This is a genomic window from Citrobacter braakii, assembly GCF_002075345.1.
Classification (GTDB): Bacteria; Pseudomonadota; Gammaproteobacteria; order Enterobacterales; family Enterobacteriaceae; genus Citrobacter; species Citrobacter braakii.
In genome coordinates, this window is sequence record NZ_NAEW01000006.1 from 288,358 (window position 1) to 343,791 (window position 55,434).

Annotated in this window: 50 protein-coding genes and 1 pseudogene (1 of these 51 only partly in view); 21 read left to right on the plus strand and 30 right to left on the minus strand. The window is 51.0% G+C overall.

The features are described 5' to 3' along the window. The 3 genes from BZK42_RS15455 to BZK42_RS15465 all read left to right on the plus strand — a co-directional run. A protein-coding gene (locus tag BZK42_RS15455) for a C4-dicarboxylate TRAP transporter substrate-binding protein (protein WP_228522537.1) crosses the window boundary here: on the plus strand, positions 1–835 show its 3' portion. It extends 173 nt beyond the left edge of the window; 835 of the gene's 1,008 nt are visible here — the last part of the coding sequence; its start codon lies beyond the left edge, outside the window; its stop codon occupies positions 833–835. 122 nt (positions 836–957) lie between these two features. Then, entirely contained in the window at positions 958–1,437 is a 480-nt protein-coding gene (locus BZK42_RS15460; protein WP_080859410.1) for a TRAP transporter small permease, read from the plus strand. Beyond that, complete coding sequence (locus tag BZK42_RS15465) at positions 1,428–2,705, plus strand: TRAP transporter large permease (RefSeq protein WP_080859411.1); 1,278 nt, start codon at positions 1,428–1,430, stop codon at positions 2,703–2,705. The genes BZK42_RS15460 and BZK42_RS15465 overlap by 10 nt, the downstream gene beginning before the upstream one ends. A gap of 60 nt (positions 2,706–2,765) precedes the next feature. On the opposite strand, the gene tsr is transcribed toward BZK42_RS15465, so the two are convergent. Continuing rightward, positions 2,766–4,427 carry a methyl-accepting chemotaxis protein gene (gene tsr / locus BZK42_RS15470; protein WP_075847906.1) on the minus strand — a complete coding sequence of 554 codons (1,662 nt, stop codon included), beginning with the start codon at positions 4,425–4,427 and terminating at the stop codon, positions 2,766–2,768. Positions 4,428–4,618: 191 nt separating this feature from the next. Here tsr and BZK42_RS15475 point away from each other — a divergent pair, with 191 nt between their 5' ends. The 4 genes from BZK42_RS15475 to yjiA all read left to right on the plus strand — a co-directional run bounded on the left by BZK42_RS15475 (position 4,619) and on the right by yjiA (position 8,814). Then, entirely contained in the window at positions 4,619–5,161 is a 543-nt protein-coding gene (locus BZK42_RS15475) for a hypothetical protein (RefSeq protein ID WP_016151578.1), read from the plus strand. A gap of 289 nt (positions 5,162–5,450) precedes the next feature. After that, the gene (gene btsT / locus BZK42_RS15480; protein WP_003830033.1) at positions 5,451–7,601 is read left to right on the plus strand and encodes a pyruvate/proton symporter BtsT; all 2,151 of its coding nucleotides are present in this window, start codon (positions 5,451–5,453) and stop codon (positions 7,599–7,601) included. Between the two features lie 49 nt (positions 7,602–7,650). Beyond that, entirely contained in the window at positions 7,651–7,845 is a 195-nt protein-coding gene (locus BZK42_RS15485) for a YbdD/YjiX family protein (protein WP_003830038.1), read from the plus strand. A gap of 12 nt (positions 7,846–7,857) precedes the next feature. Further along, complete coding sequence (gene yjiA / locus BZK42_RS15490; protein WP_053389311.1) at positions 7,858–8,814, plus strand: GTPase; 957 nt, start codon at positions 7,858–7,860, stop codon at positions 8,812–8,814. A 253-nt stretch (positions 8,815–9,067) separates the two neighbouring features. Here the strand turns inward: yjiA and BZK42_RS15495 are convergent, their stop codons facing one another. Continuing rightward, positions 9,068–10,438, minus strand: coding sequence for a hypothetical protein (locus BZK42_RS15495; RefSeq protein WP_095715659.1), 1,371 nt, complete (start codon positions 10,436–10,438; stop codon positions 9,068–9,070). 170 nt (positions 10,439–10,608) lie between these two features. Continuing rightward, positions 10,609–10,773 (minus strand): DUF1127 domain-containing protein, encoded by a 165-nt coding sequence (locus BZK42_RS15500; protein ID WP_080859414.1) that lies wholly within the window; start codon positions 10,771–10,773, stop codon positions 10,609–10,611. A 177-nt stretch (positions 10,774–10,950) separates the two neighbouring features. Here BZK42_RS15500 and BZK42_RS15505 point away from each other — a divergent pair, with 177 nt between their 5' ends. Next, positions 10,951–12,363: an aminotransferase-like domain-containing protein gene (locus BZK42_RS15505; protein WP_080859416.1), complete on the plus strand. Its 1,413-nt coding sequence runs from the start codon at positions 10,951–10,953 to the stop codon at positions 12,361–12,363. 51 nt (positions 12,364–12,414) lie between these two features. On the opposite strand, the gene BZK42_RS15510 is transcribed toward BZK42_RS15505, so the two are convergent. Further along, on the minus strand, positions 12,415–12,906 hold the full coding sequence (locus tag BZK42_RS15510; protein ID WP_046275090.1) for an Rpn family recombination-promoting nuclease/putative transposase: 492 nt from the start codon (positions 12,904–12,906) through the stop codon (positions 12,415–12,417). 230 nt (positions 12,907–13,136) lie between these two features. Here BZK42_RS15510 and BZK42_RS15520 point away from each other — a divergent pair, with 230 nt between their 5' ends. The 3 genes from BZK42_RS15520 (at position 13,137) to mdtM (ending at position 16,216) form a co-directional block, all read left to right on the plus strand. Further along, positions 13,137–13,952, plus strand: coding sequence for an AraC family transcriptional regulator (locus BZK42_RS15520; protein ID WP_080859418.1), 816 nt, complete (start codon positions 13,137–13,139; stop codon positions 13,950–13,952). Positions 13,953–14,000: 48 nt separating this feature from the next. Continuing rightward, positions 14,001–14,651: a LysE family translocator gene (locus tag BZK42_RS15525; protein WP_080859419.1), complete on the plus strand. Its 651-nt coding sequence runs from the start codon at positions 14,001–14,003 to the stop codon at positions 14,649–14,651. 323 nt (positions 14,652–14,974) lie between these two features. Beyond that, the gene (mdtM, locus tag BZK42_RS15530; RefSeq protein ID WP_080859421.1) at positions 14,975–16,216 is read left to right on the plus strand and encodes a multidrug efflux MFS transporter MdtM; all 1,242 of its coding nucleotides are present in this window, start codon (positions 14,975–14,977) and stop codon (positions 16,214–16,216) included. A 92-nt stretch (positions 16,217–16,308) separates the two neighbouring features. On the opposite strand, the gene metC is transcribed toward mdtM, so the two are convergent. Beyond that, the gene (gene metC, locus BZK42_RS15535; RefSeq protein ID WP_016155600.1) at positions 16,309–17,499 is read right to left on the minus strand and encodes a cystathionine beta-lyase; all 1,191 of its coding nucleotides are present in this window, start codon (positions 17,497–17,499) and stop codon (positions 16,309–16,311) included. A 30-nt stretch (positions 17,500–17,529) separates the two neighbouring features. Then, entirely contained in the window at positions 17,530–18,762 is a 1,233-nt protein-coding gene (locus BZK42_RS15540) for a dicarboxylate/amino acid:cation symporter (RefSeq protein ID WP_003019196.1), read from the minus strand. A 219-nt stretch (positions 18,763–18,981) separates the two neighbouring features. Here BZK42_RS15540 and BZK42_RS15545 point away from each other — a divergent pair, with 219 nt between their 5' ends. The 4 genes from BZK42_RS15545 to BZK42_RS15560 all read left to right on the plus strand — a co-directional run bounded on the left by BZK42_RS15545 (position 18,982) and on the right by BZK42_RS15560 (position 23,141). Then, positions 18,982–19,908 carry a LysR family transcriptional regulator gene (locus tag BZK42_RS15545; RefSeq protein WP_016151563.1) on the plus strand — a complete coding sequence of 309 codons (927 nt, stop codon included), beginning with the start codon at positions 18,982–18,984 and terminating at the stop codon, positions 19,906–19,908. Positions 19,909–19,983: 75 nt separating this feature from the next. Further along, positions 19,984–21,264 (plus strand): DUF445 domain-containing protein, encoded by a 1,281-nt coding sequence (locus tag BZK42_RS15550; protein ID WP_080859423.1) that lies wholly within the window; start codon positions 19,984–19,986, stop codon positions 21,262–21,264. 97 nt (positions 21,265–21,361) lie between these two features. Next, complete coding sequence (locus tag BZK42_RS15555) at positions 21,362–22,549, plus strand: MFS transporter (RefSeq protein WP_016151561.1); 1,188 nt, start codon at positions 21,362–21,364, stop codon at positions 22,547–22,549. Positions 22,550–22,739: 190 nt separating this feature from the next. Continuing rightward, positions 22,740–23,141 (plus strand): hypothetical protein, encoded by a 402-nt coding sequence (locus tag BZK42_RS15560; protein ID WP_049269974.1) that lies wholly within the window; start codon positions 22,740–22,742, stop codon positions 23,139–23,141. 59 nt (positions 23,142–23,200) lie between these two features. Here the strand turns inward: BZK42_RS15560 and BZK42_RS15565 are convergent, their stop codons facing one another. The 5 genes from BZK42_RS15565 to uxuA all read right to left on the minus strand — a co-directional run bounded on the left by BZK42_RS15565 (position 23,201) and on the right by uxuA (position 29,005). After that, positions 23,201–24,238 (minus strand): porin, encoded by a 1,038-nt coding sequence (locus BZK42_RS15565; protein ID WP_047414552.1) that lies wholly within the window; start codon positions 24,236–24,238, stop codon positions 23,201–23,203. A 176-nt stretch (positions 24,239–24,414) separates the two neighbouring features. Beyond that, on the minus strand, positions 24,415–24,624 hold the full coding sequence (locus BZK42_RS15570) for a hypothetical protein (RefSeq protein ID WP_047358398.1): 210 nt from the start codon (positions 24,622–24,624) through the stop codon (positions 24,415–24,417). A 647-nt stretch (positions 24,625–25,271) separates the two neighbouring features. After that, the gene (gene uxuR / locus BZK42_RS15575; protein ID WP_080859425.1) at positions 25,272–26,045 is read right to left on the minus strand and encodes a Uxu operon transcriptional regulator; all 774 of its coding nucleotides are present in this window, start codon (positions 26,043–26,045) and stop codon (positions 25,272–25,274) included. A gap of 221 nt (positions 26,046–26,266) precedes the next feature. Continuing rightward, entirely contained in the window at positions 26,267–27,742 is a 1,476-nt protein-coding gene (locus BZK42_RS15580; protein WP_080859427.1) for a fructuronate reductase, read from the minus strand. Positions 27,743–27,820: 78 nt separating this feature from the next. Continuing rightward, positions 27,821–29,005, minus strand: coding sequence for a mannonate dehydratase (uxuA, locus tag BZK42_RS15585; RefSeq protein ID WP_016151555.1), 1,185 nt, complete (start codon positions 29,003–29,005; stop codon positions 27,821–27,823). Between the two features lie 260 nt (positions 29,006–29,265). On the opposite strand from uxuA, the gene gntP reads away from it, so the two are divergent. After that, a complete protein-coding gene (gntP, locus tag BZK42_RS15590; protein ID WP_019078289.1) occupies positions 29,266–30,609 on the plus strand; it encodes a gluconate permease GntP in 1,344 nt (447 codons plus the stop codon). 49 nt (positions 30,610–30,658) lie between these two features. Here gntP and BZK42_RS15595 read toward each other — a convergent pair whose 3' ends face one another. Genes BZK42_RS15595 through BZK42_RS15605 form a run of 3 tightly spaced genes read right to left on the minus strand, consistent with a single transcriptional unit; the run spans position 30,659 to position 33,501 of the window. Next, complete coding sequence (locus BZK42_RS15595) at positions 30,659–31,351, minus strand: LutC/YkgG family protein (RefSeq protein ID WP_016151553.1); 693 nt, start codon at positions 31,349–31,351, stop codon at positions 30,659–30,661. Continuing rightward, on the minus strand, positions 31,344–32,771 hold the full coding sequence (locus BZK42_RS15600; RefSeq protein WP_080859429.1) for a LutB/LldF family L-lactate oxidation iron-sulfur protein: 1,428 nt from the start codon (positions 32,769–32,771) through the stop codon (positions 31,344–31,346). The genes BZK42_RS15595 and BZK42_RS15600 overlap by 8 nt, the downstream gene beginning before the upstream one ends. 10 nt (positions 32,772–32,781) lie before the next feature. After that, a complete protein-coding gene (locus BZK42_RS15605) occupies positions 32,782–33,501 on the minus strand; it encodes a (Fe-S)-binding protein (protein WP_016155592.1) in 720 nt (239 codons plus the stop codon). A 580-nt stretch (positions 33,502–34,081) separates the two neighbouring features. Here BZK42_RS15605 and BZK42_RS15610 point away from each other — a divergent pair. Further along, positions 34,082–35,635 (plus strand): L-lactate permease, encoded by a 1,554-nt coding sequence (locus BZK42_RS15610; RefSeq protein ID WP_016151550.1) that lies wholly within the window; start codon positions 34,082–34,084, stop codon positions 35,633–35,635. A 471-nt stretch (positions 35,636–36,106) separates the two neighbouring features. Here BZK42_RS15610 and pdxY read toward each other — a convergent pair whose 3' ends face one another. The 3 genes from pdxY to BZK42_RS15625 form a co-directional block, all read right to left on the minus strand. Next, positions 36,107–36,964, minus strand: a complete 858-nt coding sequence (gene pdxY, locus BZK42_RS15615; protein ID WP_016155591.1) for a pyridoxal kinase PdxY — start codon at positions 36,962–36,964, stop codon at positions 36,107–36,109. 11 nt (positions 36,965–36,975) lie between these two features. Further along, entirely contained in the window at positions 36,976–38,241 is a 1,266-nt protein-coding gene (locus BZK42_RS15620; RefSeq protein ID WP_016151548.1) for an aromatic amino acid transporter, read from the minus strand. A gap of 188 nt (positions 38,242–38,429) precedes the next feature. Next, on the minus strand, positions 38,430–39,800 hold the full coding sequence (locus BZK42_RS15625; RefSeq protein WP_016155590.1) for a tyrosine phenol-lyase: 1,371 nt from the start codon (positions 39,798–39,800) through the stop codon (positions 38,430–38,432). Between the two features lie 778 nt (positions 39,801–40,578). On the opposite strand from BZK42_RS15625, the gene symE reads away from it, so the two are divergent. Then, positions 40,579–40,941, plus strand: a complete 363-nt coding sequence (gene symE, locus BZK42_RS15630) for an endoribonuclease SymE (protein WP_080859430.1) — start codon at positions 40,579–40,581, stop codon at positions 40,939–40,941. A gap of 57 nt (positions 40,942–40,998) precedes the next feature. Here the strand turns inward: symE and BZK42_RS15635 are convergent. The 3 genes and pseudogenes from BZK42_RS15635 to BZK42_RS15645 all read right to left on the minus strand — a co-directional run bounded on the left by BZK42_RS15635 (position 40,999) and on the right by BZK42_RS15645 (position 42,271). Further along, positions 40,999–41,483, minus strand: a pseudogene (locus BZK42_RS15635) (Hcp family type VI secretion system effector). 18 nt (positions 41,484–41,501) lie between these two features. Beyond that, complete coding sequence (locus BZK42_RS15640; RefSeq protein ID WP_080859432.1) at positions 41,502–41,828, minus strand: DUF1493 family protein; 327 nt, start codon at positions 41,826–41,828, stop codon at positions 41,502–41,504. Further along, positions 41,822–42,271 carry an STM2901 family protein gene (locus tag BZK42_RS15645; protein WP_047414564.1) on the minus strand — a complete coding sequence of 150 codons (450 nt, stop codon included), beginning with the start codon at positions 42,269–42,271 and terminating at the stop codon, positions 41,822–41,824. The genes BZK42_RS15640 and BZK42_RS15645 overlap by 7 nt, the downstream gene beginning before the upstream one ends. 258 nt (positions 42,272–42,529) lie before the next feature. Between BZK42_RS15645 and BZK42_RS15650 the strand changes: the two genes are divergently transcribed. Continuing rightward, positions 42,530–43,402, plus strand: a complete 873-nt coding sequence (locus BZK42_RS15650) for a phosphorothioated DNA-binding restriction endonuclease (protein WP_080859434.1) — start codon at positions 42,530–42,532, stop codon at positions 43,400–43,402. Positions 43,403–43,582: 180 nt separating this feature from the next. On the opposite strand, the gene BZK42_RS15655 is transcribed toward BZK42_RS15650, so the two are convergent. The 9 genes from BZK42_RS15655 to BZK42_RS15695 form a co-directional block, all read right to left on the minus strand. Continuing rightward, positions 43,583–44,590, minus strand: a complete 1,008-nt coding sequence (locus BZK42_RS15655) for a restriction endonuclease (protein WP_049017154.1) — start codon at positions 44,588–44,590, stop codon at positions 43,583–43,585. A 232-nt stretch (positions 44,591–44,822) separates the two neighbouring features. Continuing rightward, entirely contained in the window at positions 44,823–45,164 is a 342-nt protein-coding gene (locus BZK42_RS15660) for a TA system toxin CbtA family protein (protein WP_080859436.1), read from the minus strand. A gap of 20 nt (positions 45,165–45,184) precedes the next feature. Then, on the minus strand, positions 45,185–45,526 hold the full coding sequence (locus BZK42_RS15665; RefSeq protein WP_080859438.1) for a type IV toxin-antitoxin system YeeU family antitoxin: 342 nt from the start codon (positions 45,524–45,526) through the stop codon (positions 45,185–45,187). A gap of 10 nt (positions 45,527–45,536) precedes the next feature. Further along, positions 45,537–46,079 carry a RadC family protein gene (gene radC / locus BZK42_RS15670; protein ID WP_080859440.1) on the minus strand — a complete coding sequence of 181 codons (543 nt, stop codon included), beginning with the start codon at positions 46,077–46,079 and terminating at the stop codon, positions 45,537–45,539. Between the two features lie 12 nt (positions 46,080–46,091). Then, complete coding sequence (locus BZK42_RS15675; protein ID WP_080859442.1) at positions 46,092–46,535, minus strand: antirestriction protein; 444 nt, start codon at positions 46,533–46,535, stop codon at positions 46,092–46,094. A 30-nt stretch (positions 46,536–46,565) separates the two neighbouring features. After that, positions 46,566–47,387 carry a DUF932 domain-containing protein gene (locus BZK42_RS15680; protein ID WP_080859444.1) on the minus strand — a complete coding sequence of 274 codons (822 nt, stop codon included), beginning with the start codon at positions 47,385–47,387 and terminating at the stop codon, positions 46,566–46,568. Positions 47,388–47,507: 120 nt separating this feature from the next. Then, complete coding sequence (locus BZK42_RS15685) at positions 47,508–47,981, minus strand: hypothetical protein (protein ID WP_049033293.1); 474 nt, start codon at positions 47,979–47,981, stop codon at positions 47,508–47,510. 100 nt (positions 47,982–48,081) lie between these two features. Beyond that, a complete protein-coding gene (locus BZK42_RS15690; RefSeq protein WP_080859446.1) occupies positions 48,082–48,546 on the minus strand; it encodes a hypothetical protein in 465 nt (154 codons plus the stop codon). A 309-nt stretch (positions 48,547–48,855) separates the two neighbouring features. Next, the gene (locus tag BZK42_RS15695; protein ID WP_080859448.1) at positions 48,856–49,731 is read right to left on the minus strand and encodes a GTPase family protein; all 876 of its coding nucleotides are present in this window, start codon (positions 49,729–49,731) and stop codon (positions 48,856–48,858) included. Between the two features lie 346 nt (positions 49,732–50,077). Here BZK42_RS15695 and BZK42_RS15700 point away from each other — a divergent pair, with 346 nt between their 5' ends. Then, positions 50,078–51,862: an ATP-dependent nuclease gene (locus BZK42_RS15700; RefSeq protein WP_080859450.1), complete on the plus strand. Its 1,785-nt coding sequence runs from the start codon at positions 50,078–50,080 to the stop codon at positions 51,860–51,862. After that, entirely contained in the window at positions 51,855–53,636 is a 1,782-nt protein-coding gene (locus tag BZK42_RS15705) for an ATP-dependent helicase (RefSeq protein ID WP_080859452.1), read from the plus strand. The genes BZK42_RS15700 and BZK42_RS15705 overlap by 8 nt, the downstream gene beginning before the upstream one ends. 316 nt (positions 53,637–53,952) lie before the next feature. Here BZK42_RS15705 and BZK42_RS15710 read toward each other — a convergent pair whose 3' ends face one another. Next, positions 53,953–54,870: a hypothetical protein gene (locus tag BZK42_RS15710; protein WP_080859454.1), complete on the minus strand. Its 918-nt coding sequence runs from the start codon at positions 54,868–54,870 to the stop codon at positions 53,953–53,955. Between the last annotated feature and the right edge of the window lie 564 nt (positions 54,871–55,434).

The following is a 55,434-nucleotide window of genomic DNA, read 5'->3' on the forward strand; positions in this document are numbered from 1 at the left end:
GCGCCTGTTCAGTGAACAAACTGCCGGAAAAGGTGAATTAGTCCCTTACCCCAGCTCTCAGTTAGGTTCGAAGAAAGATGTAATTGAACAAATGAAGCTGGGAAGCCCGTTGATAACCTTGGCCGATGGTGCCTTCTTCTCTGACTATGTGCCGGATTTCGGCATCATGTTTGGCCCTTATCTGGGTAATGATTACCAGGATATTTTCAAGTTGAATCAGTCGGACTGGTACAAGGATTTGGAAAGCAAACTGGATGCGAAGGGACTCCATATCATCACGAAAGACTGGTTATATGGTTCCCGTCACATGTTAACCAACAAAATGGTTAATAAGCCGGAAGATCTGCAAGGGCTGAAAATCCGGGTACCGAATAACCGTATTCAGATTGAAGGGATGAAAGCGATGGGCGCAACGCCAACGCCACTCCCACTGGCAGAAGTTTATACCTCGTTAAATTTAAAAATTATTGATGGCGCAGAAAATCCAATTCCCGTGTTATATGGACAAAAACACTATGAAGCGGCCAAATACCTTATCCTGACAGGGCATGTCGAAAATGTGACGAATCTGGTCATGGGAAGTCGCACATACAAAAAGCTGCCACCTGACATTCAAATCGCGTTGATCGACTCGGGTAATAAAGCAGGTCAGTATCTGACAAATCTGGTCCTGAAAGAAGAGAAGAGCCTGATAGAAAAAATGAAAAACGAGGGTGTTACCGTTGTTGAAGTCGATCGCACGTTATTCCGCAACGCTTCAAAATCTTTCTACACGAAATTTCCGGAATGGACCCCCGCTCTATACGAGAAAACGCAAGAAATCATTGCTAAATAACCGTCAGGTTGCGCAGGTTTATCACCTGCGCACCCCCCAAAGAACCGGGATAAAACTGACAGAGAGGCGGTCGAAGAGATACCGCGCCTATCTGATAAACATGTCATTTTAAAGGAATTGCTATGTTCGGTTTTTTCAACAGATTTAGCGATATATTAGCCGGTGTTGCAACCAGCGGAATTGTATTGATAACAATCCTGGCCGTTTTCATGCGCTGGTTGCTAAACTCTCCGCTAATCTGGGGAGAAGAAGTACTCATTATTTGTTATATATGGCTCATTATGTTAGGTGCCGCTTCTGCCATGCGGTTGCGTATGCATGTGAGTATCGATGCATTAACTGCAATGCTACCCGAAAAATTACAGCTTATCTGCACCCTCTTCACGCACATTATTTCTATTATAGCGCTATCTACATTCGGTTATTTGGGCTATGAGCTGTCTTTAATCGCAGAGGATAAGATAACCCCTATCCTCGGGGTTTCTTATTTATACATTGACTTTGCCGTGCCAACCGGAGCTGGGATCATGGTCATTTTCTGTCTACAACATCTTTGGCAAGATATTAAAAAAATGAAAAACAGGGAGGTCGCATGTCAGTAGCCATTGCCTGTATTGTTTTACTATTTCTGTTCATATTGAACACGCCAATTTTCATCAGCGTTCTGGTTGCGATTCTGATTTATTTCTTCATGGCAGGTGATATATCGCCCTTAATTGCGATTCAGCGCATCATCGGCGCAGGTGAAAACGTCACGCTATTGGCAATTCCCTTTTTCATTCTGCTGGGTAATCTCCTCAACTATACGGGAATTACTCACCGGATGTTAAAGTTTACGGGAGTTCTCTCAGGTCATTACCCTGGCGGACTGGCGCAATCCAACGTCCTGCTGAGTACCATGATGGGAGGGCTATCAGCCTCAAACCTCGCCGACTGTGCGATGTTGTCAAAAATGCTGGTACCCGAAATGACGAAACTGGGATACAGCAAAGGATTCTCTACCGCAGTAACGGCCGCAGGATCGTTAATAACGCCGATTATTCCCCCTGGCATTGCTTTAATTATTTATGGCTTTGTCGCCGATGTTTCTATCGGCAAGATGTTTATGGCGGCGATTATTCCCGGCCTACTGTGCTGTGTCGCATTGATGACTGCCATCTACCTGATATCGAAAAAGCGCGGTTATTTGCCCGCGAGAAGCCACGGCCCAACCGTCCGTGAACTTTGGGAGGCGGGAAAAGGCGCAACATCAGCGCTGGTACTTATCCTGGTGATTATTGGCGGGATTCGTTTTGGTATATTCACACCGACAGAAGCGGGTGCTATCGCCGTACTTTTTGTCATTATCGTCGGAACCCTTTTCTATCGGGAAATGACCTTAAAAGATATCGTTGCTTCTGTACTGGAAACAGCACGCTCAACGGCAAGCGTAATGCTCATCATTATGACCTGTTCTGCATTAGCATGGATTTTGACCAATGAGCAAATTGCGCAGAATGTTGCTGTCCTGATGACAGGATTCTCAGATAATCCTTACCTGTTTCTTCTGATCGTTAATGCAGTACTGTTATTTCTTGGTATGTTCATCGAAGGGAATGCGGCGATTATCGTCCTAGTGCCGCTCCTGATGCCCACAGTAAAAATGCTGGGAATCGATCCTATTCAATTTGGTGTCATGATGATCCTAAATTTAGCCGTGGGATGCCTGACACCGCCTATGGGTACGGTTATGTTTGTGGCAACGTCGATCACCGGAACCAAAATTTCAGAATTTATTCGCGAAGTGATACCGTTATTTATTGCGCTCCTGGTCGTACTCTTGATGGTGACGTTTATTCCGGCCCTCACCACTTTTTTACCCAGTTTGTAAAAGTGCCCTCAGCAGAGGGCACACAGAGTGAGCGCAAAAATCGCCTGATGGGCCTGGCTCTTAGAACGTTTCCCAGTTATCCCCGGAATCCGTTACCGCAGCTTTTCGCGGCTGGACCGTTGAAACCGGTTTAGCGGCAGCAACGTCACGCGCGCGCTGTTGGTCATGCTGAATACGGAACACGGCAACGGCCTGGGTCAGACGGCTGGCCTGCTCTTCCAGCGCCGCAGCGGCGGCGGCGGATTCCTCCACCAGCGAGGCGTTCTGCTGCGTCACACGATCCATCTCTGCAACGGCCAGACCGACCTGGTCGATACCGCGGCTCTGTTCATCAGAAGCAGAGGCAATTTCACCCATGATATCGGTCACGCGGGTTACCGCATTGACGATCTCATCCATGGTTTCACCAGCGCTTTCTACCAGCGTTGAACCCACATCCACACGGCTGACCGAATCTTCAATCAGGCTCTTGATCTCGCGCGCGGCCTGCGCACTACGCTGGGCCAGATTACGAACTTCACCCGCAACCACCGCAAAACCACGGCCCTGCTCACCCGCACGCGCAGCTTCTACCGCGGCGTTGAGCGCCAGAATGTTAGTCTGGAAGGCAATGCCGTCGATGACGCTGATAATGTCGGCGATTTTCTGCGAACTGGAAGCGATGTCGCGCATGGTTTGCACCACGTTATCCACCACTTTGCCGCCTTTCTGCGCGGTTTCAGAAGCGCTCAGGGCCAGATGGCTAGCCTGACGCGCGTTTTCGGCGTTCTGCTTCACGGTCGCCGTCAGTTGTTCCATGCTGGCTGCGGTTTCTTCCAGAGATGCAGCCTGCTGCTCGGTACGCGAGGAGAGATCGTTGTTGCCCATCGCAATCTCGCTGGCCCCGCTATAAATCGCGTTGGCACCGTTACGCACATCACCCACGGTGTTCATCAGCTCACCCTGCATATGACGCAGACTTTCCGCCAGTTGGCCAATCTCGTTGGAACCTTCCACCTCAATACGCTTCACCAGGTCGCCGCTGGCGATATGACGAATGCTGTCGATCAGACGGTTCATTGGGGAGATAAGAGTCAGTTTGATGCCGAACCAGACCGCAATAATTGCCGCCAGTACGGTAATCAGCACGCAGACCAGTACCCACATCGCCTGGCTGTAAGAGCTGTTGTTATCTGCTACCGCAATGTCATACAGGCGATCGTTCTGCTGCATGTAGTTGATGTATGTCTTCTCAAAACCATCCTGATAGCTCTGCGTGGGTTGATCAAAGAACGCATTGATCTTGCCGTCACCCAGTAACTGGATCAGCTCCGCCAGCGCGCCGTGATAGATGTCATAGGTGCGGTTGATCTCCTGGAACGCGGCTTCACTTTGACGCGGATCGCGCGGGAGCGACTCGTAAATCGCCCAGTTTTTTTCCGTCAGTTTCAGCGCCGTGCTGGCTACCTGCATCAGCTCAGCAACGGTCGCACCGCTGCCGATATTGCTCTGATCCATCATGTAGCGAATACCCGCCCGGTTCAGGGTATTACGCGTTTGCAGCAGCTCAACCCAGGTGGCGTTAAGCGCAGACTGCTGCTGGCGAATGGTTTGCAGAACGGTAAAGTTCTCTTTGTCATTCTTAAGTGAGTTAAAAAACAAGCCGCCGGAGGCGAGCTGTAAAAGGCCAAATAGCGCCAATACCAGCAGTAAGCTGGTAACAATCTTCATTCGTTTTAACATGTTTTCTCTTTCCGCTAGACAGATACTCTGGTTTTCGGCCTGGAAAGAGAAAACTTTATGGTGTCAGCAATTGCCACAGAATTATCGTTTTCACATTAAATCCCGTTCCCTATGACAAATTACGCAAAAAATTTGTCGTTCTGTTGCGCCTTAGGTGTAGGATTCCCGTTTTTTAAGAAAAGGATGCTTCTATGTTGAATCGCGATTTTGATCACCTATCCACTCTCGCACACCACTTTTTTGAACGTGAAGATGTTCGTCAAAAGCTCAATATCATCGATCAGTACAACATCTCCGGTTGGGAAGTGTGGATGCAGATAGAATTTGCCAATCTGTTAGCTTCGACAGGTCATGAATGGTGGCGTGAACAGACCCTCGCTTGCGATCTGCGGAAAAATCCACAGCGTTTGTCTGTGCGTGCAGATTTCTTATTGCGGAAAAAAGGCTGGACGCAGGACAGCTACATTGCGCTTGAGCTCAAGCAGAACCAGGATCCGACAAGCTGCGTCAGAAATATGATTGCGGATTTGGTTAAAAGCGCAAAAATCAAACGTTCGGAATTAGAGCTACGTAGCTTCTGGACGTTAGGAGTAACACCCCGCATAGACAAAGAGCGCCTCGATGAACTGATTGACTATTATCTGGATGAAAAATATTACCTGACTAAATCACGTAAGAAACATGTGCTGCTTAAAGACATCGAACAAACGCCTTACTGTTATATCGTGATCTAAGTATCTCAGTGAGATGCTTCATCAGTTGGAAAACACGGCATGTAGATGGGCGAACGCTATAATGCCGTGATCTCAATCACATAAATTCCCCCACTCACCCCCATTACTTACCGCTCACTGACACTTGGGACCGCTTAAGCTGACATACAACCGCTCACTTATTTACCTTACTTTACGCGCGTATTTCTCTGGCAAGATCCCCCCAACATAGCAGTCAATTTACCTCCTCAAACACAAGATCAAACCCACACGGCTTCGGCCAATTATTAATTAGATACCAGGTTTTACTATGGATACGAAAAAGATATTCAAGCACATACCCTGGGTGATTCTCGGAATCATCGGTGCATTCTGCCTCTCGGTAGTGGCATTACGTCGGGGTGAGCACATCAGTGCCCTGTGGATCGTGGTCGCCTCAGTTTCTGTTTATCTGGTGGCCTATCGTTACTACAGTCTGTACATCGCCCAAAAGGTGATGAAACTTGACCCGACGCGTGCCACGCCGGCGGTCATCAACAATGACGGTCTGAACTACGTTCCAACCAACCGTAACGTATTGTTTGGCCACCACTTTGCCGCTATCGCAGGTGCAGGTCCGCTGGTTGGGCCGGTACTGGCCGCGCAGATGGGCTATCTGCCCGGTACGCTGTGGCTGCTGGCGGGTGTCGTGCTGGCCGGTGCGGTGCAGGACTTCATGGTGCTGTTTATCTCTTCACGCCGTAACGGCGCATCGCTGGGTGAGATGATCAAAGAAGAGATGGGCCCGATCCCGGGAACCATTGCGCTGTTCGGCTGCTTCTTAATCATGATCATCATCCTTGCGGTACTGGCGCTGATCGTGGTGAAAGCGCTGGCTGAAAGCCCGTGGGGTGTGTTCACCGTCTGCTCAACCGTACCTATCGCGCTATTCATGGGGATCTACATGCGATTCCTGCGACCGGGTCGTGTGGGCGAAGTGTCGGTGATTGGTATTGTGCTGCTAGTTGCGTCCATCTACTTCGGCGGCGTGATTGCTCACGACCCGTACTGGGGCCCGGCGCTGACCTTTAAAGACACCACCATTACCTTTACCCTGATCGGCTACGCGTTTATCTCTGCGCTGCTGCCGGTATGGCTGATCCTCGCGCCGCGCGACTATCTGGCTACCTTCCTGAAAATCGGCGTTATCGTCGGTCTGGCGGTGGGGATTGTTATCCTCAACCCGGAACTGAAAATGCCGGCGATGACTCAGTACGTTGATGGTACTGGTCCGCTGTGGAAAGGCGCTCTGTTCCCGTTCCTGTTCATCACCATCGCGTGTGGTGCGGTCTCTGGCTTCCACGCGCTGATCGCTTCTGGTACCACACCGAAGCTGCTGGCCTGTGAAACCGACGCGCGCTTTATCGGTTACGGCGCCATGCTGATGGAATCCTTCGTGGCGATTATGGCGCTGGTTGCCGCGTCCATCATCGAACCGGGTCTGTACTTCGCAATGAACACCCCGCCAGCAGGCCTTGGCATCACCATGCCGAACCTGCATGAAATGAGCGGCGAGAACGCCCCGCTGATTATGGCGCAGTTGAAAGACGTAACCGCACATGCGGCGGCGACCGTCAGCTCCTGGGGCTTCGTCATTTCGCCTGAGCAGATCCTGCAGACCGCGAAAGACATCGGTGAACCGTCCGTTCTGAACCGCGCAGGTGGCGCGCCGACGCTGGCCGTTGGTATCGCTCACGTGTTCCACAAAGTGCTGCCAATGGCTGATATGGGCTTCTGGTACCACTTCGGTATTCTGTTTGAAGCACTGTTCATCCTGACCGCACTGGATGCCGGTACCCGTTCTGGCCGCTTTATGCTGCAGGATTTACTGGGGAACTTCGTTCCGTTCCTGAAGAAAACCGACTCTCTGGTTGCGGGTATCATCGGTACTGCGGGCTGCGTAGGCCTGTGGGGTTACCTGCTGTATCAAGGCGTTGTTGACCCGCTGGGCGGCGTTAAGAGCCTGTGGCCGCTGTTCGGTATCTCTAACCAGATGCTGGCTGCCGTGGCACTGGTTCTGGGCACCGTGGTACTGGTTAAAATGCAGCGCACCAAATATATCTGGGTTACCGTTGTTCCGGCAGTATGGCTGCTTATCTGCACCACCTGGGCGCTGGGTCTGAAACTGTTCAGCACCAACCCGCAGATGGAAGGCTTCTTCTTCATGGCGAATCAGTACAAAGAGAAGATTGCTAACGGCGGCGAACTGACCGCTCAGCAGATTGCCAACATGAACCACATCGTCGTCAACAACTACACCAACGCAGGCCTGAGTATTCTGTTCCTGGTGGTGGTGTACAGCATCATTTTCTACGGGTTCCGTACCTGGCAGAAAGCCCGCGCCATCAACGGTCGCTCTGATAAAGAGACGCCGTATGTACCGGTGCCGGAAGGCGGCGTGAAGACCTCTTCACATCACTAACCGTATTCAGCCCCGCTTCGGCGGGGCTTTTCGCTTATCAGGATTGTTTATGTTTGGTACTTTAGGTCAGGCAAAAAAATACCTCGGTCAGGCGGCAAAGATGCTGATTGGCATTCCGGACTACGACAACTACGTCGAGCACATGAAGACCAACCATCCCGATAAGCCGTACATGACCTACGAAGAATTCTTCCGCGAGCGCCAGGAAGCCCGCTACGGTAGCGGCGGAAGCAGTTGCTGTTAGAAGGAGAAATGAATGACCCCGATTGCAGTTACCCTACTCACCGGTTTTCTTGGCGCGGGTAAAACCACCCTGCTGCGCCATATTCTCAACGAGCAGCACGGCTATAAGATTGCCGTTATCGAAAACGAATTCGGCGAAGTCTCGGTGGACGATCAGCTGATTGGCGACCGCGCCACGCAGATCAAAACCCTGACCAACGGCTGCATTTGCTGTACACGCTCCAGTGAGCTGGAAGACGCACTGTTAGATCTGCTCGACAACCTCGATAAAGGCGCCATCCATTTCGACCGTTTGGTGATCGAGTGCACCGGCATGGCTGACCCCGGCCCGATTATCCAGACCTTTTTCTCCCATGAAGTGATTTGCGAACGCTACCTGTTGGACGGTGTGATTGCGCTGGTTGACGCGGTACATGCCGACGATCAGATGAACCAGTTCACCATCGCCCAGTCGCAGGTGGGCTACGCTGACCGCATTCTACTGACCAAAACCGACGTGGCGGGTGAAAGCGAGAAACTGCGTGAGCGCCTGGCGCGCATCAACGCCCGCGCCCCGGTGTATACCGTCACGCATGGTGATATCGACCTCTCCCTGCTGTTCGATACCAACGGTTTCATGCTCGAGGAGAACGTGGTCAGCGCCAAACCACGCTTCCACTTTATCGCCGATAAGCAAAATGATATCTCCTCGATCGTCGTCGAGCTGGATTACCCGGTAAACATCAGTGACGTGTCGCGGGTAATGGAAAATCTGCTGCTGGAATCCGCCGAGAAGTTGCTGCGCTACAAAGGCATGCTGTGGATTGAAGACGAGCCAAACCGCCTGCTGTTCCAGGGCGTTCAGCGTCTGTACAGCGCCGACTGGGATCGCCCGTGGGGCGACGAACAACCGCACAGCCTGCTGGTGTTTATCGGCATTAACCTGCCGGAAGACGAGATCCGAGCCGCGTTTGCGGGATTGAAGAAGTAACCCTCATTCTGGATTGCCCGATGGCACTCATCGGGCATCAACTCACTATTTCTTATTTTGCTCGCGCAGCATCGCTTCGCACAAAATGGCATTAAGGCGCAGCCGCCATCCGGCACTCATCCCCTACTCAATCGGTAATCACAAACCGCAACACTGCACAACAGTTCAGAATCCGTCGCACCAGAAAAAACATCGGCAGCATTGTCACCTTACGGGAAGACGGCATCTACGTTAATATCGACCTGAACCGCATTTACTCAGGAAGATCCGTCAGCGTATTTACGTCGAGCGGAATATTGCTCTTACCTTTGAAAGGATGCGCCACCTCTCCTTGGCCTGTCAGGTCACGATGCATTGTTGGTTTTGCAATTACCGTCTGCTTTTGTGCCGCAGGCTTCACAGACGGCGGCCTTTCCGCAGTAGTATCCAGTACAGAGGGTTCATGCAACGGTGTGGAGGCCTCTACTGCCGGAATAAACAATGGGTTAAACGCGATAAACCCACTAACACTGCTGCTTATCGCACTGTAGCCAATGGCTATCGGATGTGGGAATGTTTGTACCATTGAAACTCCCATACTGGAAACGCTGGTGACGGTTCCCGAAGCTCCGGGGGCAGAAGGTGTCATTGACTGCGCCAGTTGATACATAGATTTTTGCAGAGCAGCAAGCTGGGCCTGTAACGACTGCCCATTTTGGTTCTCTGGTGCAGAGCCACTGGAGCCTCCACTGCTGCTACTGGCACCGACAGAGGGTTTAATTTTCACCAGTTCATTTTCAATATCCTGTGCTTGTTTTGATAATTCTACCAGCCTGGCAACCGTTGCCGAGCCCTGCATGCTAAATCCTTTATCAGACGTGATTGAAACATTAATACGTCTGGTATAATAGACATCTGTTACAAAAACAATACCCGGTTTTAGATCTCTATATTGTGAATTACGCGAACGCAACCCATTAATTCTGGCGTTCATCACCTCTTGCAGATAATAAAGATCGTAAATATTATTAATTGATAATGAATGTCGATACTCACGATACTTTTGCAAAGCACGCCGCAGATCGATGCTGATCATTTCAGCATTAGGTACCGAATATGAGACAGTATAATTCGCTTTTCCTCCGGCCTCACCAGTTATGCCCCATGCTCCTGTCGGAACATTGATACCTAAAGCCCCTTCAGTTGAGGACGCAAATGTAAAACCAGGAAATGCCACAACACCATTAATACGCTTTTTGCTTTCGGGATAGGGGTAGAAAGGTTCAGGTATGCTCTTTCCTCCCTTGCCATCAGACATTGTTCCCGTCAGCGGCAATTCTATGACCTGCTGTTCATTACTCAGTTCTTTGCTCATATCTACGTGATCGTAGCGCAACGGTCTGATCATATAATACTCTGCAGGTAAGCGATTTATCGTTTTGTCGCCAGCAATCGGGACAATATAAATATCTCCGGGGAAGAAGCGTTCCCTTGGTGGATATAGCGGATAAATCCCCAACTGGCTGGTATTTTTTGACCACTCTTGCGCTACCACTCCCGGTTTATTACTAGTACAACTCGCCGCCATCATTACGGCACCAGACATCAATACAAAATATAAACCCCGCGTAATTTTTATTTTCATTTCCGCATTCCCCCTACGACTCTAAGGTAAGGTTAAGCGTTGAATAAACCCTTTTATGTCATAAGATCGTCTTGTCTTATTCTGGTAAATCATTCGCAAGTGGTATTTTTTAATGAGCAGGTTGAAAAAACATCTCAACCCGCTCCAGACATCTGTAAATTAGCAACGATTCACTCCACCTGATCGCGTCGCAGCCCGACGTCCCGCAGCCGCTCATTACTCATCTGTTGCAATACGCGCCGCGTTTGCGCCCGTAACCGCCACCCCTTATATGCCCGCCAGATCAGAACAAACCCAATAAATGGCTGCTTTGCTTTATTCTCATGAAATTCCATACCTTGCCTCCCCGCCTTGTCTGAGGCTTTATCTTCACGGATTTGGCCCTAAGCAATACAGACTCACAAAGTACTTTTATTTAACATACAGATTGGTTAAAAAGAGTTCTGCATCGCTTTTTTCACGCCAATCTGTACTGGTTTTTTAATCTGTATGATACCCATGAGGGATACAGCATGACGCGTTATCAACATCTGGCCAATCTGCTGGCCGAACGCATTGAGCAGGGGTTGTATCGCCATGGCGAAAAACTGCCTTCGGTACGTAACCTGAGTCAGGAGCACGGGGTCAGTATCAGCACCGTCCAGCAGGCGTATCAGATGCTGGAACAGCGGCAACTGATCACCCCGCAGCCGCGTTCCGGTTATTTTGTCGCGCCGCAAAAAGCGCTGCCGCCCGTACCGCCGATGTCACGCCCGGTGCAGCGTCCGGTCGAGATAACGCAGTGGGATCTGGTGCTGGATATGCTAAAAGGGCATAGCGATAAATCTGTGATCCCCTTCAGCAGCGGCGCACCAGATGTCAGTCAACCGAGCCTGAAACCGCTCTGGCGCGAACTCAGCCGCGTAGTGCAGTATAACCTGAAGGCAGTGCTGGGGTACGACAAGCTTCCCGGCAGCCAGGATCTGCGCCAGCAGATCGCCCGTCTGATGCTGGACAGCGGTTCACTCCTCAACGCCGATGATATTGTGATAACCAACGGGAGCCAGAGCGGAATGTCGCTGGCGCTGCTGGCGGTTTGTCAGCCAGGGGACATTGTCGCCGTTGAATCCCCCACCTACTACGGCACAATGCAGCTACTGCGCGGCCTGGGGATCAAGGTGATTGAGATCCCAACCGATCCGGATACCGGGATCAGCATTGAAGCGCTGGAGCTGGCGCTGGATCAGTGGCCGATCAAAGGCGTGCTGCTGGTTCCCAACTGCAACAACCCTCTCGGGTTCATTATGCCGGATGCGCGTAAGCGGGCGGTGCTCGCCCTCGCCCAGCGTCACGACATCGTCATTTTTGAAGATGATGTGTATGGCGAACTGGCCACAGAGTATCCGCGCCCGCGTACGATCCACTCCTGGGACAGTGACGGCCGGGTAATACTCTGCAGTTCGTTTACCAAATCCGTAGCCCCCGGACTGCGCGTGGGTTGGGTGGTTCCCGGTCGCTATTACAACAAACTGCTACATATGAAGTACGCCGTCATTGGTACTAACGTTCCCGCTACGCAGTTGGCAGCAGCCTCCTTTGTGCGCGAAGGTCATTACCATCGGCATATCCGGCGTATGCGCCAGATTTATCAGCGTAATATGGAGATCTACACCTGCTGGGTACGGGAATATTTTCCCTGCGGGATCTGCGTCACCCGACCGAAAGGCGGCTTTATGCTGTGGGTCGAGCTGCCGCTCCAGGTCGATATGGTCTGCGTCGCTAAGCAGCTCTGTCGCCTGAAAATCCAGGTCGCACCGGGATCGCTGTTCTCCGCTTCCGGAAAGTATCGCAACTGCGTACGCATCAACTGCGCGTTACCGCCAAACGAGAAGCATCAGGAAGTGATGCAAAAGCTCGGCGAGGCGGTAAAGATGGCGATAGAGTAAACCGGACCGCCCGGTGATTTCGGCCAGACGATTATGCGATTTAACTCATATCTAATGACTTAAACCCTGAATATCTTCTGCGGAAAGCCGGGTAATTTTTTGTACCGTGCAGATATCAATACCGTCTGCCAGCATGGTGTGGGCAATACGGAGCGCCTCATCAAGTCGCCCTTCTATAAGCCCTTCTTGTCGCCCTTCCTGTACCCCTTCCAGCCTGCCTTTTTGTAGCCCTGCCTCATGCAATCTGTCGGCGATCGTCATCAAGTGCTCCTTATGCTGCGGTGAACGTTCGGCAACCTCACGAATAAACTCACTGAATCGAGGTGCATCGCCAGTTCGTAAAATATAATTAAACAGCGTCTTTATCTGGCTGTCATTAGTCAGTCCGGTAAGTAGCAGGGAAACAATTTTCTCGACCAGCCCCATAAGTTCGCGCAGCGAAGCGGGAAGATGTATTTGTAGAAAATCCCGAGCTGTCTCAGGGTGGCGCAAAAACGTTTTAAAGACCGCATCATGCGGGGTGGAAGTCGGTACTTTGTTCATGGCGATCCATCACCTGGAAATAAGATGCCGTGACTGTAGCGCTGGTAAACCACACCCTCACCTGTAACTTTCTCTCTTTGCGAGGCGATTTCCGGGATAAAAACGCCCCTTTGTAACGTCTGCATTTGTCTGGAACGCATCACGCAAAATCACGACTTCAATGCACATTCCCGCTTTTTCACCGCAGGGCCTGTGCTATAACAAGTCATCACTTTCATGGAGGACACTATGTGACGCATACCCGGGATATTCCACAATCGTTCTGGCGTGATGAGCAACTGCCGTGGCTGGAGCTTCGCAGCACCTGGCAAAGTCAGCAGGCCTATAAGCGCCATCACCACTCTCAGCTCTCGATTGGGGCAATTCTCGAGGGAGGAACCTGCTGCCTGTGCGATGACAAGGAATACCATCTGAAGGTGGGCGATCTCATTGTGATCCCACCACTGGCACCTCACAGCTGTAATCCCGTCAACGGGGAATTTCGCAGCTATCACATGCTTTATCTTGATGCCCGGTGGTGTCTTACCCATCTGCCTGCGCAGAACAGCAATCAACGGCTTAGCACGTGCACTCCTGTTATCCGCGATCCGCAATTATTCCAGTGCTACATGCACCTTGTGGCGCTCATGCCGCAACGGCAAACGACGCAGATAACTGATGCCGCACAAGCATTGCTGCGCTCGCTGCCATTGCAGTCGATAACACCGGAAAACCTAAGCGTCACCAGCCAGTATCTGCGCGAGCGGTTGCAGTCCAGTCTGCACTCCCCACCCTCGCTGGATGAGCTGGCAGATGAGTGTCACATGCGTAAAGAGACGCTGATTCGGACCTTTAAGCAGGACACCGGGCTGACGCCGGGAAATTATCTGAACATCATGCGGATTGACTATGCCCGTCAGCGGCTACGGGCCGGGGACGAGATTGTCGATGTCGGCTATCAGAGCGGGTTTGCCGACCAGAGCCATTTCCATCGCACCTTTGTTCGCTACACAGCAGCCACACCGCGCCAGTACGCACTGGGACGATCAATATCAGACAATAATTAGCGTTGCGTCAGGCGTACGCTGATCTCTGATTCATTTTCTGAGGTCGCTATGTCGCTGCTTGCTGAACTTTTTCCGTCTGCTTTTCCCGCGCTGGCGCTGGCGCATTTTGTTGCACTACTCAGCCCAGGGCCGGACTTCTTTTTACTGGTCGGTTACGCCGTACGTTACCGGATGCGCGGCAGCGCCGGACTGTGCGTGGGGATCGCCATTGGCAACGGGCTGTATATTCTGCTGGCGATTATTGGTTGGGGGATTCTGCGCCAGCTTCCCCTGCTGTTTACGGTTATTGAGCTGCTGGGCGCGCTCTATTTATTATGGATTGGCAGCCTGCTTATACGCAGCCGCCCGCAAACCCTGACCGGAGCAGACGCCCAGTCTACCTGTCCAGGATTTGGTAAACAGCTGCTGCTGGGATTAGGTTCATCGCTGCTCAACCCAAAAAATGCGCTGTTCTATCTGGCGCTGATGACCGCCCTGCTCGGCCCGTCGGTGACGCTGCTGCAACAAACCATGAGCGGGATCTGGATGACCAGCGTGGTGTTGTTCTGGGATCTGCTGATCGTGATGTTCATCGGCTTACCGCAGATCCAGCGACGGTTAACCAGAAGGATATTGTGGATCGAGCGTATCGCCGGCGGCGTATTGATCATCTTCGGCAGTGCGATCGCGCTGCGGTTTCTGCAGAGCGTCACTTTCTGATAAGCGTGACGATTTTCTGCAAATAAAGCGGATAAACTCGTTTAATTAATATCCAATCCGCATTACACTTTGGGTGGCTATTATCCATTCAACCAATTCTTCCCGAGGTGCGATGTGCTGATTGTTACCTGTAATCGTTACGTTTTCTGACTCGAGTCTGAAAACGTTTCTCCTGTTTGCGCCTCGCGCAGGCAGCGTTTTTGATTACATGAAATTCAGTACATTTGCAGTCTGCTTTTTTCTGTCATCGGTCTGACGTCTCAAAGACGGTATTGAATTTCGCTATTCCCGTTGAGGGTTTTCTCCCGAAAAGGAGCTGTTTTATGCAACGGATTCTCGCGTTTTTCTCCCAACGCACCACGACGCTATTTTTTCCTGTCGCGTTGATTTTATATGACTTCGCCGCTTATCTGTCGACGGACCTGATCCAGCCAGGCATCATCAATGTGGTGCGTGATTTCAACGCCGACGTCAGCCTGGCCCCCGCTGCGGTGAGCCTCTATCTGGCTGGCGGCATGGCGCTGCAATGGCTGCTGGGACCGCTCTCCGACCGGATTGGCCGTCGACCGGTGCTGATTGCGGGGGCGTTAATCTTTACGCTCGCCTGCGCTGCCACGCTATTGACCACCTCAATGACGCAATTTCTGGTCGCCCGATTTGTACAGGGCACCAGCATCTGCTTTATCGCTACCGTTGGCTATGTCACGGTGCAGGAGGCGTTTGGGCAAACGAAGGCCATTAAGTTAATGGCGATAATCACCTCCATTGTGCTGGTTGCGCCAGTTATCGGCCCGCTCTCCGGCGCAGCGCTGATGCACTTTGTACACTGGAAGGTCCTGTTCGCCATTATCGCCGCCATGGGGCTTATCGCCCTGATAGGGCTAGCGTTAGCAATGCCGGAAACCGTTAAGCGCGGCGCGGTGCCGTTCAGTGCACGCGGCGTACTGCGTGATTTCCGCGACGTTTTCCGTAACCGGGTGTTCTTGTTTGGCGCAGCCACGCTGTCGCTAAGCTATATCCCGATGATGAGCTGGGTGGCGGTCTCGCCGGTGATCCTGATCGACGCTGGCGGTATGAGCACATCAGAGTTCGCCTGGGCGCAGGCACCGGTGTTTGGCGCGGTGATCGTCGCCAATATGGTGGTTGTTCGTTTTGTGAAGGATCCAACCCAGCCACGCTTTATCTGGCGGGCGGCCCCCATTCAACTGAGCGGACTGGCGGTGCTGATTGTCGGCAATTTGCTGTGGCCGCACGTCTGGCTGTGGTCGGTGCTGGGAACCAGCCTGTATGCGTTTGGCATTGGTATGATCTTTCCGACGCTGTTCCGCTTTACGCTGTTTTCCAACAACTTACCGAAGGGTACGGTCTCGGCGTCGCTGAATATGGTCATCCTGACGGTGATGGCGGTTTCTGTCGAAATCGGACGTTGGCTGTGGTTTAACGGCGGCAGGATTTCGTTTCATCTGCTGGCGGTTGCGGCGGGTATTGCTGTCGTCTTTACCCTGGCAGGCTTACTGAAGCGGGTTCGCCAGCATGAAACAACAACGTTAGCCACTGAAAACTAACCTGCCGGATGGCACTGACGCTTATCCGGCCTATGTCGTAGTGATAGGCCGGATAGGGCGCTTGCGCCGCATCCGGCAACCATCACATTATCTTAAGCAATGCGCGCAAACCCTGCTTCCAGATCGGCAATCAGGTCGCCAATATCCTCAAGGCCAATATGCACCCTGACCAGTGTGCCGCTGAAATCTACCTCTCCGGCTGGGCGAATGCTGTTCAGCTCTTCTGGCTGATTCGCCAGAATAAGCGACTCAAATCCGCCCCACGAATAGGCCATATGGAACAGCGAGAAGTTATCGAGGAAATTCGCCATCTGCTCGTCGGTCAGTCTCTTTTTCAGCACAAACGAGAACAGGCCTGAGCTTCCGGCAAAGTCACGCTGAAAATACTCGTGTCCCGGACATTCCGGTAATGCCGGATGATTCACCCGCGCCACTTCCGGCCTTGCCGACAGCCAGCGGGCAATATGGATGCTGCTCTCCTGATGCTGCTTAAGACGTACCGCCAGGGTACGCAATCCACGGCTGCCGTTGTAGGCCGTATCGGCATCCAGCGTTTGCCCCATCAAATAGGAGTTCTCGCGCAGACGATCCCAACAACGCGCGTTGGACACCGCCGTGCCCAGCATGCCGTCCGAATGACCGATGGTGTACTTCGTTCCCGCCTGAATGGAAATATCCACGCCATATTCCAGCGCTTTGAACAGCACACCCGCCGCCCAGGTGTTGTCGATCATAATGACAATCTCCGGATTAACCGCGCGGATAGCTTTCACCATCCCCGGTACATCCTGGACTTCCATGGTGATCGAACTTGGCGATTCGAGGAATACAACTTTCGTTTCCGGACGCAGAAGATCAACGATACCAGCACCAATCAACGGATCGTAATACGTTGTTTCCACATTGAATTTACTCAGGATCTTATTGCAAAAATCCTGAGTTGGCTCGTAGGCCGCGCCCGTCATCAAAATATGATCGCCACCCTGAACAAACGCCAGAATCGCATTGGTCACCGCCGCAGCGCCACACGGGTATAGCGCGCAGCCAACGCCGCCTTCCAGTTCGCTCATTGCCTTCTGGAAGGCAAAGTGGGTGTAGGTTCCGCGGCGACCATAAAACAGCTCGCCATTTGCGCGATTGGCGGTGGCGAATTTTTTGTCTTTCACGGTATCAAACACCAGCGAAGAAGCGCGCTGGATAACCGGATTCACCGCTCCCTGGGTGTAGCGTTTGTCGCGACCCGCAACAACCAATTGCGTCTCAAGCTTCATTGCGTCTTTCATAACATCTCCTGTTCTTAATCCGTGTGAAACCTATACCACCGCAGCAGTAGAGTTTATTTCAGTGTTGGTCTGCTTTTTTCCAGCGAACCGTTCAACAATCTGCGCCGCATTCAAATCATGGATAACGTTAATCAGTGTGGCAGGCGCATCGGTAATCGTGCCCAGCACTACCAACATCGGGATCGCTTCCATTGGCAGGCCCAGCGTAGTGACGATAAAGATTTCACCGAGGAATGCCCCGCCCGGTACGCCGCCGACGATAATGGCGGAGAGCACCGCAATCAGCATGGTCAGGAAGAAGGTCTCGGTGGTGAACTCCATGCCCAGCACGGAATAGATAAAGACAATTTTCAGCGCGGCAATCATCGCCACGCCACCTTTGTTCAGGTTAACCAGTAGCGGAATGGAGACATCAACGATTTCCGGGTTAATCCCCATCGCCTTACCGGCACGCAGCGTCACCGGGAGAGTCCCCAGCGAAGAGCAGGTTCCCAGCGCAGTCGCAGACGGTTCAATCGCATTACGCCAGAAGGCTTTGACCGCCGGAATCCCGCCGCCAATATACGAATAGAGAATCGAGCCAAAAACAAAGTAGACCAGCGTGGCCACCATGAACAGGCCGATGGCGCGAGCAAAGGTCAGCAGCAGTGCAGAGTCCTGACTGGCCATAGTGGCAGCGAAATAGCAGCCCAGGCCAATCGGTGCAACCTTCATAATGATTGAGACGATCTTCATGATCACGGTATTGGCATCTTCCAGCAGCGACGCAATGCGCTTACCGGCCTGATCCGATTGACCAATCGCCACACCAGCAATAATCGCCATCACAATCAGCGCCAGAATATTGGACTTAGAAAACAGTCCGATAAAGTCGCTGGTCGTGATCATGCTGACAAAATCCATCTTACCGCTGCCCGCCTGCACCGACTGCGAAAGATCGATAGTGACGCCCTGCGCCGGGTTATACCATAGCGCCAGCGCAACGATCCCGGCAGCCGGAATAAAGGCCATTGCGATCGAAACAATAAAGATAATCGCCATAATGCGCCCCAGCCTTTTCAGGTCGGTCATACTGGCGATCGAAGACATGACGCTGATCCCCACCAGCGGCACAATAATCATAAATAGCAGATTTAAGAATATCTGGCCGATTGGCTGGAGTTTACTTGCAAATGAGGGGGCATAAATACCTAATAAGCCGCCAATCACCAGAGCAACTAATAAAATAATCGACGATCTGTAGGGTTCGAGTCGTGACCACATAATCGGTACCTTTAGAATAATATTTAATGAGATTAAATTCACAATGTGATGAGTTTCCGTTTCGCCTCCTTTTATTTTGTGACGTAACTCACCTAAGTTGTTATTTTTTCATTTTGCCAGCAAGTTGTTTCCTGTGATTCAATAGTTGCATGTTTAAAACGCGAATGTAACGGCCTATTCGTACCGTTTTTGCAAATCACTTGTGAATAAAAGGAAACTATGAGTACGCCGATTTCACTCAAGCATCTGGAGTTTTTCATTAAAATCGTCGACTGCGGAGGATTGTCAGAAGCCGCGGCGCAGCTCAACGTCTCGCCATCTGCGGTCAGCAAAAGCCTGGCGGCAATGGAAGATACGTTAGGCACGACATTAATTAAACGTACCACCCGCAGTATTACCCTGACCGATGCCGGGCAATATCTCTTTAACCGCGCCAATAAGCTTTTGAAAGAATTCGATGAAACGCTGAATACCACCTCCGGTTATTATCACAGCCCGCAGGGTGAATTACGCATAACCTGCTCAATTGCGTTTGGTTATTCCCGGCTGGTGAACCTGGTGGATAAATATCGTTCCCAGTTCCCAGATGTGAATCTGTATATCGATCTCAACGATAACTTCGTGAATCTGAACGAAACAGATTTCGACATCGCCCTGCGAATCTCCACCGCACCACCGCAGAACTACGCAATGCGCAAGCTGGTGCCTGTCCGCTGGGCGTACTGCGCCTCACCCGGCTACCTTGCCAAAAAAGGCATGCCCCAGCGTCGTAGCGATCTGGTCAATCATGATTGCCTGGTTTACCCAGGTCTCACGCCGGTGCTGAAGGTGGCGGATGAACAGGATCGTCTGCATCAGTTAAAACTGCATATGCCTATCCAGGCCAACAGCAGTCTGGTATTGCTGAAATCGGTGTTAGAAGATCAGGGAGTGGCGTATTTGCCCACCTATCTGATTGGCGATCATATTCAAAAAGAAGAGATAACGCCGCTGATGCTCGACGGCACCATCACCTGCGAAACCCACGCCCTGTATGCGCTCTATTTTCCCAGTAAGTACAGCAATCCGAAGGTGCGATCGTTTATCGATTTTCTGGTGGCGGAACTCGGCCCCTTACCCGCCTGGGACAACTGGATCCCAGAGTAAGCTTTGCACGTCTGAAAATGGGAGGCGCTCCACATTTTTTGCGCGATCCCCCCGTCTGGCTCTATCCTTAAGCCTATGAATAAAATTGCTGAACTCAAACGCGCCAAGCGACTGGCGCTCTCATTGCTGCTGATTGCCGCCGCTACCTTCGTCATCACGCTGTTTCTGCCGCCTAACTTCTGGGTGCTCGGGATCAAAGCGATCGCCGAAGCGGCGATGGTCGGCGCGCTGGCGGACTGGTTCGCCGTGGTGGCGCTTTTTCGACGGGTACCAATCCCGTTTATCTCGCAACATACGGCGATTATCCCACGCAATAAGGATCGGATCGGGGAGAATCTCGGTCAGTTTGTGCAGGAAAAATTTCTCGACACCCAGTCCCTGATCGCCCTGATCCGCCGCCATGAACCGGCGTTGTTGATTGGTAGCTGGTTCAGCCAGCCGGAAAACGCCCAGCGAATTGGCCAGCATCTGCTGCAGATCATGAGCGGTTTTCTCAAACTCACCGACGACGCCCGCATTCAGCGGCTGATCAAGCGGGCAGTGCACAAAGCCATCGACAAGGTCGATCTCTCCGGTACCAGCGCGCTGATGCTGGAAAGCATGACCAAAAACAACCGCCATCAGGTGTTGCTCGACACATTGATCGCCCAACTTATCGCCCTGCTCCAGCGCGACAGTTCGCGGGCGTTTATCGCCCGACAGATCGTGCACTGGCTGGAGACCGAGCATCCGCTGAAAGCGAAGATCCTGCCGACTGAATGGCTGGGCGAGCACAGCGCCGAACTGGTGTCTGATGCCGTTAATTCCTTACTGGATGACATCAGCCACGATCGGGCGCATCAGATCCGCCACGCCTTCGATCGCGCCACGTTTAAGCTAATCGATAAGCTCAAACACGATCCGGAGATGGCCGTGCGGGCCGAAAACATGAAAAACTATCTGAAGGAAGACGAAGCTTTCAACCGTTATCTTGGCGAACTGTGGGCAGACCTGCGCCAGTGGGTGAAAACCGACATTAACGCTGACGATTCGCGCGTGAAGCAGCGCATCGCCAGCGCCGGACAGTGGTTCGGCGAAACACTGGTTGCCGACAGCGCCCTGCGCGCCTCACTGAATGGGCATCTGGAGCAGGCCGCGTATAAAGTTGCGCCGGAGTTCGCCACCTTCCTGACGCGCCACATCAGCGACACGGTGAAAAGCTGGGATGCGCGCGATATGTCGCAGCAAATTGAGCTAAACATCGGCAAAGATTTACAGTTTATCCGCATCAACGGCACGCTGGTCGGCGGTTCTATTGGACTGGTGTTATATCTGTTGTCGCAAATTCCTTCCCTGCTGACGCTGGCGAATTTTTAAGGAGAAAGTAAAACGCCCATTTTTATTTTACTTTTCATTATCATTTGCACATGTAATATAACAATTATCAAACTAACAGCGTGAAATGAGAGTCCGTATGTCCCAGGGAAGCCCCGATTCAAATCGTCATGCCATCAGCGTCGCGCTCTTTGGCATGCTGGTCTTAACGCTGGGCATGGGAATTGGACGCTTTCTGTATACGCCGATGCTCCCGGTACTGCTCTCGGAAGGTCAGTTTACGTTTGACCAGCTCTCCTGGATTGCCAGCGCCAACTACGCCGGATATCTGGCGGGAAGCCTGCTCTTCTCCTTCGGGCTCTTCCATCTTCCCTCACGTTTACGCCCGATGTTGTTAACTTCTGCGCTCGCTACCGCAGGGTTGATTCTGGCAATGGCAAGCGTTAAGCAACCCGCGCTGGTGATGCTGATCCGTTTTCTGGCAGGCGTCGCCAGTGCCGGTATGATGATTTTTGGTTCGATGATCGTCCTGCATCATACCCGGCATCCCTTCGTGATCGCCGCATTGTTTTCCGGCGTTGGCGCAGGCATTTTGCTGGGCAATGAATATGTCATCAGCGGTCTGCATTTTGCGCTGTCATCGCACACGCTTTGGCTGGGGGCAGCGGCTGCTTCCGCTGTATTCTTTGTGCTACTCGTTATGCTCCTGCCATCTCGCGACCATGCGCTCCCCGCCGCAGCACCGGTAAAAACAGAGCATCAGCCTATGTCCTGGTGGCTGCTGGCGCTACTGTATGGATTGGCCGGATTTGGCTACATCATTGTCGCTACATACCTGCCACTGATGGCGAAAAGTGCCGGGTCGCCGCTGCTTACGGCCCATCTCTGGTCGTTGGTCGGCATATCGATTATTCCGGGTTGTTTCGCCTGGCTGTGGGCTGCCCGACGCTGGGGGGTATTGCAATGCCTGACGGCGAATTTACTGATCCAAAGTGCCTGCGTGGTCATGACGCTCGCCAGCGACTCCTTGCCGCTGCTGGTGATAAGCAGCGTGGGTTTTGGCGCAACGTTTATGGGGACCACTTCGCTGGTCATGCCGCTCGCCCGTCAACTTAGCGTACCGCGCAATATTAATCTGCTGGGCCTGGTCACCCTGACTTACGGCATTGGTCAAATACTCGGGCCGCTATTAACCAGCCTGCTGGGAAGCGGCGCTCAAGCGATCGTTAATGCCACGCTATGCGGTGCCGTCGCCTTGTTTATTGCGGCACTGATCAGCCTCACACAATTATACAAACAGCGTTTCGCCTCCCCCAAAAGGGTATAATCGACAACCTTATAAACAGGTATCTTAGGATTAGTCCGCAATCAAATGTCAACATTTAATAAACCACAAATAATCAGCAATTACCCGCCAGACAATTTATAATTCCCGGCTGTTCATTTATAAACTCAATTTAAAATGCGTAAAAATGGACATATTAACTCAGCATCAACACTATCTTCGGGAAAAGTACATGTCATGGTTTAAAAAAATACTACTGGGGTTAATTATTTTGGTGGGTTTAATTGGCACGCTAAAGGATTATAAAGACTTTGGCCTGTTTGGCGCGTTAGGATTGTTTCTTATATTCCTGTTAACAACAACATTTTTATGGCAATGGGCCTCTGGCAGGTTACCAGAGATAACTCAGCTTCAGGCCGTATTTATTTTACTGGCCAGCGCGGTAGCCTCAATTTTTGTTATCAATATGGCAATTGCCGGAAATTTGCATGTGGATTTAATGGAGGTCATGTACGTTACCATTACGCATAATCCACTTTTTTACCTGATTCTCTGCGTGGTCGCATGGGTAAAAGTGGGCATCTGGCAATGGCTGTTTAGCGGTGTACAGGTGAAAGAGAGTCAGCCAGTTTAAACACGGCAGAGGTAAAAAAGGCGTCTTAACTAAGACGCCTTTTATGCTAGTACAACAAATTAGAATTGATAGGTCAGACCTGCAACAACCTGGTTGTCGTCGTCTTTGCCATCGAGCAGGTTAATTTTGTAACCCACATCAGCCACGATGTTTTTGTTGAAGTAGTAATCCGTGCCCAACGCTACGTATTCAGTCAGGTCATTATTGTTGTTGTCACGCGCGTGAACGTAACCCACGTTCGGACGCAGACCAAAATCAAACACATACGCAGCCATTGCTTCAAAGTGCTCAGCTTTATCCGCATCCTGAATCAGGTTGTGGGACTCACCGTACATGGTCGCGACGTAGATGGCATTAGCATCATATTTCAGACCCGCGCCCCAGAACTCTGCGTTTTCGCCATCCCATTTACCGTCTTTATTGCCTTTCTTTTGGGCTGCTGTGATTGAACTATTTGTGTAGGTCGCAATAGCAGACACGCCGGAATCCGCAATGTTGTCATAGCCCAGGGAGAAGCCGTAGCCGTTACCGTGCTGCTTAGTCAAATTAGGTTTTGTCGGGTCTTCCGAGTTGGCATCACCTTTACCCTGGTATTGCGCACCAATGTTCAGACCATCAACGGCTCCAAAGAGATTTTTGGTGCGGAGTGTTGCAACGCCAGAAGTACGTGAAGTAAGGAAGCGGTCAGCATCTTCAAAAGAGTCGCCGCCGAACTCTGAAAGAGTGTCAGTGTAAGCTCCCACGTCGTAAGCAATACCGTAGTTACGACCGTAGTCAAAGCTAACGTCATGGCCATAATCCAGGCCAGCAAACGCCAGACGTGTATTGACGCCATTCTGAGAACCTTCTGCTTTAGAGGCATCAAACTGACTTTCAAATTGGCCATAACCGGTCAGTTGATCGTTGATTTGTGTCTCACCGCGAAAACCCAGACGCGCGTATGTACCGTCGGCATCGGTGCCGCCAGTCCAGGAATGGACCGCTTTTACTTTGCCGTACAGATCCAGTTTGTTGCCATCTTTATTATAAATTTCCGCTGCATGAACGGAGGTTACCCCTAATACCATTACAGCTAATGCCATTGCTGACTTTTTCATGTTATTACTCACTTTTAATTGTGAATTTTGCTATCAACTTTGTTATGAAGGCAGAATACCCGCATAAAAAAGCCCCCTATGGAAAAGGGGAAAACCTCTAACACACCAATGAAGGTAATAATAAAGTGGCAAGACACATATCATTTTGGGTTAAATAAAACCCGAACAGAGAGTAATTACTTGGATTCTTCGCTTACGCTCTCATTAACAGAGCGATATAACATTATTGCTTCGGCAATAATATCTTGTTTACTTTTACGGGTTTCAAATGCCAGCGTACGAACATATTCCCACAGAGAGGTATCGACACGGGCACTTAAAAGAACCATATCTTTTGAACGGGTACCCCTGGCCTTTCTAATATCGGGGTAATCTCGAGAGGGCATTATCATCTCCTGAACGCAAACACGCTTATGGCGATGAAATATGCAGTCAGTGTAAAAACATGTCAACGGCAAAATACAGTGACAATAGTAATGAAACTGTTAATAACGGACAAAAAACTGGAACAGCATTTCAAATGAAAGATAACTTGATTATAGAATAATGTGTAATTTTAACTTTACATATATTCACTTTTATTCATTTGATTAAAAAAGCCAGAACTATTGACAATAAACATGACCTCAAATCAAAACATCATTACAGCCAATAAGTTACGTGCCGTTATTAATGTCTACATTTCCGTGAAGCGCCTGTTTTTATGCACTGTTATTCCGGGCAGCCTCGCTCTGACCACCGCGGAAATCAGTTTGATTCTCACTTAACACAGGCCCGTTTTGTCTAAAAATAAGCACGGAAAGGTAAAAATAAGGTAAACAATGCATTTTTTCGCATGCAAAAATAAGTTGTTTTTAATTGATATAAATCAATTTTCACCGCGTAACGACGGAGGAAAAATCATCATCTGAGGTGATGGAAACCTTTTTTTACGTGACGTTCATGACGAGAAAAAAGCGTTGTTATGCAATAAACTTTTGTGCTGAAAAGTGTCGCGCGGGCTGCAACAGCCCGCATGGGAGAGAAAGGAAAATCAGGCGTTAACTTTATCCAGCGGCCAGGAATCAAACAGATAACCATCAAAGTCGATGTCATCAACATTTGAAAACTCCAGCAGGCGCTGTTTGACGTTTTCCAGATGCTGCCACATTGCCAGCTTGGCTGCGCGGGCATCCTTTTTGATTAATGCCGCCAGGATCTGTTTGTGGTCACCCATCCACTCTTTACGGTAATGGGTATCGTCAAGGTGGCTATGGAGCTGGATCCACATCGGGTTGTTTTCACGCCACTGCCATGACTGGCGAAACAGCTCCACCAGCATGCTGTTATGCGTGGCTTCGGCTATGGCGAGATGGAACTGCATGTCGCCGCTTTCAGAACCGTTCGCTTCGCTGGAGGCCAGCTCCCGCTCTTCCAGCTGTAACGCCTGGCGCATTTTAACGATATCTTCACGGGTAGCCTGCAGCGCGGCGAATTCGGCGATATTGCTTTCCAACAGCTGTCGCGCCTGCAGCAGCTCAAACGGACCCGCGTCATTGCAATGATTGACATCCGTACTGTCGATGGTCTGCGCATCTGCATTGTCGAGTACGTAGATCCCGGCGCCGCGACGCACGTCCACCAGACCTTTAATTTCCAGCATAATTAACGCTTCGCGAACCACCGTGCGAGTGACATTGAGTATCTCAGCAATTTCACGTTCCGGCGGCAAACGCTCCCCGGGCTGGTACGGCGTCTGGACAATCAGATCGCGGATCATTGCACCCACTTCCTGGTAGGGTCTTTGTTGAGAAGTGTTCGATTTCATCGTGTTATGTCCGTCAGATGCGTCAATTCAGATCCGTAGGCCGGATAAGGCACATGCGCTGCCATCCGACACCTGTGCCGTTGGCTGATGGCGACGCTGACGCATCTTATCAAGCCTACAAAAAACGTTTTTTCGCCTGAACTATAGCATTTGCGGGAAGCCAAAAACAGAAAACGGGTCAACCAAATCAGCATTTTGATTGACCCGTCATACTTCGGGGATTATGCGTCAGCGCCTAACGCCGCAACGCACTCGCGTGCACCGTGTTCACACAGCTGTTGATACGTCGCGATAACTGTCTCCACAAAATCAGCGTTTTCCGCCAGATCATGGCCAAAAATGCCGCTCAGCCCCAGCAGCGCCGTCACGCGTTCGGCCCCCTGGAACTGTTGGTTAATGCGCTGGAACTCAGCCAGCAAGGGGTCGACAACATCAATGGCCTGCCCCTGTTCATCCACGCCACGGGTGTAGCGCATCCAGCCCGCCACGCCCAGCGCCAGGTGACGCCAGTCGCTGGCGTTTTGCAGATGCAGACGCACCGGATCCAGCAGGCGCTGCGGCAATTTCTGGCTGCCGTCCATCGCAATCTGCCAGGTGCGGTGACGCAGTGATGGGTTGCTGAAACGCTCAATGAGCAGCGTCGCATAGGCGTTAAGATCGGTGCCTTCCGGCATCGACAGCGTCGGCGCTTGCTCCTGCATCATCAGCGCGAACGCCGCTTTGCGATACGCCGGATTTGTCATGGTATCAGCGATAGTTTCATAGCCGCCGAGATAGCCCAAATACGCGAGGAAAGAGTGGCTGCCGTTGAGCATACGCAGTTTCATCATTTCAAACGGTACCACATCGGCAACGAACTGCGCACCAACGTTGTCCCAGTCAGGGCGACCGTTGACAAAGTTATCTTCGATAACCCACTGACGGAATGGCTCACAGGCGATAGCACACGGATCGTACACCCCCAACTGGTCGGCAATCTCTTGCAACGTTTCTGGCGTCGCCGCCGGAACAATGCGGTCTACCATGGTGCACGGGAAAGTGGCGTTAGCCTCAATCCACTGCGCCAGCTGCGGGTCGCGCGCCTGCGCCAGACCCAGCACCGCGACTTTCGCCACATGACCATTTTCACGCACGTTATCGCAAGACATCACGGTAAAGGCCGCAAGCCCTTGCTCACGACGCAGATGCAGCGCCTGTACGATGTAACCAATCGCCGATTTCGGCGCGCCTGGATTCGCCAGATCGTGTTTAATCAGCGGGTTATTGAGATCTAACTGTCCGCTGGCAGCATCGGTGCAGTAGCCTTTTTCCGTGACCGTCAGCGAGACAATTGCCGTCTGCGGGCGCGCCATAGCCTGTAAAATACCATCACAGCCGTCAAGCTCCGGGTGCAACGCTTCTTTCATCGAGCCAATCACTTTCAGCACGGTGTTGTCCGCGCCTTTTTCCGCCACGGTATACAGCAGTTGCTGTTTGCGCAGGTTTTCAATCAGGACGCGATCGTTACCCGGCATCAGGTTAACTTCACAGATCCCCCAGTCGCTGTCGGTGGTTTCCAGCAGATGATGGGTGTACAGCGCCTGATGCGCGCGGTGAAATGCGCCGCATCCCAGGTGAACAATGCGGGATTGCAGGCGCGAGCTGTCCCATGCAGGGCGAGCAACCGGCAGGTTGCTATTGGCAATTGTCGTTGTCATCGTGAACTCCAGAACCCGTTGAATGACCAACGGAAGAGAAAAGAAAAAGCCGGCCAGACAGGTGACCGGCAACTCGCTTTAGCGGCTAAAGAAAGCGCGCTGGATAGCCATCTCAACGCCACGCACTTCCGCCAGCCCTTTCAGGCGACCAATCGCGGAGTAGCCTGGGTTGGTTTTCTTTTTCAGATCGTCAAGCATCTGATGGCCGTGGTCCGGACGCATTGGGATCAGGTCCTCTTTACCCTCGGCTTTACGGCGCTGCTCTTCCTCAACGATCGCTTTCACGACTTCGTACATATCGACGTCGCCGTTAAGATGCGCCGCTTCATGGAAGGTTTTCGGGTTATCTTCACGCAGCGTGGAGCGCAGGTGGGTGAAGTAAATGCGTGGGCCAAACTGTTTGATCATGTCGACCAGATCGTTGTCCGCCCGGACACCGTAGGAGCCGGTGCACATGGTAAAACCGTTCGCCATGCTGTTGACCGTATCGACCATCCATTGCATATCTTCCACGGTGGAAACAATGCGCGGCAGGCCGAGGATTGGGCGCGGCGGATCGTCCGGGTGTACTGCCATCCGCACGCCTGCTTCTTCCGCCACAGGAATTATTGCTTTCAGGAAGACGGCAAAGTTCTCGCGCAGTGCGGCTTTATCGATATCTTTATAACGCGCAAGATGCTGGCGGAACTGGTCAAGCGTATAGCCCTCTTCCGCGCCCGGCAGACCGGCGATGATATTGCGGGTCAGACGCGCTTTGTCTTCATCGCTCATGGTGGCGAAGCGTTCATTCGCCTGAGCAATCTCTTCGGCGGTGTAATCCGCTTCCGCGCCCGAACGTTTGAGGATGTGCAGCTCAAAGGCGGCGAATTCAATCTGGTCAAAACGCAGCGCTTTGGAGCCGTCCGGCAGGACGTATTCCAGGTCGGTACGGGTCCAGTCGAGAACCGGCATGAAGTTGTAGCACACGGTACGAATGCCACACTGGGCCAGGTTACGCAGGCTTTGCTGGTAGTTGGCGATCCACTGCTGATAGTTACCAGAACGGGTTTTAATGTCTTCGTGGATCGGTACGCTTTCGACGACCGACCAGACCAGGCCCGCCTGCTCAATAATGGCTTTGCGTTTTAGGATCTCATCAACCGTCCACACTTCCCCGTTCGGGATATGGTGCAAGGCGGTGACCACGCCCGTGGCACCCGCCTGACGTACATCCGCTAAGGTGACCGGATCGTTAGGACCATACCAGCGCCATGTCTGTTCCATCTTTTATTCCTCATTTACGTTATGGACTCGACGATATGGCACATAAATTCCTCCTTTTGGTATGACATGTCAACCTGAAGGAATGAATTGGTTAACCAAATCACGATTTTTGCTGATTAGATCGCCATTTTGCGGCCAGGAAGCGCAGTAAAGATGTAAACATGTAACGCAATGTGACATTCATCGCATCAATGGTTAACCAATGCAGATAACATCTCAACCAAAATCATAATAGTTCAACCAATAAAGGTAGACGTTATATGCATGTTCTCAATATTCTGTGGGTCGTATTCGGCATCGGTCTGATGCTGGTGCTCAATCTAAGATTCAAAATAAACTCGATGGTCGCCCTGCTGCTGGCGGCGCTCTCGGTCGGCATGCTGGCGGGTATGGACTTAATGGCGCTGCTGCACACCATGAAATCCGGCTTTGGCAGCACGCTGGGTGAGTTGGCGATTATCGTGGTATTCGGGGCAGTCATCGGTAAGCTGATGGTCGATTCCGGAGCGGCGCATCAGATTGCTCATACGCTGCTGGCGCGACTCGGTCTGCGCTATGTACAGCTGTCGGTGATCATTATTGGTCTGATTTTCGGCCTGGCGATGTTCTATGAAGTGGCGTTTATTATGCTGGCGCCGCTGGTGATCGTCATTGCCGCAGAAGCGAAGATCCCGTTCCTCAAGCTGGCGATTCCTGCCGTTGCCGCCGCCACCACCGCCCACTCTCTGTTCCCACCGCAGCCTGGTCCGGTCGCGCTGGTTAACGCCTACGGCGCTGACATGGGTATGGTCTACATCTACGGTATTCTGGTGACTATTCCGAGCGTGATCTGCGCCGGGCTTATCCTGCCGAAGTTCCTCGGCAACCTCGATCGCCCGACGCCGTCATTCATGAAGGCCGACGTACCGGTTGACCAGAACAATCTACCGTCTTTCGGCATCTCTATTCTGGTTCCGCTGATCCCGGCGATCATCATGATCTCCACCACCATCGCCAACATCTGGCTGGTGAAAGGAACGCAGGCGTGGGAAGTGGTCAACTTCTTAGGCTCCTCGCCAATTGCGATGTTTATCGCCATGATTGTCGCCTTCGTGCTGTTTGGTACCGCGCGTGGTCACGACATGCAGTGGGTGATGAACGCCTTTGAAAACGCGGTGAAAAGCATCGCCATGGTGATCCTGATCATCGGCGCGGGCGGCGTACTGAAGCAGACCATTATCGATACCGGCATCGGCGATACCATCGGCATGCTGATGTCGCACGGCAATATTTCTCCGTACATCATGGCGTGGTTGATAACCGTGCTTATTCGTCTGGCAACCGGTCAGGGCGTGGTCTCAGCCATGACGGCGGCGGGGATTATCAGCGCAGCCATTCTCGACCCGGCAACCGGTCAACTGGTGGGCGTCGATCCGGCGTTGCTGGTACTGGCGACGGCGGCTGGCTCCAACACCCTGACCCATATCAACGATGCCTCGTTCTGGCTGTTCAAAGGCTACTTTGACCTGTCGGTGAAGGATACGCTGAAAACCTGGGGTCTGCTGGAGCTGGTGAACTCCGTGGTTGGTCTGATTATCGTGTTGATCATCAGCATGATTGCATAACGTCGATACCGCTCTGGCCCACAGCGCCAGAGCGGTTCTTTCTCCTGCCTTAACAATCCTCAATAATCAGATACACCGCCTTCACCGGGCCATGCACCCCAACCACCTTGATAAGCTCAATATCCGCCGTCGAGCTGGGTCCACTGATAATGTTAATGCACGACGGCATACGCTCACCGGCCTGCGCTTTCTGATGCAGTTTTTCTGCCAGTTGCGCCACGCGCGGCAGGATGGTGCTTTTACGCAGCACGAAAATCGAGGACTCCGGCAACAGGCTCAAAGAACGCCCGCGCTCCGGCGCGGAAAACAGCACCACGCCGCCGGACTCGGTCAGGCCATACTCGGCATACACTACGCCGACTTTCGCCTGCTCGGCCTCGGTAATATTTTCGCTGCCTCGCGCCGGATCCCAGACCACGGCGTTGCATTCCTGCTGCAAGCGTTCGGTGATGCCCAGCGCCACCAGTCGGCTGTCGCCGCTCAGCACTACCGGCTGACCCAATTCTTCACACAGGCGTAGCGCTGCTTCTGCGGCCTGGTCCTCGCGAGTCAGTTCACAGCGGGCCAGCATCACTTCGCTGGCGAACTGGATAAACGCATCGCAGCGCTGCTGCGGGCTAAGTTCGGTCAGGCGCTCGTTGGCATAATTGTTAACCGGCGCGGCATCCGCTTGCGGTTCGAAACGCGGCGGGCGACCCAGCGCCTGGGCGATGGTGTTTAAAAACGCGGTACGGTTATCCATTCTTTTTCTCCTGCGCCTGATGTTTCTTAAACCAGCTGCGGAAGCTCTCGCCGTCAGCATCAGGCAGATCGCGCGCCTCCATCCAGTCACCAATCGCGCCAACCTTGAGCGGGGTTTTCCCGCCATTGATAAACCAGCTTGCCGCATGCGCGCCCGCCATCATCCCGACTTTCCACAGCCCCGGATGGCTATTGGCATAAGCGAACATTTTGATCGCCCGTCGCTCGGCTTTCGGGGTAATGCCCTCCTCGGCCATCACCCGACGATGACGCAGGATCAGTTTTGACAGCGGAATACGCACCGGGCAGACGCTGTCGCAGGCCGTGCATAAGGAACAGGCGTACGGCAGGTCTTTAAAATCTTTATAGCCGCCGAGCAGCGGAGAAATCACCGCGCCGATAGGTCCAGGATAGATAGAGCCATAGCCGTGTCCGCCAATGTGGCGGTACGCCGGACAGGTGTTCATACAGGCCCCGCAGCGGATGCAGCGCAGCACATCGCGAAACTCAGAGCCCAGCACCTGCGAGCGACCGTTATCGACAATCACCAGGTGGAACTCTTCCGGTCCGTCCACGTTATCCGCCTCACGCGGGCCGGTCAGCCAGGTGTTATAGCCCGTCAGACGAGCGCCCACGGCGCTGCGCGCCAGCATGGTGATCAGCACATCCACATCGGCAAAGGTTGGCGCGATACGCTCCATGCCCATCACCGCAATGTGCGTTTTCGGCAGCGTGGTGCACATGCGCGCGTTGCCTTCGTTGGTCACCAGGCATACTGAACCGGTTTCCGCCACGGCAAAGTTACAGCCGGTAATACCGATTTCGGCACTCAGGAAATCCTCGCGGATCTTCTGGCGAATGAACAAGGTCATGGCTTCCGGGGTTTCCGGGCCGTCATACCCCAGACGCTCGTTCAGCACGCGGCGGATCTGATAGCGATCTTTATGAATAGCCGGGACCACGACGTGCGAAGGCGGATCCTGATCCAATTGCAGGATGTATTCCCCGAGATCGGTTTCGATCACCTGGATTCCCGCATCCTGCAGGACATGGTTGACGCCGATCTCCTCGGTCACCATCGACTTGGACTTCACCACCTTCTTCGCGTTTTTGCTGCGCGCGACCTGCAGAATATAGGCGGTGGCCTCTTCTTTGGTTTTGGCGAAATAGACGTGGCCGCCGTTTTGCATCACTTTCTCGGAGAGTTGATACAGGTAAGCGTCGAGGTTGCTCAGCACGTGATCGCGGATCTGGCTGGCACGATCGCGCCAGTCTTCCCAGTGGCCTAACTCATCGACCATTTTTTGTCGATTTGCGCCAATACGCTCCTGCGCATTGGCCACGGCTTTGCGCATGATCGGATCTTCTATCTGCTGACGAATGCGCAGTTTAAATTCTACATCGCTGGTTTTTATCGACATCTCTTTCCCCTCAGCGGCTCATCAGCACTTCAGCAATATGCATCACTTTGACCGGCTGGCCTTCCCGTTGCAGTCGACCGCCAATGTTCAGCAGGCAACTGACGTCTGCGCCAATCAAATATTCCGGCTGCGCATCCATCAAATGTAAGACTTTCTCTTTCACCATCTCGCCGGATATCTCGGCCATTTTGACCGAGAACGTCCCGCCAAAGCCGCAGCAGGTATCCTGATCGGCAAACGTCAGCAGCTCCAACCCGCGCACGTTTTTCAGCAGCGTGAGCGGCTCTTCCTTCACCCCCAGCTTCCGAGTCAGGCTACAAGAGGGATGATATACAGCGCGGCCCTGCAGGCTGGCGCCGACGTCCACCACGCCCAGCTTGTTGACGATAAAGGAGGTGAGATCCTGCATACGCGCGGCGACCTTTTCGGCACGCAGCGCCCATTCCGGTTCATCGGCCAGATACGTCGGATAGCTTTTTACCGCGTAGGTACAGGAGCCTGCTGGCGAGATAATCGGATCGTCGTTGTCTTCCAGGGCGGCGATCAGGTTTTTCATCCCAGGGATCGCCTCTTTGATGTAACCGCTGTTGATGGCTGGCTGACCGCAACACCCTTGCTTCTCGGGGAAATTAACGCGACAACCCAGTTTTTCCAGCAGCAATACGGAGTCTCGTGCCATCCGTGATTTCAGTGCGTCACCAATGCAGGTAACAAAGAAATTTACATTCACAATAACTACTCCATTGCTTCATTTCTGTTTATTGCGCTTGATATCGCGATATCAAGCAAAGGTTCAGCCGTATTTCACGCCCAGTTTTTCTGTTTGCTGTTTTTACTAATACCTGGGTTCATGGTGATGCTCGGGTCGTTTTCCTTTGATGCCGACTCTCCGCTTCTTAAGTCAGGACAGTCGCATATGTCTGTATTTTCATTTGTATGACAAAACCAAATAATCCCCTAATCAACCCCCATATGCAACAACCAGGTTTATTTCTTTCGGTCTCGCTCACATTTTTATATTTAAAACCACAGCGTTATGAACACCTTAATAACAGTTCCAAGTGCTTACTATTCTCATCACCAGCATTATTAAAAAGGTTATCATATAACTATTTATAGGTATTCAACTTACTCTTAAGTATATTTACCTGGCATTGGATTTTAATTAAAAGATTACAATAGTTACAAAACTACAAATCATAATTACTTTATTCACTGAAGCGATTCAGTTTACATACTTTATTAACCCAGCAATGTAGCCTCCCCACCATAAATATAAATCAGGTTTAATGAACCAATCAGGAATAGCAATGAACGAATATTTTATGTTTGCCCTGGCACTCTCTCCTTTACTACTGATGGTATTTTTAATATTGAAATTGAAAATGCCCATCCATTATTCCGTGTTGATCTCTTTGGTATTCACTGCCGCGCTGTCGGCCATATTCTGGGAAATGCCCGTACAGAATCTGAAAGCCGCGATAGGCTATGGCGCCCTGAAGGGGTTATGGCCGATTGTGATTGTGATCCTCGGCGCCATCTTCAGTTATAACGTCATGCAGGCGACCAAGGCGCTGGATATTCTGCGCGATATTCTCGCCAGCATTAGCGAAGATAAGCGTATTCAGGTGCTACTGATTTCATGGTGCTTCGGCGGATTCCTTGAAGCCGCGGCAGGTTATGGCACGGCGGTCGCTATTCCGATCGGCATTCTTATTGCGCTGGGATTCAACCCGCTGAAGGCGGCGATCGCTTCTCTCGTGGCGAATACCGTTCCCACCGCGTTCGGCGCGGTCGGGATCCCGGTATCTATTCTGGCGGAACAGGTTAATCTGCCGGTGTATACCTTAGGCGGAACCATTATTCTGCAGCTCGCGCTGTTTAATATCCTGCTGCCGTTTGTCATTGTCTGCATTATTGGCGGCGGCCTGAAAGCCATTCGTGGCGTATTTCTGATCACGCTGATTTGCGGCATCACCACGCTGGTTCCGCAATATTTTGTCGCCATTCATCTTGGCGCGGAATTGCCCGCCTTTGCCGGTAGCCTGGTCAGCCTGTTTGCCGTGGCGATGGTCAGTCGCCTGCGCAAAGGGAAAACCGATCCCGAGTGGCGCATTGAGGTCAGCCATACCCGCGAAACCACGCCGCGCTCGGCAAAAGTGTTGTTCCGCGTAGGCTCTATCTATCTGTTTATTTTTGTTTTTATCCTGCTGTGCTCACCGCTGTTCCCGACGATCAAAGGCGCGGCGTCCCAACTGGCCTCGGTGCTGCATTTCACGCTCGCCGACGGCAACACGCTGGCGCTGAAAGTTGAATGGGTGACCACGCCGGGGATGCTGATCATCTTTGCGACCCTTATCGGCGGTTTTATTCAGGGAGCGTCCGCGCGCGGGATGCTGGAAGTGTTTATCAAAACCATTTTCCAGCTTAAAAATTCCATTGTGGCGATTATGGCGATTGTCGCGCTGGCCACGGTAATGGATCTCAGCGGGATTATCTCCACGCTGGCCCAGTCGATTGTCGATCTGACCGGCAGTTCCTACGTCTTCCTCGCCCCGGTGATTGGCGCGCTAGGCACGTTTGTTACCGGCAGCGATACCAACTCGAATATTTTGTTCGGCAAACTGCAAACCATTGCCGCCAGTAAACTGCATATCGATCCCAACTGGCTCGCGGCGGCAAATACTTCTGGCGCAACAGGGGGGAAAATGATTTCGCCGCAGAGTATCGCCATTGCGGTTTCAGCCACCAAAATGGACGGACAGGCCAACCAGATAATGTCTGGCACCATGAAATACTGCTGCGCCTACATTGTGATCCTCGGCCTGAAAGTCGGTCTCTTTTATTACTGGTTTATGGCGTAATCCCTTGTCAACCCCGTCAAATTTACGGCAACCGTATTTGACGACACGGTGACCAAAAAGGTTTACACCGCTTCAGGATCGAAACGAAGCGACTGGCTTTACGATTTGTCGGCGCTGACTAAAATAGCGCCGATGTTTCAAATCGAGGATTGTTGTTATGTTGTTCTGGAAAAAGATGGTGAAGCAGTTCGACGCCTTTTCCGCGTTGATCCCACCACGCTACTTCCGCGTGTAATGCCTGGCGCTAATGCCTGATGGCGCTTCGCTTATCGGGCCTACGTTTCACGCTCATTTGTAGGCCGGATAAGGCGCAAGCGCCGCATCCGGCAGCAGAGAAAAATGTTCTCCCCTTTCACTTACGCAGCCCGCACGCTCTTAATACCCTGACCCACAGACGAAGCCATGCAAAACGGTAGATCAGCGGATGCTGAAATCGTAGCAGTGTCAGAAACATAGAGCCTCCTTGCGGCGCTACAGCACCGTTGCCAGATAGCGAATTTGCGGCTCCATTATCTGGTGACGCGCGTCTATCAGCCGCAGTTCATACGAGTCGTGCTCTTTCGTCAGCCGCATCACCGCGTCGACGACACTGGTGGTCCGCTCCAGCGCCTGCTTGTCCTCATAACCGTTGAGCAGTGAAGCCAGCATCACGCTGCAAATCAGATCCCCAACGCCCACCGGCATTTTGGCAAAGGTATACAGCGGCCGGGCGATGTGTAACGTCTGTTCCGCCGTCACCAGCAGCATTTCAAACGCCTGTTTGTCGCGCGAGCAGTCGCCGAGATGTTTAACCAGCACCTTCTTCACGCCCCACGCCACCAGCTGCTGCGCCGCTTCCACCACCTCGTCAAAACTACGTAGTTGTCTGCCCGTCAGCACGCCCAGCTCATAGAGATTCGGCCCCATCACATCGGCCAGTTGAATGGCGTCATCGACAAAAAAGGACTCCACGCCCTGCGCGACGATGCAGCCTTTTTGCGGGTCGCCCATCACCGGATCGCAAAAATAGAGCGCCTGCGGATTACGCTGGCGAATGGTGGTGACCGCGAGCTTCACCTCTTCGCAATGGCGTTTGTCCCCGAGATACCCGGACAGCACGGCATCGCATTGCGCCAGTTTTTGCAGGTCATCCAGCCCGCTGATGATGGCGCTCAGCTCGCCGTGCGGCATTGCCATGCCCTGCCACATCCCGTACTGGGTGTGGTTGGAAAACTGTACGGTGTAAAACGGCCAGACATCGATCCCCGAGAGCTGCATCGGCAACACGGCGGCTTTATTTCCGGCATAGCCATAAACGACTGACGACTGAACAGACAACACGTTTTTCATTTTGACTCCGTCTAGCGAAACGTTGGCAGCAGACCAAATACGTCCAGAACAACCGTCAGATAGACAACCGCCCCACAGACAATGACCAGATTGAGCACGGTGTTATTACACGGCGCGGTATAGCTGGCGGTCGGAAAACGTTTCCGCGCCGCTTTCACCAGGAACGGCGGCAGGATCACGCTCCAGATGGTAAAGGCCAGACCGGCGTAACCAATGGCGTGGACAAACCCGTTCGGGAAGAAGAAGCACACGGCGGCTGGCGGGAAGTAGGTCACCAGCGCGGTTTTCAGGCGACCCATGCCGTCATCCGGGAAGTGAAACAGGTCGGCGATGTAATCGAACAGGCCAAGCGTCGCCGCCAGCAGGGAACTGGCTACCGCAAAGTTGCCGAAGAAGGTCAGGATCAGATCCATATAACGGCTGGTGAACAGCCCGCTGATAGCCTCGACAAACACGTCGATATTGCCGCCTTTGGCGATAATTGGCGGGAATGAGGAACGGCTGATGTTGCCCATCGTGACGCCCAGCCAGAAGATATACAGCAGCAGGGCAAACAGCGTGCCGATGATAATCGAACGCGTAATATTTGAGATCCCGCTCGTGCCATACAGCTTAACCAGGCTCGGCACGTTACCGTGAAAACCAAACGAGATAATGCAGAACGGCAACGTCATCAGGATATACGGCAGGTACTGCGAATTGGGCAGCGCCACCGCCACGCTGTCGACAAGTTTCGCCACTTCGATATGCCCCACCAGGCCAGAGAAGGTGGCAAAGAACGCAATAAACTTACCGATAATCAACACGGTAGTAATACGTCCAACCAACAAGGAGCTGTACCAGGCAATCGCCCCGACCAGCATACTGACGATCACCACCGAGATATTCGCCGGAAAGCGCACGCCGCTGTATTTGAACACGGTTTGCGCCATCACCGCCGACGAACCAGAGATATAGGCATAGGTCAGAATATACAGCACAAAACCGAAAGCGATACCGACCACAATATTCCACTTTCGACCTAATAAATCCTGAGTAAAGGTATTAAAACTGGCACCGGCGCCATAATGCAGATTAACTTCGACCAGCATCAGACCGGTTAATAACATCATGATGGCGATAAACAGAAGAATAACTGACGCACCGGGGAACCATACGCCAGCCATCGCAATCGGCAGGGAAAACATCCCTCCACCCACTACGGTCGCGATAACCAACATGGTTCCGCTAATCAGTCCGGGGGTACTACTCTGTCGCTCAATGGCATTAATATCCATGATAAATGTTCCTGTAGACTATTCGTTATAATTACAGCTGTCATTTGTACATCATGCGGATAATAAAAATGTCGGAGTCAGGGTTTACTTTTGTAGTTATGTCACGGTAACGGGCACCGCAAAGGCTTCCTGTTCATGGAAAAGAAATACAAAAAAGCCCCATCCTGAGATGGGGCCATAATTATTATTTAGATATAGTCAAAGCGTGCAGTAAAGAAACGGAGTTGCTTCGGCTCGTAAATAAACTTCAGCCCGCGAATATCTTCTTTGTGCTGGTAAAGTTTAATAATACCGTCAGCCACCACATCCATATGCGCGTAAGTATAAACGCGGCGTGGAATAGTCAGACGCACGGTTTCCAGTTTCGGCCTGTGGTGTTCACCGGTCACGTTATTACGGCCCGCAGAGATAATTCCGCGCTCCATACTACGTACGCCGGTTTCCACATAGATACTGGCAGCCAGGCTTTGCGCCGGGAACTCGTCCTGCGTCAGATGCTCGCAGAAGCGACGCGCATCGAGGAATACCGCGTGACCGCCCACCGGTTCAACAATCGGTACACCTGCGGCTTTCAGCTTGTCGCCCAGATAGCGAACCTGCTTCACGCGGTGCTCGATGTACTCATACTGCATGGCTTCGCGCAGACCAATCGCCATAGCTTCCATGTCGCGTCCGGCCAGGCCGCCGTAAGATGGCATGCCTTCGTAGACAACGACTAACTCTTTGGCAGAAGAGAACATTTCGTCATCGTTCATGCACAGGAAGCCGCCGATATTCACCAGACAGTCTTTTTTACCACTCATGGTGCAACCGTCGGCGTAGCTGAACATCTCATGCACGATCTCTGCGATGCTCTTGTTCTCAAAGCCCTGCTCTTGCTCTTTGATGAAGTAGGCGTTTTCTACGCAGCGGGTAGCGTCGTAGAACACTTTAATGCCGTGTGCTGCAGTCAGTTCACGCACCGCGCGCATGTTAGCCATGGAGACCGGCTGCCCGCCTGCGAGGTTAACCGTGACTGCCAGGCAAATATAGGCAATATTCTCGGCGCCTTTTTCATCAATCAGTTTTTGTAATTTTTTAAGATCGATATCACCTTTAAAAGCAATATTCAGACCGGCATCGTGCGCTTCGTCACGAACGATATCGACAAACACCGCACCATTTTTTTCCTGGTGATAACGGGTTGTAGTGAAATACATATTCCCGGCAACATATTGCCCCGGTTTAATTGCCAGCTGCGATAACAGGTTTTCTGCGCCGCGCCCCTGGTGAGTAGGAACAATATGTTTAAAGCCAAACAGTTCCTGCACGGTTCTTTCCAGATGATAGAAGTTTTCACTGCCCGCGTAGGCTTCATCACCCATCATCATGCCGGCCCACTGCTTGTCGCTCATTGCGTTGGTGCCACTGTCTGTCAGCAGGTCAATATAAATATCTTTCGAATTTAACAGGAAAGTATTGTATCCCGCTTCTTGCATTTTCTTAAGGCGTTCATCACGCGGGATCATAGATACAGTTTCAACGCTTTTAATACGGAAGGGTTCTGCCGGATAATTCATTTTGTTTCTCCAGTAACAGTGGTCATGTACGTATTAATGTGAAGTAAAGCATACCTGGTTCATCAATAAATTCTGATGAAATATAACTATTCGCCTCCTGAGTCAGGGGGAGAAATAATGTGGAGGCACTATGCAAGATTTAATTGATTATGGAAATAGCCTGGTCAACATTAATCACTGGCAATAATTTAAAAAGCTGTAAATGTAGGTGATGCAAATCACACGTCATTTTTTTACCCGTTCATATTCAACAAGTTTTTTTTTGCGTGTTGATTTGCCATTTGCGATGGTGCCCCCGTGGAGAGGGGAAATACTGAAAACTTAACTTTCCAGGCTGTGCTCATACTGTATTGCTGAATGAGTACACCCCATTTTGTGAGAGTCGGATCACTTCACGGGTTTATATTTGTGATTCACATCACTAAAAGTGTAAAGCAAAGTGTACAAAACGGTGTTGTTTCAGAGTTTGATATTTGATTCAGTGAGTTAGATCGCATTTTTGGCCTGATACAGATGGGCGTTATTTTCTGGAAATGGCAGGTATCAGGAGGATGGGACAGGAATGAATTTATACGGTGAATAATACTATGTTTATTGGGATAGAGAGGATTTCTATTTATTCCGAAAGCGTGCTAATCGCGCTTATTTCATCTTATTTACATCTGGACTTCCCGCCAATTACTGGGGTAATTTACAGGGGTTTTATTAGCGCGATGCGAAGGTGCGCCAACACCTCCGCATCGCTAATCACAGTAACTATTTCACGAGAATAGCCATCATGACTGATACGCATTGTATTGCAGTTTCATTTGATCCAGAAGTGTACGTCGCAGATAACCGTTGCCTGAAGGTGGGTTATGCGAGCGGTTATCCTGATTACAGCCGTTTGCCGGTGAAGTATGTCCAGTTTCCGTCCATCGTGATGAAGGGCCAGTGGCTTAAAGCCGCCGGATTCGACACCGGCACCCGCGTCGATGTGCGCGTCATGCAAGGCTGCATTGTGTTAACCGCCCGCGCGCCCGAACCCGAAGAGTCAGAACTGATGAAATCCCTGCGCGCCGTGGAAAAGCTCTCCGCGCGTAAGCAAAAGCAGGTGCTGGAGTTTATCGGGGTGATTGCGGGGAAAGCGGTGAAGGGGTAACGGTCTTGCTAAAGGCGCCTGTGGGCGCCTTTATTAGGATGTATTGCGTCATCTTTGTTATGCCGTAGTACGTTCGTTCCAGGCGTCGGTATATTGAATATTGCCATCTACAATACACCAGGTGATTTTTTCATAGCGCAGTTGTACGCTTTCCAAATGCCCGGTTCCCGTTACCGTACGTGTGTCATGCACGATTGGTGTCACTGATACAACTTTTACACCTTCAAGCAGGGTATTAAAATATTCCACTTCCTGGCCTGCGTCGTTTATGTGATAGAACTTAAGTTCCGCACTTTGAAGTGTCTGACCTGTCGCAACTGCTTTGTAAAGGTATGGGCTGGAGGAATCGATCTCTTTGTCAAAAAGAAATGGGCCATGTTGGCGTGTGCCGGTTAGCTTTCCAGTGGCACCATCGGTTGGAATGCTAAGGTTATGTGTTAAACCACGTAGCTCAATACTGCCTTCACGTCCCCGGACATCTGAACCTCCACGAATCATCGCGCCACCATCATCTTTTAAAATAAATGAACGGGTACAGCCATTTTTAAAACTCCTTGTAATCAATCATATAACCAGTGACCTGCTCTGGCTGATTCTGCGAACATACGCACAGTAAGCGGTTTTGACACTTGTTTGATGGGTTCTTGGGTAAACCACTTTCGATAGACCGACTCTCTTTCCCACGGGTAATAGGCCTCGAAATCAATGACTGAAACATCAACGTTATATTTCTCTCCAAAATCTTCAATAGCATACGGTAATTCATCCCATTCAGCGTAACCTTGCAGCGGCGTATCAAGTTCAATCGGGATAGGCTTGAAAGTAAACGTTACCGCGAGAGATAACTCTCCCCGAAAAAATTCTAATACCTCGTTATCCGTCACCATACGCGATCTTCCTCTCTGGCAATGGTGTTGTAGGTATTCACCGTTTTATAGACAATTTGGGCGACATCACTTGCGAGTAATGCCCAACCAATCACAGGAATTGTTCGTCCAACGAATGCCCCCAGATTGTTAGTCATCATGGGTTTTAAATATTTGATACTGGCATTGGTGATGGTAGGAAGCCTGACGGGCAATCTTACGTTAAGAAACTCACGAGAATATTTGGAGGCAATTGATGTACCTTGTGTTGCCCCATATGGCTTACCCCGTGTTTTCAACAATGGTAGCCCAAGAATGATACATGACATTTCTACCACATCTTTAATTCCCCCAAATTGTTCATCAATCTTGTCGAGGAAAATCCAGAAAAATAGCTCACCTGCAGAAATGTTGCAGACCCCTTTATAAAAGTATGTTCCGTTAAGTTCCTCAACTGTGTCCACTAGAGATCCTTCGATATGCAATAATTTGCATACTTATCGTACTCCTGCGTACCCTGGTGGGGGAACGGTAACTGCCGTGGCGTATGTGTTTTTCAGAAAACATAAAAGTGATGTCGTTGATGTCAGACAACATGCCACGCATAGTGCTTTATCAAATTGATACCAATAAGTGACGTCGATAGCGCATCAACCCGTCTTTGCTTGATCAGGTGATATTTTGCGAGCATCATCGCAATTATTTACCTGATAATGAAATCAATGACTTCCAGTAAAACCCTGCAACAGGCAATTGCCGACATCACCATCTGGCGTAAAGGCGAGCAGCGTGCGCCGCACAAACCTTTGCTGCTGCTTCATGTGCTGGCGGGTTATCAGCAGGGTCACGGTCGCCTGTTTGACTACGGTTCGGAAGTTCGCGACCCATTGCATAGCCTGCTGGAACGATTTGGACCACAGCGCGCGCAGTACCGCCCGGATATGCCCTTCTGGCGCTTACAGAGCGATGGGTTCTGGGAGCTACAAAACGCCGAGCAGTGCTCAACATCCGGCAGCAGTAAACAGCCCCCTGCCGGAGAACTGGTGACGCATAACGTTGCCGGAGGCTTTGATGAACAACATTTTGCCCTGCTGAAAAAGAACAAGAACCTCATCAACGCCCTGGCCCAGCAAATCCTTGAAGCGCACTTCACCGAAAGCATTCAGGAAGAAATCGCGGATGAACTGGGGTTTGATATCCTGCAAATCCGCAAACAGCGGGACCCGTTGTTCCGCCAGCAGGTTCTGCGTGCTTATAACTATGAATGCGCCATTTGTGGCTTCAATATGCGCCACGACAGCACTTCAGTTGCGCTTGAAGCGGCCCATATCAAATGGAAACAGCATGGTGGCCCGTGCGAGATTTCAAACGGCCTGGCGCTGTGTGCAATCCACCATAAAGCCTTTGATAAAGGTTCGATTGGGCTGGATGAGAGTATGCGAGTTCAGGTGTCACCCGCAGTGAATGGCAGCGGCATGGTGGGCAGACTGTTCTGGGATTTCGACGGTAAATCAATAGCGCTGCCGATGATGCGCGAGAATTATCCAAAAGAAGGGTTTGTAGAGTGGCACAGGAAGGAGGTGTTTAGGGGATGAGTGCGAAGGCCGGACTCGAATTTAACATCCAACAGACTGATATCAATGTAGTTTATAAATAGGAATAAATAGTTATACCCGCACTTGTACCCACAAGTTAAAATCCGTATAAACAATAGACATTGCGAGTGGGTATAAAGCCATACCAGTAGAACACCGATATGGCTGTCAAAGCAATATTCACGCAGGCAAGAAAGTTTTCTTCAGAGGCACCAAAAGTTTGGTCTCAATATCCACTTGCTCATAGTTCTCAATAAGCGCACGGACGAGATCATCAAGCGTCCAGAGCGTTAGTGGTATCGTCGAACGATCGGCTTCATATCGAGCATCTTTTGTAAAACCACCGGTACTGACATAAAGCCCGCGATCGTCTTTATGGCGACCTCCGATAAAGCTGCGGATCTGTTGGCTTCCCATTTGCTCCCTGCGATGTTTTACCTCAACGATAATACGTGGATTTTCAAAACCGAATCCATCAGGTGAAGCAATGATATCTTTACCCCGATCGGCTCCCGCAGGTGACACCTGCGTTTTATAGCCCATACTGCGTAAAACTCCGGCAACCAGATTTTGCATCTCGTCCCAGTCAAGAGAGTTGATGCGATCTTTGATACCTTCAAACGCGAGCATTTCCATATCGCGGAGCGGATCAGAAACGACCTCATCTTCATCCATCGCAATTGGATTCTGAGTAATCACATCTACCGTAGGTTTCTTATCCTGCAAAAGCTCTTCTAGAGCATATTCTGGAAGCTGGAAAACCGTCAGCGTGGAGCCCAATGTGTTTTTGGTAGCAACAGACAATCGATCGCGATCGATTTCTTCAGTATTCCATTTAACCTGTCGAGCAATACCCATCCCCTCTTCCACCCATTCAGGATGATATTGGAAGTCGGATGTGACTTTGCCTAGCAAATAAGTACGGTTGGCTGGCGAATAGGTAATAACCCAATCACCCTTTTGGATCTCATTCACAAAACGCCAGACCTGCGATGCACCAGAACGCGCAGTTCCCAGCTTTGTTAAGGGGTCTGCCTCCTGGTATAAGGCGAGTAACTGGGCTCGGGACAGGCCGGGTTTGACTAATGGAGCCAGCTGAGACCAACCGATGCCTACAATTTGCTTATCGCGAAAATCATCATAGAGCTTGCCGCCATCGCCACGAATCATCCACATTCTGTTGCCCATACCAGTCCCTTCATGAGGAAAAGAAATTAAGCTGGATCATAAGCTTGTTCGTCGCATGCGTCAAAACCATCAACAACGACGGCCCAGCATTCCCGGATTGTACTTGCGATAATGTGCCCAGTTAAAATTACAGCTTCAATTGGCATGATATTTCGTCCATATAAGTAAAAGCACCAACCAGCATCGGTAGGTGCTTTTATAATGGGTGAATCAGGGAGGCTATTCCCAATGCTCACCGTGCCGCGCTAATACGATTTCTTTTCAATAAACCAGTTGCCTGCCGCGCCCGCAGAATATCGACTGCCCGCAGATATGGGGACTGTTCCTGCCAGTTGAATCCCCTGCGATCGATACGAACCAGTTCGTACTTTTCTACCAGAAAGTTAACGGCATCGGCCAAAGTTATACCGGCATCGATATGTTCCTGAATTACCGTTTCATCACTGAATGGTGTGTCGTTGAGTGTCAGGCCATAATGTTGTTCCAGCAGGCGTGCAAGCAGCATTTGCCACACTGCCACGGGCGATAGACATAGCGTCGCCGCCTGCGGAGTTGTTGCAGGTAGAGTTTTCATATTTGCTCTTGTGGAGTTAGTTAACGTTGAGTGGGGTAAACGGCGATGTATACATAGCCGCAACTGCCAAGTGTATCGGCTTCGCAGGTGAAACCGTTGTGGTACAGGGTGACGCAGTGGGCATAGCGAGGATTCATTTCACTAGTGGTCAACATCGATTCCATCTGGCTGATAAAACGTGGGAATACTTCATCCAACTTCAAAGATTCTGCGTTACTGAATTCACCGGTAATGCTGACCTGGTCAGCCAGATAGTGCAGTTGGTTTCCCTCCTGTACCAGACGAGCGCCAAAGCAAGGCGTCACATTACGATTCAGCCCCCACTGGAGAAATGAATCGTTCTCTGAGCCAGTAGATTTCATTGAAGTACCCTCATATCCAGCCTCGCTCTGCAAACGACACAATGCCATCTGAACCGACAACCAGATGATCGAGTATGTTCACATCAACTAGTGCCAGGGCTTCTTTAAGCCTACCCGTAATGTTGCGATCGCATTGGCTGGGCTCCGGATCACCGGATGGATGGTTATGCGCCAGCACGACAGCTGCAGCATTGAAGCGAAGCGCTGACTTCACTACCTCTCGAGGATGGACCTGGACATGGTTAATCGAACCGGCAAATAGCGATTCACTCTCCAGTAAACGGTGCTGGTTATCGAGATAGAGCACCATAAACACTTCCCGTTCTTGTCCTGCCAGATGTAACCGAAGCCAGTCACGGGCAGCAGTACTAGAGGTAAAGGATACACCGGGCTGGCGCAGATATTTATCCAGCAGGTTGATGGCACGACGAATGGTGCGTTGGGCATAGGGGGTTAATCCGGAGGTCGCGGAGAGCAAACAACCATGCTGGGCCATAATCGCCAGTGGAAAGAGTTCAGGCTGCGATGACTCCGGGGATAATACAGTATTCATGTCAGGCATTCCTTAGTCTATAAGATGCATAATGGCGCTGCATTCCGGATGGTTTAGCGCGTAGTCGCGTAAGCGATAATAGTGTCCAGTCATAGCGTCACACTCGGTGCGGCAGGCGTGGTGGCTGTAAGCCATCAGGCAGGCGACCATCCCTGCAGCTTCACTGGTAAGCTCTGCGCCATTGCCGTTCATGCTGTTGAACAATGTCCACTTCTCATCGTGCTCTGACTCGGGAGCCATAAAAGCACCGCCGTTGCTGAGCGTCGAAAAGTTCCAGATACCACCGTGGTAATCGGCACACAGCCGATCCATCCAGGCGAAAATGCGAGGTTCAAGGGTTATCCATTGTGGGATGGAGCCAAAGTGCTGCGGCCAGAAGCCGATGCGTAACTCGTCCGGGACCACTGAGGCAGTATTTGCGGTATGCTCCGCGAACTGATGATTTTGTGTATTCATTAAACTATCTCCTTATGCCGGAACGGTTGTTTAACGCCCGAAAAAATCGAGCATGTTTTCTGCCATAACCCACAGGGCGCGATTGAGTTTCACATCGCCAGCGATGCCAGTAACGGCACGGGTGCGGCTGCTTTTCCCCTGAGCGGTTCGCCCTGACAGACCACCTTTCATCAGGTTCTCCTGCACGCGCTGGTAAACGGTCCACAGGTCATCGCTGTAGTCCTCCCGACGACGCGGAGTCAGCAACTGCGATACCGTGACCGGCTGGTGGTCTTCACCAAAGCGATACTTCAGCGCGGCATTCGCCAGGGCGTTACGGGCTGGTTCTGGCAGTGCCAGTGACTGCATTGCATCGCGCTTCTCCTCCACCCGGTCAAACACACCGAGCACTTCGTAAGCCCCTTCAATCACCTTCTCGACGACATTGCCTTTATGCGGTACCCGCACTTCTCCGAATGACTGGCCGCAGACCAGACCGTTGGTACAGACGCCTCGAAATAGCCCCGGCAGCATCTGATAGCTTGAGGAGCCGTCATGACTGTTGAGCAAAATGATTTCCGGAACCTGATGCCCGGTCAGTTGACCGGCACGACGCAGGCGAAGCATGTGTTTGGTGTGTTCCCGCTTGCTCTGGTCGCGAACCTTTGTCTGGCAGGCAAAGAACGGCTCAAAACCTTCGCACTGCAGGCTTTCGAGGATGGTAATGGTCGGGATGTAGGTGTACCTGTCTGAACGAGATTCATGTTTGTCACTCCCGAACACGCTGGGAACATGACTCATCAGTTCTTCATGGGTCAGAGGCTGGTCACGGCGTATCTGATTTATTCGGCCAAAACGGCTGGCTAATCGCATGGCTAACTCCTTATCTGATAATGAAATAAAAACAAAAAAGGCCATGTTCCCGAAGGAGCATGGCCTGTTGCTATCTGGTGTTGGTGCGTAGCGGGCTGGAGAGGTCTGAAGTGTGAATAATTAATCGCTGTAGTGTGTGGTCCGGCACTCACTGAGGTCAGACAGCTCTTTTTGCGTATTCTTCAGACCCGGGCTGAAAGTGCCTACTTTTTTATCGCTGACATAAACATCGAAATTTGCTGCCTGCCCCAGTGCGTCAATAAATGACACCCAGGCATTATCACCGTTTCGCCAGCCCAGGGATGACGGTAACGGATACTGGCTGTCATCCATCACCACGGTGATGTCGGTTCCGTCATCGTGAGAATTCAGCAAGGTACCGTCGGGCAGGGTCAGGTATACGCTGTGCTGCAGCACATTCTGCTCATCGGGGCTGGTAGTGCAGTTAAGATTAAAGACCACTTTCTCCGGACTGGTGATGATGTATTCGGTCACCCCCTGAGCGAAGCCGCTGCTCCACATATTGGGGATGGCCTGTGCAACGGAGGCTGAGGCCAGCATAACGACCGCCAGGGCGGCATGAGATAAACGCATAAGTGATTTCCTTTCATTAACATCAGAGGGAGGGAATCCGTCAGGGCGCGCTGAAGCGCACCGGTAACCCGGACAACCTTAATTAATTTCATCAACGCTCTTATCTGTCTGTCGTCTTGTCCTTCCATTTTGGCCGGTTGCTACCCGAAAAGGATTTCACCAGCGACCAGTATTCCACGGGGAATCGTTTTACCAGTTCCCCGTTGAGACGGACATCGATAGTCCGGTACTGCCCGTTGTTCATGGTCCCCTGACTGAAGTAAGCATTGCTGCTGCAGGTCCCCGTGTCGTACTGGTTCCAGGCTTTTTCGGGTTTGCCCACTACGTAAAAATCCCCCAGGGCGCAGCCGTTAGTGGATTTACGATTAACGATGGCCACCCTGTTCGTTGCCGCCAACACAATGGTGCAGGAGCTTTGTTTTCCACCACAGACATCCCATAACACCCGACCACCAGGGTCCTTAAACGACCAGATGGTATTCGCCGGAATATCGGCTCGTTCCCGGGCTGCGGTACTGAGACTGACGCTGAAGACCAGCGCAAAAACTGCAAACCTCATTTTCATTTTTCATTCCTTAGCCATTTCAGAAAATCCGGAGCCAGCGCCCGCAACGGCGTACCTGGCGCACTGCAGACTGAGCAGATGCCTTTAGATATCGATCGATAATAACGATCGATAAAATAGTTATCGATCGTTACATTCTATTAATAAGGGCAAGGGTTGTCATCCCTTTCGGGGAAAATGTGTGACAGAACAGGGACTCAGGTATCCGGTGCCACGAAGCGGGAGTAACGGGGTGTTCTGATTAAAAGAAGTGGGTCTGTGAATGAGGCTCATGCCCACGGATGACAGGGGGGAGTATAAAGTCTGGTTTCAGAAGAAAATCCAGTCCCAGACGGCACGGGCGACGGACACCACCACATCACGCACGGTGCGAATCACCGTTTTCAGCGATGCAGGCAGGAACGACGATGACTCAGCCGTATCAAAAACCCGGCTCACAGCTTCACCGAAACTGTCACGGGCCTGCGACTTTACCGGCTCTGTGCAGAGTCTCCCTTGCAGTTGTGTCACCACCGGGCTGGTGGCGCGGTCAGGCAGACAACACATCATGTTTGCCACCATATCCTCAATGCCCCATCCAGTGCTGGCGGACACCACACAGACCGGATGATGCGGTTTAAACATTGCCATAATCGCAGCCTGCTTCGCTTTAAGATTTACCTGTTGTTGTGGCGAGGGCGTGCCGATCGCGCTATCCCATTCATGACAGGGTTCGATTTTGTCGGCCTGGTTAACCACAAACAGTACCTTTTGCCTGTAAGGTTGCACCACGCCGTGCCAGAACTGCTCGTCCACGGTCAGTGCCCGATCATCAGCCTTAATGACCCACAGCACCAGGTCCAGCTCCGGCAGCATACGACGGTACAGGGCCCGGTACTCATGATCCCGCCGCCCGTTTTCACCTACACCCGGTAAATCGACAATTACCAGACTGTGACGCCCGCTACGTAACCGGAAGCGCAGTACGTCGCGAGTACACGCGTTCACGTCACTCACCGGCGACACCTCGCCCCGGAATAATTTGTTGCAAAGAGAGGATTTACCAGCACCACTTTTGCCCATAATGCCAATCACCGGCTCGTAGTGGGTCAGGTTCTGGATACGTTCAAGAATAAGCTGGCGAAGCGTGTGCGGAAGCGACGCGAGCGGTTGCTCAAAGGCCTGCAGGCCATCAGGTTTATTCATACTGTAGTCTCAGCGTGAAAAATTAAAAATCCCGCGTTCCAGTCAGGAAGGCGGGGATTCACGGAGATAATATCTATCTGAAATTACTTGGAATTTTAGATTAACATGCAAAGAACCTTGCGCAGTCCAGGACTGAACGATGTCCGCTGGCGTGCCATAAGCAGACGTAATGAGCTGCACCCACTACAGTAAGTCATAAATCCAAGTGTTGAACTCTTGCAATTAACAGCCGATGATAAGAAAAGAATAAAGTTAGATTGCTCAGAACCTTCGCTGTTAAATTTTATGAGCTTTTTGACAGAGCACGCCTTTCCAAAGCCTGTGTAATGCATTTAGAGGGAGTTTTATGTATTTATCAAAACTCGGAATCCGCAACTTTAGAAATTTTGAGGCGGCTGATATTCCCCTAGCAGGTAATGTTGTGTTATTGGGGGAAAATCGTGTCGGTAAAAGTAATCTGCTTTTCGCAATTCGACTGGTTATTGATCCTACTCTGCCTGATTCAGCCAGGCAGCTTAAGCTGTCAGATTTCTGGGATGGCTGCGACCTTGAATCAAACCCTCAAATTGAGGTGCACCTTGAATTCGCCGATTTCGACAGTGACCCTTCCCTCTCAGCTCTGTTGACCGATTTTCGCATCGCAGAGGATCCTACCGTAGCAAGGTTGAGCTACATTTTTCGTAAAAAGGAAGAAGTCGATGGGGCTCCACGTTCGGGTGAGGACTGTGAGTTTATTGTTTTTGGCGGAGGTCAGGAATCGCGAGCCATTCCAGGACGCGTCAGGCGGCGGATCTCCATTGATATGCTGGACGCGTTACGCGATGCAGAAGCACAACTTGCTTCCTGGCGAAACTCTCCGCTACGCCCCTTATTGGAAGATGCATTCTCTTCACTGAGCCGAGCCGATTTGGATCGCGTAGCAACTGAGCTTCAGGCAGCAACGGAAACCATGGAGAAGTTCCCATCAATTAAGGATCTCGAAGATTCTCTTCGTGGTGGCATTCTTGACCTGGCTGGAACTGCTCACGATTTAGATGCCCGCCTCCGTTTTGCGCCTGCTGACCCTCTCAGATTAATGCGTTCTATCTCTATGTTCATTGATGATGGAAAGAGAGGCATTATTGAAGCGAGCCTAGGTTCTGCGAACGTGGCTCTGATATCACTCAAGCTAGCAGAGTTTGCATGGCGACGTGAAAAGAATGAACGTAATTTCTCCCTGCTTTGTATTGAAGAACCCGAAGCACATCTTCACCCACAGCTTCAGCGCGCTGTTTTTGACAAACTCTTCAATAATGCAGACAAAGATCAGTCTTTGATTGTAACGAGCCATTCTCCCACTCTGGCAACCATTGCTCCTCTTCGTTCTGTTGTTCGCATTTGCAGGGATCCTGAAGGGCGATCTCGAGCTTTTTCCCTAGCCGATCTGCCAGTAACCAGTGAAGAACTCGACGACATTGAACGATATTTAACAGCAACCAGATCGGAGCTGCTTTTTGCTAACGGGGTAATATTTGTTGAAGGCGATGCTGAGGAGGTTTTACTTCCAGGTTTCGCACAGGCCATGGGGATCAATCTCGACCAGCTAGGGATCACGGTATGTAACGTAGCGGGAGTTAATTTTGAACCATACGTGAAGCTGGCAGCCAGCCTCGGACTACCTTTTTCCGTCGTAACCGACTGGGACCCACTAGATGGTACGAAACAACCGATGGGTAAAACCCGTTCAATTGGTATCTGGCAAGCATATAGTGATGTATCGGAAAAACCGGGAAAATTAACCCCAGAAAATATTAATTGGTTCAATAACAGTTCTTATGAAGTCTGTAAGCCTGTATTTGAAAGGATTGGCATTTTTTTAAACGATCAGACATTTGAAGTCGCTGTAGCCAATACGGCAGGCCTCAAAGAAGCGCTGCTTGATATCCTCGATGAACAGGGATTTGGTGTGTTACGTTCATCAAGGATTGCTTCATGGCGTGCCGGTATAGCTCCAGACCCGACGCAACTTCTCGCGATGATATCTGACATAGGTAAAGGACGGTTGGCTGCCAAGCTGAAGCAAAAAGCACCTGGGCTTGCGCCGCCGGAGTATATTGCTTCAGCTATTCAATATGTGGTGTCGAATGTCTGACCGCCGCGCACTTTCAGAGGCTCTGAATGAGCTATTGCCGAACAGAGAACAGTACGCTGCGGCCACATACCCCGGCCACTGCGTAGTTATTGCTGGGCCAGGCAGCGGGAAAACCAAAACACTTACGACTGCCATGGCACGTGCCCTGATTGAAGAGGTCGCTGACCCCCGAGGCGTGGCCTGTATTACTTACAACAATGAATGCGCTTCTGAACTTGAAGGACGTCTGGCATGCTTTAAGGTCAGTGGCGATGAGCGGAACTTTATTGGCACCGTGCATAGCTTTGCATTAAATCAGGTTTTAATCCCCTACTCACGATGTATACCGGGTTTGCTGCCGGATGATTTTCGTGTGGCGACCAGAGATGAGAGTCGCGCGGCTGTTGAAGTGGCTTACCAGGCTAGATTCGGTTCTGTCGGAGATCCTCATGCACGGTGGAAATTTGCAGAAGAGAAACGACGCCGGGATGTGAACCGACTCCTACCGGCTTGGCGGAATAACAATCCGGAGCTGGCAGATTTTATTGAAGGTTATGAGGCAGAACTTCGGCGCTTAGGACTGATTGACTTTGATGATATGCCACTCATCGCTTTTCGTATTATTAGCGAGCATGAATGGGTACGTAATGCTATCCGGTCGCGCTATCCTGTTTTGTTTGTAGATGAATATCAGGATCTTGGGCACGCTCTTCATGAGCTGGTTCTGCTACTGTGCTTTAACGGCGGAATACGATTATTTGCGGTCGGTGATGCAGATCAGTCCATTTACGGATTTAATGGTGCAAATCCAGGGCTACTGGATAGTCTTGTTTCACGGGCAGATGTAAGACCGTTCCGTCTTCGCTTCAACTATCGATCTGGCGCGAAAATTATCAGGGCATCACTAGGGGCGCTGGGAGAAGACCGCGATTATGTTGGCCCCGATGGTAATCCAGAGGGAGAGTTAGGATTCCATGGGATTAATGGCGATTATGACGCACAGGCGCATTTTATCGCTCATGATCTAATTCCTTCGTTGTTTGAAAGAGGGTTTCATCCTGAACGCATCGGGGTTCTTTACCGGGCAGCCTGGCTTGGCGATAAAGTTGCGGATGAGTTCAAGGCCAGAAATATTGCCATAATACGTGCTGACAGTAATGCTCTCATTAAGCGCAATTCTCGTCTTGCCCGTTTCATCGAAGCCTGCAGTCAGTGGGTAACTGGGGGATGGAAAGAAGCCTCTCCACTATTTAACCTCTTACTGGGTCAGGCGCTCTTTCTTGTTTATGGCCGCCGCGCAAGCCGTGCTGAAGAACAATTACTGACCGTACAGCTCATCACTTTTTTACGAAACGGAATTGATAAAGCGGAAAGTGCTCACGAGTGGCTGAGACGTTTAAATGATGAGCTCATCACCGGCTGGATGGCTATCTCACAGAACACTCAGCAGGAATGGGATGTCATCTCTGAGTTACTGAAACGAACCGATCCCCTCAGGGGACTGGATGTGGCTCTGGATATATTCGCTGGGAAAGTAGAAGGAACTGGACGCATCACCCTTAGCACTCTTCATAGTGCAAAAGGCCGAGAATTTGATGTAGCCATAATGTTTGGGGTAAATAAATATGACTTCCCGAGTAAGCGAGATCTAACTTCAGATAATGCCCTTCGCGAGGCCCGTCGCCTCTTTTATGTAGGCGTTACTCGTCCCCGAAAAGAGCTGCACATGGTTTATGAAAAGGGTAAACATTCCCCTTGGATTGCCGAACTGTATCATCGCAGCCAGCAGATATAGAACATTATGCACCTGACCTGCTCCTACTTTATTGATAAACGGCGAAGTTAGCGATACCTCCATCTGGCTGTAAAAGACTATGAATATCTGCTTCTCGCTCAAAGCTGACCTTAAGCTTTAACAGGTTGTCCGCTTGGTGTCACAGGTAGATGCTCCAATAGCGCCAGGCAACCGCTCAACATGGCCATGGTAATCGTTTATGAGTAGGAGCTATAAAATAACGAGCTATGAGGGCAGTTGTAAGAGGCCCCCGAATCGACTCAGAATCAATCACTACATTGAGATATCAGACGATAAAACCACGGGGGACACAACGCTATTTAGCAGATCGCCGATAAGATTTTGATGACTGCCAGGCATGTTTCATCTTCTCAATAAACTCCAGCTTCTCTTCAGGTTGGACATTCCACACATCTATAGCAGCAATAACCATGTCATAACGCATAGACGTGTTATATGGGCGTAGATAGCCTGCTATTCGTTCTTTTCCTTTGAGATAGTCCCAGAGATATACTAACTGAGTTTCATCATCACGTGATATCCAGTCAAAATCTGCCAGAAAAAAATCATATTGCTCAAGCCAGCGCTCATGCAGTTTTTTGAAATAAGAGATCTTATCTCCAAGTGAGCATGGAGCTTCATCAATGTACCTCATGACACCATTGATGAGTTCACGCTCAGTTACCGGAGTTGGGTTGTACAAATCGGTACTTGCTCCCGCGTTCAGATAAAACCGGGAGAAAACACGTTTCGTTTTTTTCGAAGCAATAACCTGTGGATTTTTTATCAGGTCCCAATCAATACCGTCCAGGTCGATATTCAAATTAGCGAAATCAAGATTTGTGAAGATATTATCGTCCAGTAAAAGAGAATTAAAACCACCTGAACAATCAAAGCCATCCCCCAAACCACCTAGTGCCAACCCTGCAGGTAATACTGGATATTCAAAAATATAATGGTGAGCAAACCACAATGCTCTTGGTGTACCTTTGAAACAATCAAAATAATCTTTATCAATCAGTAGCAACTCAGCCCATTTTTTAAGAGTTTTCCGGCCAGCTTTGATCCTGTCCTGATCGCCCAGGAAATGCCGTTCAAGGATCCCAGAGATTAAATGTCGAAACTGATCCGGCGAATCATAAGTACTCCACTGCAAGGAGTAATCAGTGTTGGAAAGCGCACCAAGCATTTTTAAATACATGATCTCGTAACGGATCATATCGTAATGCAACATCGTCTCTTCCCTCTGCGTCTGACTCCCAAAAACAGATTAGCATGAGTAGCTTTTTGTGTGGTGGAGTCGAGTCACAAACCTGCAGAATGACTGATTTTTTACTAATATCCTACTGATTTTGTTGTGATAATACTCTGACTTATGACTGCATTCTTCCTGTAGTTTTTACTCTACTATCCTCCTCTGTTCACCTCATTAGAATCCTCAAACAGCTGATATGAACATTTGGGTTTTTAGTATAATTAAGGGGCACTCCCTGTTTCTATACCACCCTGTTCACAGCGCCTTCCCCCAACAAGCAACCCTGCCTGTATTCCCCAGGATACATAGTTCCCTGTATCTGCCGTATCCCTGCTTCTCTTAAAAATTACATCTTATCCCAATCCTTTGTACTCCACCTGACAAAGGATAAATCAATGCACACACCTTACCCTTTTTGTCAACGACGGGTAAAAAGTGATCCACTTACATCTCCACCGACGGTCTAATATTGATCCACCGTTTTACTCAGGATTAGCTTCCGCTATAACCCCAGCCTTTCGTTTCTGTTTCAGTCGATAGCTC

Excerpts from the sequence above, each read along its gene's own strand:
- BZK42_RS15460 (WP_080859410.1), top strand. The coding sequence starts at position 958 with ATGTTCGGTTTTTTCAACAGATTTAGCGATATATTAGCCGGTGTTGCA.
- BZK42_RS15465 (WP_080859411.1), top strand. The coding sequence starts at position 1,428 with ATGTCAGTAGCCATTGCCTGTATTGTTTTACTATTTCTGTTCATATTG.
- tsr (WP_075847906.1), bottom strand. The coding sequence starts at position 4,427 with ATGTTAAAACGAATGAAGATTGTTACCAGCTTACTGCTGGTATTGGCG.
- BZK42_RS15475 (WP_016151578.1), top strand. The coding sequence starts at position 4,619 with ATGTTGAATCGCGATTTTGATCACCTATCCACTCTCGCACACCACTTT.
- btsT (WP_003830033.1), top strand. The coding sequence starts at position 5,451 with ATGGATACGAAAAAGATATTCAAGCACATACCCTGGGTGATTCTCGGA.
- BZK42_RS15485 (WP_003830038.1), top strand. The coding sequence starts at position 7,651 with ATGTTTGGTACTTTAGGTCAGGCAAAAAAATACCTCGGTCAGGCGGCA.
- yjiA (WP_053389311.1), top strand. The coding sequence starts at position 7,858 with ATGACCCCGATTGCAGTTACCCTACTCACCGGTTTTCTTGGCGCGGGT.
- BZK42_RS15495 (WP_095715659.1), bottom strand. The coding sequence starts at position 10,438 with ATGAAAATAAAAATTACGCGGGGTTTATATTTTGTATTGATGTCTGGT.
- BZK42_RS15500 (WP_080859414.1), bottom strand. The coding sequence starts at position 10,773 with ATGGAATTTCATGAGAATAAAGCAAAGCAGCCATTTATTGGGTTTGTT.
- BZK42_RS15505 (WP_080859416.1), top strand. The coding sequence starts at position 10,951 with ATGACGCGTTATCAACATCTGGCCAATCTGCTGGCCGAACGCATTGAG.
- BZK42_RS15510 (WP_046275090.1), bottom strand. The coding sequence starts at position 12,906 with ATGAACAAAGTACCGACTTCCACCCCGCATGATGCGGTCTTTAAAACG.
- BZK42_RS15525 (WP_080859419.1), top strand. The coding sequence starts at position 14,001 with ATGTCGCTGCTTGCTGAACTTTTTCCGTCTGCTTTTCCCGCGCTGGCG.
- mdtM (WP_080859421.1), top strand. The coding sequence starts at position 14,975 with ATGCAACGGATTCTCGCGTTTTTCTCCCAACGCACCACGACGCTATTT.
- metC (WP_016155600.1), bottom strand. The coding sequence starts at position 17,499 with ATGAAAGACGCAATGAAGCTTGAGACGCAATTGGTTGTTGCGGGTCGC.
- BZK42_RS15540 (WP_003019196.1), bottom strand. The coding sequence starts at position 18,762 with ATGTGGTCACGACTCGAACCCTACAGATCGTCGATTATTTTATTAGTT.
- BZK42_RS15545 (WP_016151563.1), top strand. The coding sequence starts at position 18,982 with ATGAGTACGCCGATTTCACTCAAGCATCTGGAGTTTTTCATTAAAATC.
- BZK42_RS15550 (WP_080859423.1), top strand. The coding sequence starts at position 19,984 with ATGAATAAAATTGCTGAACTCAAACGCGCCAAGCGACTGGCGCTCTCA.
- BZK42_RS15555 (WP_016151561.1), top strand. The coding sequence starts at position 21,362 with ATGTCCCAGGGAAGCCCCGATTCAAATCGTCATGCCATCAGCGTCGCG.
- BZK42_RS15560 (WP_049269974.1), top strand. The coding sequence starts at position 22,740 with ATGTCATGGTTTAAAAAAATACTACTGGGGTTAATTATTTTGGTGGGT.
- BZK42_RS15565 (WP_047414552.1), bottom strand. The coding sequence starts at position 24,238 with ATGAAAAAGTCAGCAATGGCATTAGCTGTAATGGTATTAGGGGTAACC.
- BZK42_RS15570 (WP_047358398.1), bottom strand. The coding sequence starts at position 24,624 with ATGCCCTCTCGAGATTACCCCGATATTAGAAAGGCCAGGGGTACCCGT.
- uxuR (WP_080859425.1), bottom strand. The coding sequence starts at position 26,045 with ATGAAATCGAACACTTCTCAACAAAGACCCTACCAGGAAGTGGGTGCA.
- BZK42_RS15580 (WP_080859427.1), bottom strand. The coding sequence starts at position 27,742 with ATGACAACGACAATTGCCAATAGCAACCTGCCGGTTGCTCGCCCTGCA.
- uxuA (WP_016151555.1), bottom strand. The coding sequence starts at position 29,005 with ATGGAACAGACATGGCGCTGGTATGGTCCTAACGATCCGGTCACCTTA.
- gntP (WP_019078289.1), top strand. The coding sequence starts at position 29,266 with ATGCATGTTCTCAATATTCTGTGGGTCGTATTCGGCATCGGTCTGATG.
- BZK42_RS15595 (WP_016151553.1), bottom strand. The coding sequence starts at position 31,351 with ATGGATAACCGTACCGCGTTTTTAAACACCATCGCCCAGGCGCTGGGT.
- BZK42_RS15600 (WP_080859429.1), bottom strand. The coding sequence starts at position 32,771 with ATGTCGATAAAAACCAGCGATGTAGAATTTAAACTGCGCATTCGTCAG.
- BZK42_RS15610 (WP_016151550.1), top strand. The coding sequence starts at position 34,082 with ATGAACGAATATTTTATGTTTGCCCTGGCACTCTCTCCTTTACTACTG.
- pdxY (WP_016155591.1), bottom strand. The coding sequence starts at position 36,964 with ATGAAAAACGTGTTGTCTGTTCAGTCGTCAGTCGTTTATGGCTATGCC.
- BZK42_RS15620 (WP_016151548.1), bottom strand. The coding sequence starts at position 38,241 with ATGGATATTAATGCCATTGAGCGACAGAGTAGTACCCCCGGACTGATT.
- BZK42_RS15625 (WP_016155590.1), bottom strand. The coding sequence starts at position 39,800 with ATGAATTATCCGGCAGAACCCTTCCGTATTAAAAGCGTTGAAACTGTA.
- symE (WP_080859430.1), top strand. The coding sequence starts at position 40,579 with ATGACTGATACGCATTGTATTGCAGTTTCATTTGATCCAGAAGTGTAC.
- BZK42_RS15640 (WP_080859432.1), bottom strand. The coding sequence starts at position 41,828 with ATGGTGACGGATAACGAGGTATTAGAATTTTTTCGGGGAGAGTTATCT.
- BZK42_RS15650 (WP_080859434.1), top strand. The coding sequence starts at position 42,530 with ATGACTTCCAGTAAAACCCTGCAACAGGCAATTGCCGACATCACCATC.
- BZK42_RS15655 (WP_049017154.1), bottom strand. The coding sequence starts at position 44,590 with ATGGGCAACAGAATGTGGATGATTCGTGGCGATGGCGGCAAGCTCTAT.
- BZK42_RS15660 (WP_080859436.1), bottom strand. The coding sequence starts at position 45,164 with ATGAAAACTCTACCTGCAACAACTCCGCAGGCGGCGACGCTATGTCTA.
- BZK42_RS15665 (WP_080859438.1), bottom strand. The coding sequence starts at position 45,526 with ATGAAATCTACTGGCTCAGAGAACGATTCATTTCTCCAGTGGGGGCTG.
- radC (WP_080859440.1), bottom strand. The coding sequence starts at position 46,079 with ATGAATACTGTATTATCCCCGGAGTCATCGCAGCCTGAACTCTTTCCA.
- BZK42_RS15675 (WP_080859442.1), bottom strand. The coding sequence starts at position 46,535 with ATGAATACACAAAATCATCAGTTCGCGGAGCATACCGCAAATACTGCC.
- BZK42_RS15680 (WP_080859444.1), bottom strand. The coding sequence starts at position 47,387 with ATGCGATTAGCCAGCCGTTTTGGCCGAATAAATCAGATACGCCGTGAC.
- BZK42_RS15685 (WP_049033293.1), bottom strand. The coding sequence starts at position 47,981 with ATGCGTTTATCTCATGCCGCCCTGGCGGTCGTTATGCTGGCCTCAGCC.
- BZK42_RS15690 (WP_080859446.1), bottom strand. The coding sequence starts at position 48,546 with ATGAAAATGAGGTTTGCAGTTTTTGCGCTGGTCTTCAGCGTCAGTCTC.
- BZK42_RS15695 (WP_080859448.1), bottom strand. The coding sequence starts at position 49,731 with ATGAATAAACCTGATGGCCTGCAGGCCTTTGAGCAACCGCTCGCGTCG.
- BZK42_RS15700 (WP_080859450.1), top strand. The coding sequence starts at position 50,078 with ATGTATTTATCAAAACTCGGAATCCGCAACTTTAGAAATTTTGAGGCG.
- BZK42_RS15705 (WP_080859452.1), top strand. The coding sequence starts at position 51,855 with ATGTCTGACCGCCGCGCACTTTCAGAGGCTCTGAATGAGCTATTGCCG.
- BZK42_RS15710 (WP_080859454.1), bottom strand. The coding sequence starts at position 54,870 with ATGTTGCATTACGATATGATCCGTTACGAGATCATGTATTTAAAAATG.